Consider the following 57,671-nt stretch of genomic DNA (forward strand, 5'->3'; position numbering starts at 1 on the left):
AAAGCAAGGCATTTTAAAAATTTTTCAGATATTTGTTCTGAGAAATTGACTGAAAACCTTGCCAGATAAGGATTTGATTGAATGACATTTGCGAGAATGAAACAGCCCTAGGGCAAGGGGGGGTAAGATACCTGCCAAGAATAAAGAAAAATGGTATCAGCAGTGATGCTAGAAGAATCCACGTCCGTTTACGGCGTGGGGTATGTCAAACCTCTCTCGCCTTCCGTTCCCCGCTTCAGTGCCAGATTTGTGACTTCTGAAACTGGGGGTAGCTATCGCCGTTACTCTCAACTTTGTCAAATATAATGACAAAGTGTATTGACCTTGAGTCCCCTGGCCGAGTTTGGTATCGAGTGATACTAAACGTCGGGACAGATAAACAGTTATAAGGTCGGTCAAGGTTGATAGGGCTCCTTATTTCATGCCTAAACGTTTCGCACTACTGTTTACTGTTTACTGATCACTGATTCTGGGCCCGTTCAAGAAATAATCTGTCCCCAAAATCCCGTAAAAATTCGAGTTCCGTCTTTGAGAATATGAATTTCTACTTGATCCGATGCCCAATTAATCTGATCTTCCCAAGCGGGATTGAGGAGGTGAATCCGTTGATTGCTAGAAGAAACCGGAGAATCGGGGGAATGAATAGCGAGGGATTCCACATAGGCCCCATCCACCAAAATATCTAACTGGGCCAATAATTCTTGAGAGTGGGGCGGTGCTTCGGTTGAGCGCAATTGTTCGATCGTAAATCCCGTGAAGGACATCACATTTAAGCCTTTTTCCTTAACATATTTAGCTAATTCGGTCAAGGCTTTTGCTTGCCAAAAAGGTTCACCCCCAGAGAAAGTTAGGCCGCTATTGCGGGGATTAGCCAAAATTTTGGCAGCTAGAGACTCAACAGTAATTAATTGATTGATCTCGAAGGACCAGGAAGCTGGATTAAAACAACCCCGACACTCGCGAGAACAACCCTGTACCCAGACCACGGCCCGACAACCGGGACCGTTAACGGCGGATTCATCCACATAGCCCATGATATTGAGATGATGGGCGGGAATTTGCCCTAATTGGGCAGCAATAGTCAGACTCATCGCTTATAATCCTCGATCGATTCCTATCTTTTTCATGCTAGAGAAAAAACGACAAAAATCGATCGCTCTGGCCATGATTTGTTAACCTTTGACACACATCACCTGCTTGAGAGTGGCGACAATTTCCACTAGATCAGCCTGTTGATTCATCACCTGTTGGATCGGTTTATAGGCCCCTGGAATCTCATCAATAACGCCCTCATCTTTGCGGCATTCAACCCCTTGGGTTTGGGCGATTAAATCATCAAGAGTAAAGGTTTTTTTAGCCAGATTTCTCGACATCAAGCGCCCCGCCCCGTGGGAACAGGAACAGAAGCTATTATGTTCTCCTTTGCCTTTGACAATATAAGATTGCGCTCCCATGGAACCGGGGATAATACCATAATCGGTTTCTCTGGCGCGGACGGCTCCTTTTCGGGTGACATAAACCTCTTCCCCAAAATGAATTTCTTGTTCGGCGTAATTGTGATGACAATTAACTACTAAGAGGGGTTTAGTTGGTTTGCCTCCCGCTAGATGTTTTTCAACAATGCGCTTAAATCTAGCCATCATAATTTCTCGATTATAACGGGCATATTCCTGGGCCCATTGCAGGTCGTGCCAGTAGGCGGTAAATTCTTCTGTACCGGCGACAAAGTAGGCCAGATCGAGGTCGGGTAATTTACATTCTCCTAGTTTGGCTAACTCTTTGGCGGTATTAATATGACATTGGGCCAGTTGATTACCAATACCTCTAGAACCGGAATGGAGCATTAACCAAACTTGATTATCTGTATCTAAACAAATTTCGATAAAGTGATTGCCACCCCCCAGAGAACCCATTTGTTTAAGGGCTTTTTTCTCTAGGTTTTGTACACCTCGATGAATCTGTTTAAATTCCGCCCATTTTGGCCATTTGGTCACTTCCCGATCCACTTCTTTATTTTCAGCAAAACCGACGGGAATATTTTCTTCCACATCGAGGCGAATTTTTTTGAGTTTTCCCTGCAATTGTTCACCAGTAAAAGGCATTTTTAGGGCAGCCATGCCGCAACCGATATCGACTCCGACGGCGGCGGGAATTACGGCATCTTTGGTGGCAATCACCGAACCGACTAAAGCACCTTTACCCAAGTGAACATCCGGCATTAAAGAAATGTGTTTATAAACAAAAGGTAGGGAGGCAACATTTTTGGCCATTTGGGTTTCTTGGAGTCCCAATTCATGGCCCGCCCAAGATAAAATCGGTGTCGGGGTGGAAAGAGCCAGAGTTTCGTAAGTCATAGTTTTTATGAAATAATCAGATAAAAAGCGGATGCAACCAAGACAATAAGGCAATTGAGATTCTGCGATCAATTGAATAAATTGTTATCAGTGATCGTGTTTTAGCACAGAGGATAAGCTGTTGACTATCTAAATTAGAGTTCTTGCATAATTAATTTTTGAGAGGGCAAAAATGAGAAAAATAAGCATAAAATTGCTTAAAATTGCTAAATAGAGCATTTAATCTATATAATGCTCATTCTTAATTCTCCTGACGACCGACTACTGGCTACTGACTCCTCACCTCACGGAAGATTTTTGATTTTTGCCAGAGGTCTATTACTCCTTCAGACTGCCTCCGGGAGAATTTTTCACTTTCACCGGAGGTTTACCGACTACTGTAATACTACCAAAAAGGTTCGGATACCTACACTATCGAGAAAGCGGGGTTATTTTGCACTATAGAGATAACAAAGGAACTGATAGGGGTGGGTATCGCCTAAAAACCGAGTACAGTTCCGATTCTAGAAGTCACTATAAGTTGTATCGGAGCAGCACAAAGATTATGGGAAAAGTAGTTGGAATTGACTTAGGGACGACTAACTCCTGCGTCGCGGTTATGGAAGGGGGTAAACCCACCGTTATCGCCAACGCCGAAGGGTTTAGAACCACGCCCTCAGTGGTCGCCTACGCCAAAAATGGCGATCGCCTAGTAGGACAAATCGCCAAACGTCAAGCGGTAATGAACCCGCAAAATACTTTTTATTCCGTCAAACGCTTCATCGGCCGGAAATTCAACGAAGTTAGCAAGGAAGCCACAGAAGTATCCTACAAAGCTCTTCAAGACGGCAACGGCAACGTTAAATTAGACTGTCCCGCCCAGGGCAAACAATTCGCCCCCGAAGAAATTTCCGCCCAGGTACTGCGGAAACTGGTGGAAGATGCCGGTAAATACCTCGGCGAAACCGTTACCCAAGCAGTCATCACCGTACCTGCTTATTTTAATGACTCCCAACGTCAAGCCACCAAAGATGCGGGGAGAATTGCCGGGATTGAAGTTCTCCGCATTATCAACGAACCCACCGCCGCCTCTCTTGCCTACGGATTAGAGAGAAAAGCTAACGAAACCATTCTTGTTTTTGACTTGGGTGGGGGAACCTTTGACGTATCGGTTCTGGAAGTGGGTGATGGTGTCTTTGAAGTTCTCGCTACCTCTGGAGATACTCATCTCGGGGGTGATGACTTCGATAAAAAAATCGTTGATTATTTAGCCGAAGAATTCGAAAAATTTGAAGGAATCGATCTCCGTCAAGATAAACAAGCCCTGCAACGTCTCACGGAAGCGGCGGAAAAAGCCAAAATTGAGCTTTCTAGCGTTACCCAAACGGAAATTAACCTGCCCTTCATCACCGCTACCGCCGAAGGACCAAAACACCTAGATACTACCTTAACCAGAGCTAAATTTGAGGAAATTTGCGCTGATTTAATCGATAGCTGTCGGCGTCCCGTAGAAAATGCCGTCCGTGATGCCAAAATCGATAAATCTGCCCTCGATGAAGTGGTTCTCGTCGGTGGTTCAACCCGGATTCCCGCCATTCAAGAATTAGTTAAACAAGTTCTGGGCAAAGAGCCTAACCAAAGCGTTAACCCTGATGAAGTGGTAGCTGTGGGTGCCGCTATTCAAGGTGGTGTTCTTGCCGGTGAAGTCAAAGATATTCTTCTGCTTGATGTTTCTCCTCTGTCTCTGGGTGTGGAAACCCTCGGCGGTGTGATGACGCGGATTATTCCCCGCAATACCACTATCCCCACCAGAAAATCGGAAGTTTTCTCTACGGCAGTAGACTCACAAACTAACGTAGAAATCCACGTCCTGCAAGGGGAACGGGAAATAGCCAAAGATAACAAGAGTTTGGGAACTTTCCGACTCGATGGTATCCCCCCTGCGCCCCGGGGTGTGCCTCAAATCGAAGTGGTTTTCGACATCGATGCTAACGGTATTTTAAATGTCACCGCTAAGGATAAAGGTACAGGAAAAGAACAATCGATCAGCATCACCGGCGCTTCTACCTTGCCGTCAAATGAAGTGGAACGCATGGTTAATGAGGCAGAATCGAACGCCTCGGCTGATAAAGAACGTCGCGAACGCATTGAACGCAAAAATCAAGCTGATTCCCTCGTTTATCAAGCTGAAAGGCAGTTAGTCGAGTTAGGCGATAAGGTTCCCCCATTAGAGAAAACGAAAGCCCAAAAGTTGATTAAAGAACTGAAAGAAGCGATCGCTGAAGAGGATGATGGTAAGATCAAAGTAGCCCTACCGGAATTACAACAAGTCCTCTACGAGATCGGTACCCGTATCTATCAGCAAGCAGCCCCTAGCAATCCCACCGGTGGCAATAACAATGGCCCCTCTGGTGGTGCTGGTGGTGGCGATGATGTCATCGATGCGGAATTCTCCGACACTAAATAAAAATTAAGTTCCTAGCTCCGACAAGGACACAAGTTACCTTGTGTCCCTTTTTAGTCTCAAAATCGGAATTTATGCTAATCCGACTAATTTAGCGCTGTATTCCCACATTTTTTCGCCTCTTTCATCGTCGCGAGCTTGAGGAGAAACCCTTTGTACAAAAGATTTACCCTCTTTTTTCTGACGGTTGCCCCAACTCCAGTAAGCGCCAGATTGACGGTATTCGGGGTCAGCCACCACCAGGGCCACTCTTTCCCCGGCTAATTCTTGGGAAACATAGCCACCGGTGATATTTTTCTGGAACCAGGGGAAAAACTGCTGGAAAAAGGGGTAATGGTTGCGGAAAAGGGGTGTATCGGCCACACAACCCGGATAGAGGGAAGTAAAAGTGATTCCGGTCGATTGGTGATAGCGTTTGTGCAGTTCCCGCATGGTGAGAACATTACACACCTTACTATCTTTGTAGGCTTTGACCGATTCAAATTTTTTGCCGTCGGCCATAGTAATCGGCTCTTTGAAACCCTTGGCAAACCCTTCCAAATCGCCCAAATCGGGACGAGGAGGAATTTTACCGCCTAATTCATCGGGATTATGGGTGACAGTGCCGAGAATGACTAAACGGCGGTCGGGAGAGGGAGAATTTTTTAGATCTTCCAAGAGCAAATTTGACAACAGGAAATGACCTAAATGATTGGTGGCCATGCTCAATTCATAACCGTCGGGACTTCTTAAGGGTTCTTTGAGCAAAGGCAGATAGATAGCGGCATTGCAGACTAAAGCGGTTAGGGGTCTGCCCAAGGACCGGAAATTTTTAACGAAGCGCCGGACGCTATCGAGGGAACCGAGGTCGATAAATTCAATACAGTAGTTATCCCGGGGAATGTTCAATTCCTTGGCCGCCTGTTCCATTTTCGGGATATCCCGACAGGCCATAACCACAAACCAACCTCTTTGAGCAAGGGATTTAGCGGCGTAGAGACCGACTCCAGAAGTTGTCCCAGTAATGATCACCGTGGGTTTTTGATCTTGTATCATTTTTTGATAGTTTTCGTTAATCGCTCTGGTCTAGGGAATATCCAAGGGATTCCGATTATAAATTTTATCTCAAATGTCGGGGTTTCATCCCGTCGCTTTTAGGGACGGGATGAAACCAAGCGCCAATATAAAACAGCACTTCGACACATTTCGACAGGCTCAATGTAAAGGCTCAATGTAAAGGCTCAGTGACACGAAGCACGATTAAAAATAAGCGTCCAGTCTCCTGACAAAATCTCGAATAACTTCTTCTTGTAAGGGTCTTGACCTACTCAGGCCAAATAGCTACCATGTAAGTAGAGCGGATAGGGTAATCAACCGCTTTAAAAACCCATGTAGTCTAACCACTACGCTATCTGCACCTTGACAATTAAAGATATGGGGTTCTACTCAATAGTTCTAGTTTCCCCCTGCTCGTGATGTAAAATCTTTACAGGAAATAGACAAAGCAGTATTTGAAGCTAACGTTTCAATTCAAGCAAACTTTGTCCCCCCCCCTGGCCCCCCCCGACGTCGGGGGGGGGCCAGGGGGACTATCGTAGGGCATACGAAAAGTAACGCGCAAGCGTGAGAACCACCTCTGGGTTGGATAACGCAAGGCATCTAATTTAAGTGGACTCGTTGAACTAAGAATCCCGAAGCGCTTAGTGCGACGGGAGTGTCAAATAACTTCAAATTTTCGTGAGTGTTCACTTATCAGTGATCAGTGATCAGTTATCAGTGATCAGTTATCAGATTTAAGTTTACCGATCTCCCCACCTCCCCACTTCCCCAATTCATAATTCATAACTAACGAATGGGTTTAGCTAAATCACCGACTTTAAAACCATTACCGGTAATGATGCGACCGACGCTAGATTGACCATCAGCTTCGACAATTTCGAGAGTGCCAATCGGTTGAGTAATCTGACGGATAACCTTACCCGTTTGCGGATCCTTGACCGTTTGAGTCGTCCGTTCGATGGAAATGCGTAAACCGACACGATAGCCTTCTCCCGTACCTTTATTGAGAATTACCTGATTTCCCGCCACGGCAGCCACTAAAGCGGTGACAGTCGGGAGCGAGCGAGGTGTAGCGGCGATTTGGTCGGCTTTATCATTGAGATTATCCACCACCTGCGCCACTGCCTTATCCGTGGCAATACTGAGTAATTTCCCTTCGTTGGAGGTTTGGGAACCACCCCCAACTCCTAAAACCACGGTTGAACCATCGGATTGATTGGCAGTACCATCTCCCTGAGCGGTGGTAATAATTTCGGCCGTGGTGGTATTAATTGCTCGGACATTTAACTTGACAAAAGCATCGGTTTCTGTCTTAGCAGTGCTAAAAATAATAAACGAGCCACCGGATTGTTTTTTTTGTAAATCGAATTGGGTAATCGAACCGATAATCACCACATCTACCCCCAAAATTTGCCCGATTTGAGCAGCGGTAGCGGCATCTACCCGTCCCGAAGCCCCCAAATTCTGTTCTCTGAGGACAGCATCAATGCGACTGCGCTCAATGACTGTATAGCGACCACTTTCCACTAATTTGTTGACGAGAATATCACTGACACCACTGGCTCCACCATTGAGAAATGTTAACCACTGGGGATTACTGAGACCGCTATAATCGAAGTCTAAAACCGCTACTCGCACCTTTTCGCTTTTTTGGGCTAAGAGTAATGGTAAATTGTTAGAGGTAGCTTGGGAGAAAGCCGGTGCGTTGAAGCTACAACCCAAACTAGAAGCGACTCCCACAAGGGTGATTAGGGCAGAAAAACCACGGATACTATCTCGATCGAACATGATAATGAGTTCTCCAGTCAAATAGAATATAGATCATAATGATCTCAAAATTACTCTAACTATCGAGAGCGAGAATTTTGAATGGCAGTAATTAAACCTCTCACCTCCTCGGTTCCCTCGGAAGCTTCAAAGGAAGTGGGAAATTTACCCTTAGCAATCATCCGCAATCCCAAGGGGGCAATACTTAATAAACCCTGTAAATCGCGCCAATAATTGCCCACCACATAGAGGCCGAATTTGCGTTCATCAACCCATCCCCCTGCTTTGACTAATTCCACTAAAACTTTCCGGTGACGAATGGGACGACTACTATCGTCCGACTTGCGAGCGAGTATTTCCTGTTTAATTTTACCGATTTGATCCATGGGGGCCACTTCCATGGGACAAACCGCATTACAGAAATAGCAACGGGTACAACCCCAAACCCCGGCGGTGCCTTGATGATAAAGTGCTAGGCGACCTTCTTGATTACCATCGCGGGAATCTGCTAGGGTGCGCTGCGCTTTTGCTAAAGCGTGGGGACCGACAAAATCGGGATTCACTTGCTTAGCATTACATTCCGAATAACAGGCCCCGCACATAATGCAGTTACCCATCTGATTGAGATTGGCTCTTTCTTCTGGAGTTTGCAGAAATTCTCGTTCGGGAATGGTGCGTGCTTGACTACTGATATAAGGTTCAACTCTTTCTAAATCGTCCCAAAACGGTTGCATATTGACGATTAAATCCCGGATAATCGGTAAATTACCCAGGGGTGCGATCGTGATTTCGGGAATTTCTCCGGCATCTTTTTGGCTACAATGGTTTAATTCACTGGCGATATTTTTTTGACAAGCCAAGGCCGAACGACCGTTAATTTTCATCGCACAGCTGCCACAAATTGTATTGCGGCAATTTTTACGAAAGGCCAAAGTTCCATCAAGTTCCCATTTGATGCGATTAAGGCAGTCGAGAATTGTATTTCCCGCCTCCACCTCTAGGGTAAAATTTTCTAGGTAGGGGGTGTCGTTGGGTCGTTGACGCAGAATTTTAAAAGAAACTTCCATACTCGGCACGGGGATGAGGGACTCCTAATACTCAGGATAATCGATGTTAACGGGCCAAAGGGGAGCTAGTAATGGTAATTAATCCTTAAGATTTGCCCTGGTCGGTTGAGCCAAGGGGTGGGTATCTAGGCCTAATGATAGATGGGCAAGTCGCTCGAAAACAGTTTAATCCCCCCGGATTTGCTGCTCTGGGTCATTAGTTTTTTGCCAACTCCAACCACAAGTATAGTTTCTCAATTCCTTGCTAGGTATAGCTTGAGCGGTTTTACGTCCTTACTTTCTCCCCCCTGTTTTCCTCGCACCCGACCAAAAATTGCCAGAGTCTTGACCAAAAATTTCCTCTCCCCCACAAGGTTTACACTTACTACCTAGTCCGGGGTCTTCTTAGCACGATTGTCATCACCGAACCATCAGTTTTAAAAAATTTATTATTCCCCTCTAGACATTTTTGGCGAGATTTTTGGTATGATCAATTTGTCAGTGTAAACTTAATTGACAGTCACTAAAAAATCAAGGGACATTAAAAAGTACCATGAGTGATATCTCTCCTACTCCCCTAACCGGGAAAGCTCTACTTCAAAAAGTCAAAGAGTTATCCCACTTACCCCGTCGCGAAACGGCAAAACGTTGTGGTTACTACTCTCAAAGTAAAGATGGCCAAGTTCGGGTCAATTTAACCGACTTTTACGATGCTGTTTTAGGTGCAAAAGGGGTTCCTCTCGATCCCGAAGGCACTAAAGATGGCCGCGGCCGCGAACCCACTTTCCGGGTTAGTGTCCACAAAAATGGTCAAATCGTCATCGGTTCCACCTATACCGAACAAATGAACTTGCAGCCCGGCGATGAATTTGAAATCAAACTTGGCTACAAGCACATCCACCTCAAACAAATGGAATCAGAAGAACCAGTAGAAGCTTAAATAGGTTACGGAGTAGGGATAGGGAAAAAAAAATCGGCAGTCAAAAGGGCTAGTTTTGACAAGACCGACAAAAAAGACAATATAGATTCTTATCCCTAATTCTAACCCCTGACCGCCTCTTTCATCAACTCGAGGGGTTTTCCTTAAGCACTTTTTCTTCTTTTTCGCAACCCCCTAGGGATGGATTTTTGTTGGAGCTAGGCTTTTCCAGAGCAAAGTTCCACAATTATTCTGTCCCTAGAGGGTTTGTTTTATGGGTGTTAGGAGACAGGAGACTCCGAGTTAGTATTCAGGAGATTATTTTTATTTATTCTCCCCACACCCCACACCCCACACCCCACACCCTACACCCCACACCCTACACCCCAAAAACCCCACACCCCACTTCATAATTCATAATTCATAATTCATAATTTATAATTCCCACCTCTAGCACCTAATTGACAATGGACATGGCTGCCTTAATAAAAATTATTATTTTCCTGTTAGCCTGGTTAATTCTCTGGCTGCCGATTGCCATTGGTTTAGGGAGTCGTTTGGGATGGCAACCGCTGCAAGGGACAAAACCTGACCAGAAATTGCCCCTAGTTGCCTCTCTTTATGCCTTGGCACCCCTAGTTATCTGGGGATTATTGAAGATAGAGGGGAGCAGCCTCCATAATTACGGATTAATTTGGTCATTTTCCCTATTTATCTCCCTAACCAAAGGATTAATCCTAGCAGTGGTGGGATTAGGGATAATTTTTTTCCTAGAGGGGATTTTGGCCTGGGTACATTGGCAGCCCAAAAATCTAACTCGCGCTTTTGCCTTGAGTTTACCCCTGTTGATAGTGGCCCTCTGGGTGGGTATTACCGAGGAATTAATCTTTAGGGGCATCTTTTTGAGCCAATTAAGCCAAGAATACGGTTTTTGGGTGGCGGGAGCCATTTCTAGCCTAATTTTTGCCCTGCTGCATCTGCTTTGGGAACGTCAGCAAACGCTACCGCAACTACCCGGTTTATTTCTGATGGGGATGGTTCTGGTCTGGGCGCGGGCGATCGATCATGGTAGTTTAGGATTAGCTTGGGGACTTCATGGCGGTTGGGTGTGGGGATTAGCTTTGCTAGACAGTGCCGAATTGATGTCTTACAGCGATTCTGGGTTAGTTTGGGTCAAAGGTATCTATAACCAACCTTTAGCGGGTTTAGCGGGTATTCTTTGCCTCTTGGGGACAGCTTGGGGGTTAAACTTGTTTCAGTAACCAAAAGCCGGTAAAAGTGCGACCAGAATCATCCGGTTGTATCAGGAGAAAGTGCCAACCTTGGCTTTCCTGTTTGGTTGCTTGATAAACATTGGCTGCCAGGGCCACTTCTTCATCTTCGTAGGTCAGAAAAATCCAACGTTCATTTAGACCTGATTCCAAGACTAAACCGCCCGATCGCCCCCTTTCTGTGGGAATATGATCGATAAATACCGGGTTAATTTCCTCTAACCAACGAGCGATGGCAAGAGATTTCTTACCCCCGGTAATAACCACACCGGGGATCATTAAAGTGGAGGCTAAACCTAATTTTAAAGGAGAAAAGGCCTCTGGTAGGGAAAGAATCGGTATTCTGCGATCGCCAAAAAAGTTAACTAAATCAACGGCGGGAAAACGAGCAAAACGCCACTCTTGACCTAAAAATTGGTCTGGTAGGGGTTGCGGTGGAGGAGAGTCGATATTGATGGGGATTTGCCGCAATTCTAGCTGTTTTTTCAGAGCGTTAACGTGACGGGTTAACTCAATTTTGATCTGTAAATTTTGACCAGCGAGGAGAAATAAATTGGCGCATTGGGGGCGAAAAACTTGGATAATTTCTGGGGGGGAGACTTGACAAGCTTGCTGTAACTGTTGGGTTAACCAGTCGCTATTAGCTTGGGATTGGGGACAGGAATTTTCATAGATAAGATGACCAAGGGAATCGGAAATTAACAATTGCCAGATTGGGCCAAGAGAAGGAGAAGATGAAGATTTATAAAAATCCGCTTGCCAAATAGTCATAATTCAGTAACAAGTCACCAGTAAAAAGTCAAAAAATGGTCAGGAGTAGAGGTCAACTAAAAATTTTACCCTACCAAGACTTTTAAGTAACGCACAGAAAACGGGTTTCTCCGAGAAACCCGTTTTCTGCTCATGCACTCATGCAAAAAGGGGAATAAATAATCAGTCTTTAATAACCAGATTTAGTATTATTCTTAATTCTCCTGACGACCGACTACTGACTACTGACTCCTGACTCCTAACCCTAACAACAATTTTTGATTTTTACAAGAGGTCTAATCTAGGATCGAGACAAAAAAGGCTATATACTAGGGAAAGCTATAGCAAAAAATATCGAGACAATGGAAGAAAATTGGCTAGAAATTGGGACAATAGTAGCACCCCAGGGACTGGAGGGAGAATTGCGAGTTTTATCGGTATCAGATTTTCCCGAACGTTTTCAGAAGCGAGGTATTAGGGGAATACAAGGACCACAAGGGGGAGAAATCCGAGAAATTACTCTGCTCAGGGGACGTGAGCTACCGGGAAAAAATGTTTATGTTATCAAGTTAGAGGGGGTTGAAAATCGGGAACAAGCCGAAGCTTTGCGCGGATATAAATTATGGGCGAATAAACTAGAAAAACCTCGCCTAAAAGCGGATGAATATCATGTTAGTGAGCTAGTAAACTTAGAGGTTTATCATCACCTGACAGGAGAAAAAATCGGGGTTGTAGTAGATATTTTCTGGGCTGGTAATGACATTTTAGCAGTGCAACTAGAAGCAAATCTCGCCTCTGTCAAGAAAAAAAGCCCTTCTTCCGACTCAAAAGCCACGGTCCTGGTTCCCTTTGTCAAAGAAATTGTGCCACTGGTGGATCTGAAAGCGGCACGCATCGAGATCTCGCCACCACCGGGGTTATTAGAGATCAATTTATCCTAGGCTGATTCTTGATGGTAGATTTCGACAAAGATAAGGTAATACTGGAACAGTAAGGATTAGCTGCTTTTTTAGCTAATTTAACAACACCCAGTTATCCCTAGGGACTGCTAACCAACCGTGACAATTTTTGATTTTGAGAGTAGATCTACTTTTACCCCAGAAATGGGTAATCTCAAAAGGAAAGAGAGATATTATTTTGATGAAAGGCTATGGGTATCAGCATCCTGAGAATCTGGGCGATCGCAGCTAATGGTTTTCGCGAGGTTATTCGCGATCGCATTCTTTACTTTATCGGGTTTTTTGCCTTGTTGATGGCCTTCGCTTGGCGTTTATTACCAGAAATTGCGGTGGGAACCCATGAGAAAATCTTTCTTGACTTGGGATTAGCCGCTATCGGACTATTAGGGGTAATTGTCGCGGTTTTTGTGGGTACAGGGCTAATTAATAAGGAAATTGACAAGAAAACTATTTTAGTTTTGATTCCTAAACCCCTGAGTCGGGCCGAATTTATCCTCGGTAAACACTTGGGTTTGTCTGGGGTTTTAGTGGTGATGCTGGGGGTAATGTTGGTGATTTACCTGCTGATGTTGCTGGGGATGAAAGTATCTTTTCAAGCTTTACCCCTGATTGTCTCGGTTTTCTATCTCGGTTTGGAATTAATTCTCATTGCGGCCGTGGCGATCGCTTTTGGGGTATTTACCAGTTCGATTTTAGCCACGCTAATGACTTTTGGGGTCTATCTAATGGGTCACATCAGCAAAGATCTGATCCAATTGGGTATAATCAGCAAAAATCCCAATATCCTCGCCATCACTAAAAATATTTATCTAATTCTCCCAGATTTGGAGAGATTGAATTTTAGAAACGAGGCCGTTTATGGTTTGCTGCCTAGTGCTGATGTCTTAATCGGTAACGCCCTCTACAGTCTCGTTTATACTGGTCTATTATTGGGTATCTCCATCCTCATCTTTTCACGACGACAATTTTAAATGGCCTTGCCGAATGTCATCGCCATCGATTAGTTTATAGAGATGATTAGCCATGAAATTAAAGGCACAACTGCATATTTTAAGTCGAGAAGCGGTCAATTACGGACTGGCAACCGTGGTCATGGAAGAAGCGGTTAATCCCGTCCTGGCGGCTTTTGCTAGACAGTTAAAACATTTACAATACTATGTGGTGCAGAATAGCCAAGGTGATTGGTTACTAACCACCTTAGCTCATCGGCAGCAGCCACAACAGGAAAAAAGGGTTATCTATGCCTTTGCTACGGAAAAAATGGCCATATCTGCCCAAAATACTGCTAATTCACCCCTATCAACGCTCCTGATTCCCGTAACCCATCTTTTATTCCAATTATTTGCCGTAGAAAAAGTAGATAGTATTATTTTTCTGGAAAATGCACACACCGCTCAAACAGGAAAAGAAATCTCCCGGACCCAATTAAAGGCTAATATTGAAAAACAACTGCAAAAACTAGGGAAAATTCCTTCCAATCTTGCTTAATTAGTTATCCTTAATCAAGGCGAATTAGATGTCACCACCAGACTTTTTAAGCTGGCAACTTGAGTCTAGCCTAATCAGGGAGATTATTTAGAGCCGATCGTATAAACAAGCACCTGAGCCAAACGGCTAGGAGCATATCGGTTACTATAGAGAGTGTCTATTTTCTCAAAACCGACCTATGCTGCGAGAAGATCTTAAGAAAGAATTAGATAAACTAAACGATGATCAACTGAAAAAGATTGCTGATTTCATAGCCGACCTTGAGTTTCAGTCTGGACAAGTCCCATCGTCTGTTCCGCTTTGGCAAAGAGCAACACCATCCCAGAGAGCTAGGGAATTGCGTGAATGGGTGTTACAACTTCCCAAAGATAGTCCGAGTCTAGGAGATGAAGCCTTTAGTCGCGATAGTATTTACGAATGATGACGAGATATTTACTTGACACTAATATTGTTATGCGATTGTGCAATTGTTCCGACCTACAGCATAAGCTGGCAACCAATGCAGTTTCTCGTCTGCTCATGCAATCAGATGAATGTTTCCTTGCGACACAAGTAATAATTGAGTTTTGGGTTGTTGCCACCAGACCAACTGAAGTCAATGGTTTGGGTTGGTCTGTAGAACAAACCAGAAGCATGATAGATCAACTTCTCGCTCGTTTTCCAGTCTTGGCAGAATCTCGGCAGATTTTTACAAATTGGCTGAACTTAGTCACAACTAACAGAGTGATGGGTAAACGCACTCATGATGTTCGTCTCGTTGCGGCTATGCTTGCCAATGAAATTACACATCTGTTGACCTTTAATCCCAGTGATTTTGCGGGTATATCAAGTATTACCATAACTCATCCACAAGATTTGAACCCGTTTGATACTAATGAGCCATAGTGTTGGCGAGCGCCGCATAACTCAATCGTTATCAATAGGGAAAAGTTAATTATCTGCAATGGCCTTTTTTACTCTTACTCAGATTACCATGACCGAGCCAACCCGATTAAACTATCACGATACCTATTCTTGTCCCGTCTGTCGCCATGGTAAAATTGCCACTTTACCACTCATGGAAGCCTATGCTTGTAACTTTTGTCAACACATTTTTACTGCTAATTTAGAAAGACAGCTTTTAAAAATGGCCGATAGTCAATTACCCTTAACTTGGTATTGGAATGGTAAGTATTGGCAGGGTTTACCGAGAGAAGGAATCGAGATGGCAGGTTTTTACTTAATTATCGGTTTAGGATTTGTGATTTTTCCCACAGCAATTGTGGCTACGGGAGCCTATCTTTTTCCTCCGGTCGAGGGGAGTCCTTTGTCATGGGTGCCTCTATTTTGGTCGATTTTAACCTTTATTTGCCATGCTATTTGTTTACTCTGGTTAATTATCGAATATTATCAGTTTCCCGTTAATATGTATCTACGGGCCTTGGCCCGTCGTTGGCAAAATTCTTTTGTTACCCGATTATTATCCTAGGGGTTATTTAATCCTAGAAAGGGGAGCAGGAAGTGGGGTGTAGGGTGTGGGGTGTGGGGTGTGGGGATAAAAAATCTGATAACTGATAACTGATTACTGATAACTGATAACTGATTACTGATAACTGATAACTGATAACTGATTACTGATTACTGTTCCCTAAATTGTCCCTAAAGGACAAAATTGACCCGATAATTCTAGTTGATTGTTTTGCAGTAGATATAAACCGTACTCAATTCCTTCTACTACTGCTTGATAGGAAGCTTCCAAAATATTACTAGACACTCCCACGGTTGTCCATCTTTGTTGACCGTTACTGGACTCGATTAAAACCCTAGTTTTCGCTGCCGTCCCCGAACCACTATCGAGGATTCTCACTTTATAATCGGTCAGGTGAAAGTTAGCAATTTCGGGATAGAATTTGACTAAAGCCTTTCTTAAAGCCCGATCTAAAGCAGCCACGGGCCCGTTACCTTCGGCCACTTCTAATAAATCTTCCTCTTTTACCCGTACTTTAATTGTCGCAATCGCATTACCACTATCCCGGAGCATATCACAATAAACTTGGAATCCTTTTAATTCAAAAAGGTGGCTTCTCTGTCCCAAAGCTTCCCGCATTAATAACTCAAAACTAGCTTCGGCTGCTTCAAATTGATAACCCTCACTTTCCAAGATTTTTAAACGTTCCAAAATTTGCCGACAGGTGGGATCATCTTTATTTAAATCGATGCCAAAACTGCGCGCTTTCGCTAACACATTACTTAATCCCGATTGGTCAGAAATGACAATGCGACGCTGATTCCCGATCGCTTCCGGGTTAATATGTTCGTAGGTAAGGGGATTTTTCGCCACCGCAGAAACGTGAATACCGCCTTTATGGGCAAAAGCGGAACGTCCGACGAAGGGAGCATGATCATCTGGGGCTAAATTGACCATTTCGCTGATTTTTCGGCTAGTTCCCGTCAATCGGCCTAATTGATTTTCTTCTAGGCAAGAAAATCCCATTTTTAACTGAAGATTGGGAATTAAAGTACATAAATTGGCATTGCCGCAGCGTTCCCCATAACCGTTAATTGTGCCTTGAATCATGCGTGCGCCCTCGTTAACTGCCGCTAAAGAGTTAGCTACGGCGGTTCCTGCATCATTATGAGCATGAATGCCTAATTGAGGCGCATTTTCCTCATCAGGATCGATACCCAATTGCTCCCGCACTTTCTCCACAATAGGGGCGATTTCTTGGGGTAAAGTGCCACCGTTGGTATCACAGAAAACTAACCATTCGGCCCCAGCATCCCTAGCGGTTTTCAGGGTTAAAAGGGCGTATTCGGGGTTATTTTTGTAACCATCAAACCAATGTTCGGCATCATAAATGACTCGTCTTCCCTGACAGCGTAGATACTCGATGGTGTCTGCTATCATGGCTAAATTCTCCTCCAGACTGGTTTTTAAGCCCTCTGTGACGTGCAGATCCCAAGATTTGCCGAAAATTGTCACCCAACGGGTTCTAGCGGCGAGAATGGCGGTTAACATCGGATCTTCCCGGGCTTCGACATGGGGGCGACGAGTGGAACAAAAAGCGACTAATTCCGCTTGTTTTAGGGGTTCTTCGTGCAGTTTCCAGAAAAATTGACCGTCTCTAGGGTTTGCGCCTGGCCAACCGCCTTCGATAAAAGGAATGCCCATTCTATCTAATTCCCTGGCGATTTTAATTTTATCTTCTAGGGAGAGGGAAATACCTTCTCGCTGGGCCCCATCCCGGAGAGTAGTGTCATAGACCCAAATGCGCTTACCATTGTTCATAGAAATAGTCAATAGGTGTTAATATTAATTAATAACTGTAGCGACTTAAAATCACGCCCCTAATGCCTAGAATAACAGTTTACGGTCAAACAATCACCTGCGATCGAGGTGAAAATCTCTGTTCAGTTATCAGTTATCAGTTATCAGTTATCAGTTTTGAGTTTTCAGTGAGCAGTATTAAGTGTTAAAGTGTTAGAGTATTAAGTGGCAAGTTCGGAGCCTTCTTTTCACTGATTAATGATTACTGTTTACTGTTCACTGTTTACTGTTCACTGTTTACTGTTTACTGATTAAGGTTATCAAATGAACGAGACAATAATTTTTCGGATATCACCAATAATTCGGGTAACTTTATTAAGTTTATATGTGGCGTTAACCATCCCGTTACCCTTTTTAGCAAAAGTCACTAATTCCCCCGTTAATCCCAATTTTCTTTGGGTAGGAATTAGCTTAGGATTAATCGCTTTATACGGAGCTTTAAGTGAAAGAGTGGTTTTATCAGAAACAGGGATACAAGTTACCTATCCCCAATGGTTTCCCGCTTTTCTTCGCTCTGGTTGGTGGTTAAATTGGACAGATATAAAAGAACTTAAATGTCGCAGTACAGGACAGGGTGGTTTAGTTTATTATTTCCTTGATCGCTCCGCGGAAAAAGCCTATTTATTGCCGATGCGAGTAGTGGGATTTAATCGCATGGTCAAAATAATCGAGGAAAAAACTAACTTGGATATGACTGATATTCGCCCCCTTTCTCAGCCTTGGATGTATGGAATTCTTTTTATTCTCACCCTATTTTTATTATTAGTCGATGGGTGGACTATTGCTACGGCGAGAACTATTATTCCCTAATAAATTCGGCTCAAAACGTAATCCACTAGCTCGATTAACACCTCTTTTGAGGGAGAAGAAGCTAAACAGTCAAGGTGTTTTAAGGCACTTTGACCGTATTGACTGGCTAACTCTTTTGAGCGAGGAATCCCTTGGCTAGAGTGAATAAAATCAAGAGCTTTTTCGATGTCTCCTTCCTGACTAAATTCCCGTTCGATTAACACTTCTATATAGGGATTTTCCTCCATAGCAAAGAGAGCGGGAGCAGTGATATTACCACTGATCAAATCGGAGCCAGAGGGTTTTCCTAATACTTCCGTGGGGGAGGTAAAATCGAGAATATCATCGACGATTTGAAAAGCTAATCCTAAATTGCGACCATAATTATATAAATGATGATTAACTTCAGCCGATTGCTCGCTTAATACCCCAGCGGCTTTGGCACTATTGGCAATTAAAGAAGCTGTTTTGTAGTAACTTTTTTCTAGATAAGCTGCCAAGGAGATACTGGTATCAAAGCGATTAATTCCCTGTTGAATTTCCCCTTCAGCAAAATCGCGAATCACTTCCGAGAGCAATTTTACCACTTCTAAATTATCTAAATTAGCTAGATACCAAGAGGATTGAGCGAAGAGAAAATCCCCCGCTAAAACCGCCACGCGATTGTCAAATAAACTGTTAACGGTGGGAACACCCCGGCGCAATTCCGCCTCATCTACCACATCATCATGGACGAGACTGGCAGTGTGGATCATCTCGGTGATTTCGGCTAATCGACGATGACGGGGAGTGATATCCCGGTCTAACATGGTAGCGCGAGATACCAGCAACACGATCGCCGGTCGAACGCGTTTACCACCGGCCTCGAACAAATGTTCTGCTGCCGCCGCTAAAATGGGATGACGAGCGCCGACGAGATTTTTTAAGTTATCGGTCAAAAGACGGAGATCATCGTCAACGGGTGCGAATAAAGAAGTTGTTGGGATCATTGGTTAGCCAATTGGCGAGATAGTTACGAAAGTTTACATATCCTTACATTTATTTTAAGCTAACCGTCCAGACTAGGGAAGGGGAAGCATCAGTGTTGCCAAAGGCACGGCGTAGCCGTCCAGTGATCAGTAAACAGTAATCAGTGGCTAGTGGCCAGTGGGGAGATAGAGAGAACAAATAAAAAGTCATCTCCGAACTCCTAACTTCTAACTTCCTGACGACTGACGGCTGATAACTGATAACTGATAACTGATAAAACTCTTGTCATTGTCAAGACTCTAGGGTAACTTGTATATAAAAATTAATAAAGCGAGAAGTATTAGAACGATGTTGAGACTAATTAGCGACTTTGACGGCCCGATAATGGACGTATCGGAGCGATATTACCGGGTTTATCAAGAATGTTTACAGAAAACCGCCTATAAAGGTCAAATTATCGGGGAATTATCGAAAGCGGAATTCTGGCAGTTAAAACGGGATCAGGTTTCTGAGAAGCGTATCGGGGAAATGTCAGGATTAGATGAAGATCAAGCGCGTAAATTTGCCCATCTTCGTCGTCAAACTGTTCATACTTTACCCTATCTTGTCCACGATCGCCCGGTGGTTGGTTCTTTGGAAACTCTCCAGAAAATCCAAGATTTAAAGATCGATTTAGTCGTCATGACGATGCGGCGGGTATCCGAGCTAGATCATGCCTTTAATCGCCACGACATCGGTCGTTTTTTCGCCGCTAATCGTCGTTATTGTCTAAATAATAATTACAGCAAAACCAACGACGTGCGCGACAAAACCCTGCTTATGGCTAAGGCCGCTAAGGAACTGCCGGCGGCTGCCGACACTTGGATGGTGGGGGATACGGAAGCGGATATTACCGCCGCTAAGAGCCAAAATATTAAGGTTATTGGCGTATTATCGGGGATTCGCAGCCGTTCCCGTTTAGAGAGCTACGAGCCTGACTATATCGTCAATAACCTTGGCGAAGCAGTGGACGTGATCTTGGGATCACTGCGAGCGTTCGGTTAACGGAAAAAACTACTAATCACCCAAAAGATTAGAAAAGTGACGAGCGCATAAATTTGGCGACCGCCGAGAATATTCAAATCAGCCTTGGCCGCTAAACTGGCTAATCCCGCTCCCAGAGCGACTCCTAGCACTAAACCAGCGAAAGTGAATAGTAAGGCGCGGCCAAAACGTTTTTCTTTGCGGTTGAAAAAATAGATATTAACGAAAACGCCAAAAGCTAGGAGCAGCGATAAAAGGGAGCCACTGGGATGATCGTGAACTAACAGCGTTATTGCTCCTAAACAAGCGTAAATCACTGCTGGTACGCCGATATCCTGTGCAGAAGGTGTATCGATTAAGCTTTGCCACCAGTGAGGAGATTTGCTGCTAGTAACCGGTTTACTTTCCACCGGAATCGTCAGACGTTCAGGAAAACGAATGCGATCGGGTACTTTAATTCTACCTTCCTGTCGCATCCGCAGTCGATCCATGAGGACGGAATCGTAGGCCGCCTCGATCGATTCGACAATTTTGCTATCATTCTGATACTGTTGCACCAGTCTTTGTTTGGCCTCTTGAATTTCTTCAAAAGAGGATTCTTCAGTAACCCCAAGTTGTTCGTAGGGATTCTGTTCACTCATGAACATACCTCCTTAATTATGCTCCCGATAGTCATGATCTTAACCCGATGTTCAGTAGTGTAACTTGAGATGCAAGCTTATTTAAATTAATTAAGTTTAGCGAAAATCTGAGCAGAATCGATCGCTTCGTAGGGATAACCACTGGCATCTAAAAGGCTTTTTTCGGCGATTTCTCCTTCCTTAACGATAATTAAGCGGTTTTTACCCCCGTAGGCCTTAATTGTGACAATTTCTAAAGCAAATAATCCTGGGGAGAAACGGGGATTTAGGGCCCCATCGTACTCGAATTTACTCTGCATTAACTGCAAAGCATAGACGCTACTGCTATCAAAGGGTACTGCATCTCTCATCGTTTTGGCCCGCACTACCGGGATTAAATCGCCAAAGGGAATAGAAATCTTTTGCAGGGTGCGATCAAGTGTATCAAAAGAATAACAGTAACCGATACCATCCCAACGTCCCTCACAGCGCAGAATTAATTTATAGCGTTTTCCGTCCCCTTGTACCTGTAATTCTATTCCCTCGTAGTTAGATAAATTTAGGGGAGGATTCAGGTTTCTGGTACGAACTGAGGCAAAACCGCCGTTATTTTCGGTTCTAACGATACCAGAAAAGAGCGCGCGTCCCCCGGTTAGGGTTATCTGACTCTCACTCACTCCTCCCATTACCACATCATCCACCGCACCCCAGATTTCTTTTATGTCACTGCTGGGATTGCTAAAGTCAAAGAGGGTTTTTTCGGCGGTTATACCGGCATTTTTCAGTAAATCGAGTAAATTAGCTAAACTATGGCGGTTATTCTCCCCTTGACAGTAGATAATCTCATCAATCCCCGTGAATAATTGCGGGGTTTGCAGAGCGAATAAATCGACATTTTCGCCGAATAATTGACGTGCATCATCAATATTATCGACTAAAGCGCGAATTTGATAGTTTTGCTGCTGTAATTGAGTGATTACTTTTCTACCGATCGCATTTTCCCCACCAATGACTAAAATGGTCTTCATTGCTTGCTCATTTGTTAGCTGAATTTTTTTATCTTCCCCGAAACCGAGCAGCTTTTGCAGACAACTCCACAGGGGAATACTATCAAAATAGTCTAGAGTTTGCCAAAATCTCTGAAAATCCCAACTTTTTGACTCAGCCATAACTTTTATCTCCTTACTGCCATTAATTTTTATTGTATCGAGTTAGCTTGGCTGTTTGAGATCAAAAGCTCTCCTGTAAACATCAAAAATCTTCTGTTAGGTGAGGAGACTCCGAGACAGGAGGAGAAAAAAGACAAGAGACAACTATCCTATTCATAAAACCGAAGATGATGTCAAATTTATCTGTGCTTTTAGATATTTTGACCCGATAGCGGCTCGAGAACTTAATTTTGCAGGATATTAATTCTAACCCAAAATATTTTTACTTTGTTCGATTCCATACTATCTAAGTTTTTAAGCTCATTAAAACTACTAATTTGCTATAACCAGTCTAGGAAACCCAACGGGAGGAAGCGGAAAAAGTTGTGGAGTTAATTAACAATCGTCCCCGAAAATGTCTTGACTATGCCACCCCATTTGAGGTATTTCATGAAATAGGATCAGATAGTGATGCAATTCAGATTTAAATTGGCGCTAAACCAGGCTACACTCTCTAGGAGAAACGCCAGGACTAACTGCATTATTTCCGAAAAATATGGCTAAAAAGCTCGATTTTGTTGTTCCTGCCATCGGTGGAGTCACGGGAGCCAATTTATCCGCTTGTCTGGGAAATATCGGCTTAGTCGGCGGATTTGGCGGTATAAGCGTCGGTTTAGTGGGAATGACGGGGATTGGCATCCTGACAAGTTCGGCAATTTATGCAGGACTAGAAACAAACGATCGCACCGTGGGGTTAGCTTTGGGGATGGGAAGCCTTGGCGGAATCGGTATCTACTCTACCTTTGGGGGTGTGGGAGTCGCGGTTAAAGGTACAGCTTTCGCTGTTGGTGTGGGTTCTATGGCGATCGCTGGTGGGGGAGTCGGGTTAGGAGTCTATGGACTGATGAAAATGTTATCTCCCACCTACTCCGACAATAATTTTTATGACAATCTAGAATTTTTTGAGCGCATTACTAGAGAGTACGAAGCAGCTTTATTTTGGCAAGAAGTTACGGGAAAATATGAAAATCTAGAGGCAGAATTACAGCAACTGTTAGCAGAAGTATCTGTTCAGGAAAATCCACAGTTATATTCTACAGAAATTACTATTCCAGAGCATTTATCTTGGCAGTGTTTCCAAACTCTTAAAGGTCATCAGGCAAATATTGGGGCGATCGATATTAGTGCTGATGGTAAAATTATCGCTAGTGCGGGAGAAGATCAAACCATAAAACTTTGGCAGCGAGAAACGGGTAAATTAATTTATTCCTTTGTGGGAGTTAATGAGTCGATCCAAACTCTGGCTATAAGTCCTAACGGTAAATCGATCATTGCTGGTGGATTCGATGGCAGAATTAGTCAGTGGCAATTAGAAACTAAGCAGTATAAAAGTAGTTTTTTCGCTCGTGTAAATGCTCCCGATAGCCACGATGGTGTAATTTTACAATTAGCTTTTGCTGCCAATGAAAGATTTATTGTTAGTGCTAGTAATGACAAAACTCTGCGAATCTGGAGTTATTATACAGGAGAATTAAAGCGAACTTTAATTGGTCATGAGGAGGCAGTTAATACCTGCGCTATTAGTCCCGATAGCCAAATTATTGCTAGTGGTAGTGATGATAAAACTATTAAATTATGGCGATTTGATCATAGTTATGCTTATCAAACTTTTATCGGTGATAAGGTAGCCGTTAACAGTTTAGCTTTTAGTAATGATGGTCAATATCTAATTAGTGGCGGTGGGGATAAAACGATTAAAATCTGGGATATCAAGACAGGAAAAATTATTAAAAGTTGGCAGGCACACGAGCAGGCAATTATCAGTATTGCTATTAATCCTCATCGTCATTTAATTGCTAGTGCTTCCCGAACAGAAATCAAAATTTGGCAAGGACAAACTGGAGAATTAATTAAAACTTTACGGGGAACTGCTCCCTTAAAATTTAGTCCTGATGGTCAATTTTTAATTACAGGTAGTTATGGAGGTAAGGTAAAAATATGGTCGGAAATATTAGAAGAATTAGAAATATCACCCTCTGATTCTGACGATTGGTGGGAGGTTTTAGAAGTTTCTAAGAATGCCAGTTGGCCAGAAGTTAAACAAAGATATTATCAGCTTGCTCGTCAGTATCACCCCGATCACAATTCTTCCGCCATGGCGATTAAAATTATGCAAAAAATTAATCGAGCTTATGATCAGTTTTTATTTTCTATCTCGCAACAATCAATATGAAAAACGCTATATTTATTTCAATCAGTCCAAAATAACTAAATAAACTTCTAATCCTTTTTGACTTTCTTTGTCAAATTTTAAGCCTATTTCAGAATCTTTTATCTCTCTTATTGGAATTCTTCGGCGAGGGGTATTTTTGCCATTTTTATTAATTTGAATACTTTCAATAATAGCATTTTGACATATTTTTTTATTTTCACTGACTAAAAAAACTTTTTTACCGACTTCTAGTCTTTTATTGGATTCCTGTGGCTCATCTGATATTTTGACAGCGCAAGCTTGTTGCTGTTGATACCAATTGACAACTTTACCGAGCTTTTGAAGCTTTCCTATCTCGATCTTCCTAAAAACAAAGCAATAAAGAACTAATTCACTCATAGCTTGACATATAACTTCGACAAAATCACATAATTTTAGTAACTCATTGGCATTAAGAACGGTATCTATTTCTTTACCATGAGCAGAATTATTACGAAGTTCTATAAAATTATCTAATTCATTTTTCACACTACCCCTACTATTATTGTCAATAAAATTCTTAACTTTTTTATGATTTTCTATCCATTGCCAAGAATCAGTTGCAGATATGCCAGCATCGACTAAAAGTCCGGTTAATTGATCTTTTCTCAGATTAGCTTCATGTAACAAAAAAGCAGCTGATGTGAGATTATATTTAGTTGTATTTTTGTATTCAGTATCAAATAAATTTTTGATAATGTCCCTCTCTGAAAGAGAATCGAAGCGATTTCTTTTATTTTTATTGCCCAGTAATGTAGCACAACCAGTCTGATGCTTATTTCTTACAAATTCAGGTAAATCTTGATAGCAACTATATAATTGAGGCAGCAAAATAATCCAATCTCCCACTAGATTTTCGACAAAATTTTCGTAAAGAGCATATAACCTTGTGATAGATGAACAATGATCGTTAACTAGCCACTTGTCTCCTAAAGGAGCATTTGCTTGAAGATATTTTAAGTCTTCTGTGTTGAGTTGTGAAGGATTATCCGCAATAATTTCTCTAAGTTTTTCACTGATATTAATTATTGATCGAATGGTCTTTATCTCATCCTTTAGGTTATTTAAAAGTCCTTCAAACATTCTCAAATACTCTGCTTAAGAACTCGTTGAATCAGAGAATCAAAAATTTGAATACGAGCTTTAAAATCATCTTTGCTATCCCCTTCTCCAGTGAAAAGTCCTTTTTTAAATTTTTTATCTTGATGAGTAATTCCCTGGGAATCTTGAGTAAATAAGCTGATAGTTTCATCAATTATCGCTGATTTTTTAGTAATTAATTCTTGATAATGAGATAAATGGTTGCTGAAACTGATCATCACTGCATCATAGTAAACTTTATAAGCTTTCGATTTATATGTTTTGGTTTTACTATCGAAAGGCTTAAATAACTGATCCTGATAAATGTTAGATACTAACTCTATAGTTTGGTTAAATACTTGCTCAAACTCTTGGATATTCTCGTCGGAAAAATTAAGACTTTTTTTCATCATATAATTATCCAGATATTTAGATAAATTACCAGTATATTGATCAATATCCCTCAGGGCAAAAAAACGTAGGATTAATTCTACATCTTCCATCTTTTTATAAAATCCATTTTCTTTAAGTTCTTCTTTATCATTAATAGGAATATCCCAAGCTTTAGCAAAAATAGTATTCTCAGAAAGCTTTAATAAAAGTTCATTGAATTTCCCAGAGTAAAGACAGTTTCTTATTTCTTGGCGACTCAAAGATACACCTCCTGTATTGAGGCGTTCAAAAACCAGTTGTTTTAAAGATAAAGATTCCTCTGGGTCCGATAGAGACTCGGTAATAACAACTATAGTTGAAATGACTCGTCGATTGATACCATCTTTGATTTTTGCAGGAAGACTTTTATAGGTTCTTCCTTCTAATTCAGGCCAGATCTCTAAACCTGTTAATTGTAATTTGTTGTTATAAAAATTCTCAATTGCTGTGATTCTTTGTTGACCATCCATTACTTCATAGGAGTTATAGGAAGTTTCATAGAGAATCAGAGGAGGTACGGGAATATTCATCAAAAAAGATTCAATTAGTCTCGATTGTTTTTGTGCGTCCCAGCGATCCCGTCTCTGATAGAAAGGACGCGTTTCCATATAGTTAGGTTTCTTTAAAGAATCAGCAAAACTAGGCAACTTTTCTCGATTTATTTCTAATAATATTCTTCGTTCACCTTGTTCATATTTTTCATTAATTTCATTATCTGATAATTTTTTAACATCCTTTTGGGAACGTTTTTGCCAAGGATTTGTTTTAGTTCGTGAGATTGTCATAATTTCCCACCAGAGGGGTACAAATTGATATGACTGGACTTCCCTCATTCATTTTTAAGCATAGACTGAGGATATAAGTAGATAGGTATTAAAAACTTTCAGATCCCCCCGCCTATCGGCATCCCCCTTATCAAGGGGGGCAGGGGGGATCAAACCTAAAATCCATTTTTAATTTAATTATAACCAGCTACTTATACGAGAATTAAGAGTTATTGGTAATCTTCCCAGATAACTCTCAAAAGTTAATTCTCTTAAATTGGCAACTGGTCACTGATAACTGTTAACTGATAACTGATTAGGATTTTTGGCTGAAATAGGCCTCTAGTGCCGCATTGATGATTTGATTCATCGGCCGTTTTTCCGTTTCCGAAGCTTCCTTGAGACGGACAAACATATCATCGGGGACGCTGACACGGTTTTGATTTTTACGGACGCGTTTGGGTTTTGATTCAGTGGTAGTAGTTTCGGTCATTTTAGGTGTGTAGGTGGCTGAAAATGCTTGTAAAGCAGGGAAATTGACTCGATGACAGAATTCTCCGAAGGTTTCGTTATTTTGTTGCTCCTGTTGGAAGTAAACGAAAATCGGTTCTAAGACCTTTTCTAGATCATCGATCGCCATTTTATCCAAATAGGGGCGCGCTAGTCGAGTTTGATCGGCTGTTCCCCCTAACCAGAGTTGGTAGGAATTGGGAGCGCTACCCACAAATCCTAATTCTGCCATATAGGGACGCGCGCAGCCATTGGGACATCCTGTCATGCGGATGACAAATTCCTCTTTGGATAATCCTAAGCGATTAAGCAGGGTGCGAATGCGTTCAATCACGCTGGGTAAAATTCTTTCTGACTCAGTAATCGCTAATCCACAGGTGGGCCAAGCGGGACAGGCCATGGAATAACGGGTTAAAGGGTCAATTTCGGCGGGATTGGTGATAATTCCGTGTTCTTTCAGGATCGCCTCGATCGCTTGCTGATCCTTGGGTTCAATTTCGTAGAGAATGATATTATGGTTAGCCGTCAAGCGCATGGGTAGCTCAAAACGCTCGATAATCACTTTTAAGGCGGTTTTTAGCTGAAAACTGCCTTCATTTTTGACCCGGCCATTCTCCACAGAAAGACCAAAAAATAATTTTCCGTCTCCCTGTTCATTCCATCCCAAAAAGTCTTGATATTTCCAATCGGGGAGGGGTTGGTAGGGGGCAATTTTTTGGCCGAAATAACCCTCAACAGTGCTGCGGAATTTCTCTACTCCCCATTCTTCGAGGATATATTTCATTCTCGCATGACGACGATCTCCGCGATCGCCGTAATCCCTTTGGGTTGCTACGATCGCTTTTACCAGATCGTACACATCTTCTTTGTCCACATAACCGATCGGATCGGCCATTCTGGGGAAAGTTTCTTCCTTATTGTGGGTTCTTCCCAGTCCACCCCCCGCAAGGATGTTAAAACCCTGTAATTGACCATTTGCGTCGGTAATCACCACTAAACCGAGGTCATTGGTGTAGATATCGATGGAGTTGTCCCCCGGCACTGTGACACCGATCTTGAACTTACGGGGCATATAATGTTGACCGTAGATCGGTTCGATCGGATCCTTTTTGTTAATGCCATTTGTATCTTTTTGTCTCGATGCCTTGACTTCTGGCGCTTCTTCTGCACTGATCACTTTTTCGCCATCGAGCCAAATTTCGTAGTAAGCTCCAGTTTGGGGAGTGAGCAAATCGGCGATATTATTGGCATATTCCCAAGCATAGCCGTATTCAGGGCGATTTTTGTAGGGGGCTGGCGGTGCGGTGATATTGCGGTTAACATCACCACAGGCCGCTAAAGTGGATCCCATACTGCGGATAATTTCCCCGAGGGTAGCTTTGAGATTTTTCTTTAAAATGCCGTGTAATTGGAAGCCTTGGCGAGTTGTCACGCGTAAAGTGCCGTTACCGTAGCGATCGGACAAACTATCGAGGGTAAGATATAGTTGCGCGGGAATAAAACCCCCCGGACTGCGGGTACGCAACATCATTTGATAGTCTTTTTCTTGACCTTTGGCTCTATTGTCGCGATTATCCTGTTGATAGGAACCGTGAAATTTGAGGATCTGCACCGCCGCATCGGTAAAATGGGTTGTATCTTCGAGGAGTTCACTGGCCAAAGGTTCTCGCAAATAATTACTGCGTTCTTTGATACCTTCGACTTTAGAAACCTTGGCGGTAGGAGAAATAGGAGTTGTAACCATCGTCTAACAGCACGATAACCTGTGGATAGGTCTTAGGAATAGGAATTTAGACAAGCTCGATCGATCCTAAGAAGTTTTACTAACATGATCTCTAGAGTTCGTTCCAGACTCTGAGGTTAACAGTAGCGATCGAGACATCAATTCTATCTTAGCTTCTTACTGTCCCCCGCGAACGCCATCTACCGATCGAATTTTTATGACCAATTCTCCCAACATTAAAACGGTTATTAGTCAAGAACCCTACATTATTCTTAACAATCAGGGAGAATTTCTCCCTTCTATTAATCTGAGTCGTCCTAATTATAAATTGGGTCGGGATGGTCAACAGGTGGATTTAGTTGTTCCCCAACACTGGAAGGTGGTGAGTCGAGTCCAAGCTTGTTTTCGTCGTCAGGGAGATGATTACTATATCTACGATGGAGACGGGACTAATCCTAGTTCCAATCAACTTTTTATCAACAATCGCGTGATTACTCCCAAAGATGGCTATCTTTTACAAAATGGGGATGAGATTAATATCGGTCAAGATGTCAAAAATTCGGTCAAGATCACCTATTATCATCCTAACCAACAGGTAAAAAGCCAATCTTTAGCTTTTAAATCGGTCTCCCTAAGCAATCGCAGTGTAGTTTTAGGACGAGATAAGGCTGCGACTGTGGTTTTAGACGCTCCGACAATTTCCCGACAACACGCGATTATCGATAGCGATAACCAAAATCGTTATATTCTCTACGACAAAAGCACCAATGGAGTCTTTATCGACGGAGAAAAAGTATCGGGTAGTGCCATTTTAACTAACGGTTGTACGGTGAGAATCGGCCCCTATAGTTTTCGGTTGCAGGGAGATGACTTAGTTTTATTAGATACAGGGGATAATATCCGTCTGGATGCCGAAGATATCGTCAGGATGGTGCGGGATAAAAAGAAACAACCTTTGATAATTCTCAATCATATCTCCTTACCGATCGAACCGAGTCAATTAGTGGCGATTGTTGGGGGAAGTGGTGCGGGAAAATCGACTTTATTAAAGACTTTATTGGGAATTGAACCCACCACCTCGGGAACTGTTTATCTGAATGGGGAAGACCTCCGCCAGAATTTTAATATCTATCGCACCCAAATCGGTTATGTTCCCCAATACGATATCGTTCACAGGGATTTAACTGTGGGAGAAGTGTTATATTATGCTTCTAAATTAAGACTACCTCCGGATCTTAATTGCCAAGAAGTGATCGAGAAAACCCTGGAGCAGGTGGAATTGTTAGCAAGAAGAAATACTTTAGTCAGAGACTTAAGCGGTGGTCAATTAAAAAGGGTGAGTATTGCGGTAGAATTATTAGCCAATCCCAAATTATTCTTTTTAGATGAACCCACTTCGGGATTAGACCCCGGTTTAGATAAAAAGATGATGGAATTGCTGGCAAAATTGGCCAAAGAAGGCAGAACAATTCTCCTAGTTACCCATGCTACTAATAATATCAATCTCTGCGATCGATTAGTTTTTCTTGGTCAAGGGGGCAATTTATGTTATTTTGGTTCTCCGGGGGAGGCCTTAAATTTTTTCTCTTTACCTCAGGGGGATTTTGCCGATATTTATATTCATCTGGAAACTAGCGAAAAAGTTGATCAAGAATGTCAACGTTTCCAACAATCCGACTACTACAAAAATAATATTGAAGCAAGAATTGGTAAAATATTTCAGCAAAATAATAGTAAACCGCAACAGGTTCAACAATCTTTTTGGCAACAACTACAGGTCTTATGTCAACGCTATAGCCAGTTAATTATCCGTGATCAATTTAGTTTAATTTTATACCTATTAACCGCCCCGATTGGAATTTTCTTAATGGCCATGGTTTTAGGGGACAAAAATCCTTTATTTTTGGAGGATAATCCCAGGTTTGAAGATGCTATCCAATCGGCACCTTTAGCCTTAAAAACTCTCTTTGTTTTTACCTGCGCGCAATTGTGGGTAGGTTTTGCCTGTTCCCTACAGGAAATTGTCAAAGAATCAGCCATTTATCAGCGAGAAAGATTAGTTAATCTGGGATTATTACCCTATTTATTCTCAAAAATTCTGGTTTTAGCAGCCTTAGCTTTTCTGCAAACAATTGTAATTACCTGCGTAATATTTTGGGGATTTACTGACCCGCAACCGGAATTAATGACTTGGTTAACTGGCTGTTTTATTACCACATTTTTAACTATATTTGCGGCGATTAATCTCGGTTTATTAATTTCTGCTGGCGTTAGTAATATCACTCAAGCAAATAGTGCCTTACCTTTAATTTTAATTCCTCAGATTATCTTTGCTGGGGTATTATTTAGCTTAGAAAGTTTGGGGAAATATCTATCATGGTTGATGATTAGTCGCTGGTCGATTGCTGCCTATGGGGTATTAGTAGAGGTAGAAGCTATGATTGCAGAAGCGAAAGAACAAAATACCTTTAATATCCCTTTACCCTTTGAGGATACCAATCAAGTTTATCAATTATCTATCAATAATTTGTTATTGAATTGGGGAGTTTTAATTCTTCATTCCCTTATTTATTTTCTCCTTACCTATTGGTTGCAAAAAAGAAAAGATATTTTATGATCTAGATTATAGCGGTGTGCAGTCGTATGAGGTACAGTGTCACGAGCTATAAACCATGCTAGGCAAGGCTTGGTCTGTATCTCACTCAAGCGCTTACCGCTATATGAATGATAACTGATAACTGATAACTGATAACTGATAACTGATAACTGATAACTGATAACTGATAACTGATAACTGATAACTGATAACTGATAACTGATAACTGATAACTGATAACTGACTCCTAACCCTACTTAATTTAACTTCAGATCAAGAGCGATCGGACATTCCACTTTCGTTCCCCCTAAACCGCAGTAACCGCCGGGGTTTTTAGCTAAATACTGCTGATGATAAACTTCAGCATAATAAAATTCAGGTGCGTCGATAATTTCCGTGGTAATCTGACCGTAGTTCGCTTGATTGAGAGCTTCTTGGTAGATCGATCGAGATTTTTCCGCTAATTGCTTTTGCTGGGGACTATAGGTATAGATACCCGATCGATACTGGGTTCCCGTATCATTACCCTGACGCATTCCCTGGGTGGGATTATGACTTTCCCAGAAAACCTTTAACAGTTGTTCGTAGGAAATCACACTGGGATCATAGACCACTAAGACCACTTCATTATGCCCGGTCATGCCGGTACACACTTCCTGATAGGTGGGATTGGGGGTGATACCAGCCGCATAACCTACGGCTGTGGTGTAAACTCCTTCTAATTGCCAAAATTTCCGCTCTGCTCCCCAAAAACAGCCTAAACCGAACATTGCGCTTTCCATACCAGCAGGAAAGGGGGGCTGCAAAGGATGACCGTTAACGTAGTGGCCGCTAGGTACGGGCATTTTTTCCGATCGCCCGGGTAGTGCTTCCCTTACTGTAGGCAAAGTTAATTTTTTTCCGAATCCGAATAACACCATAATAAGAATTTGTCCAGAAAGTTTGACTTTACTTTACATTATCGCTTAATTTTAGGGATTTCAGTGATCGGTGATCAGAACTGATACTAAATCCGGTTATTAAAAACTGATTATTTATTCCCCTTTTTGCATGAGTGCATGAGCAGAAAACGGGTTTCTCGGAGAAACCCGTTTTCTGTGCGTTACTCAACGGATTTAGTATGAGGCTGCAGCTCAATTTTTGTCAATCTACTGATACCATTTTTCCAAAGTAATGGCAGAGATGGTTAATTACCCTCACCCCCAACCCCGGTCCGGCGAAGGGGAGAGGCGAGTAGGATGCCTGCCACGAATAAATAAAAATGCTATCAGCCAATTACTCTGAGAGTTAAGCAGTAAGCGTTGGGGTTGTTGGGTTTCGCTTGTTCAATCGAATTAATAGGTTTTCTCCTAAGTATTGTTTCGCTCAAACCAACCTACGAGACTGCTCCCTAATTAGATTTAATTGGGCTAACCTACTTCCCAATTGTGTTAGCATCAGAGATAAGTATAAAACAGCCGAACGATTAAAGCGAGACTATTGGCTCTATAGGGTGTTTAACTGTGGGACAATGTCGGAAGTTTATGTCATTCGAGATGCGGTTACGCTAGGACGGCAACCTGTTACAAGCATTGAACATTATCAGCTTGGACTAGAGGCAATTCTCCAGCAGGATGAACGGGAATGAAGATCAGCAAAATTCAGATTAAAAATTTTAAGTCTTTTCAAGATGTTACCGTAGATTTAGAGCCTGATTTTAATGTCTTTACTGGGGTTAATAATTCAGGAAAAACCAATTTGCTAGAGGCGATCGCTCTTTGGCATGAGTGTTTTAACTTCTTGTTATACCAAGCAATTCGTGCTAAACCTGAACGTTATCGAGCGGGGCATTATGTTTTTAAAGATACTCAGTATTTACTTTACACAGATATAAAAACGGTTCGTAGTTCTAATATTGATGACTTATTTTATCAGTGCGATAAAAGTCAAAAAATTGAATTAATTTTTATCTTTCAAGATATATCTTCTGAGCAAAGAGCAAACCCATTATTAAAGATTGGTTTTTCAATTACAAATTCCCATGGCAACAGCTACAAGCTAGAATTTTTAAATCGTCAAGATTTTGATTTTTTTCAGTTTAACCAACTATTTCATAATTTTCCTAAAGTAATTGGCTGTTCTTTTGCTTCTCCTGTTGCAACGATTAGAGCAGACGAAAGATTTTTAACTACTCCGCAGGTACTAGAAGCAATTCAAAAGCGAGAATCGGTTGAAGTCATTCGTAATCGTCTATACACTCTTCATAGTGATCAAGCAGACCCTCAATTATATGAGACATTTAAGCGCGATTTGTCGTATATTCTCTTTGATAGCCCTAGTGCAGAGGTTAGCTTTTTTACTTCTAGTGATTTTCGGGATGATGTCAAAGTTATTATTAATTACAAAATTGATAATCGTGATATAGAAAAAGATATTTCTTTACTGGGAAGTGGGACAATACAGATTATTGTAATTTTATTAAATTTATATTCTTTTGGGCAAAGAAATGATCTCAATTTGATTCTTTTTGATGAGCCTGATAGTCATATTCATCGTGACATACAGAGTCGGCTAATCAATACACTGCTTAGATTCTCTGAGACAACACAAATTTTTTTAACAACTCATAATGAAAGTTTAATTCGACAGGTTTCTTTACATCAATTATTTCATCTGGAAAATAGACCTCAATATAATTATAATGCTTTATCTCGACAAGAACTTCCCGTAGAGCCACGCTTTAAAGGAATTTATCCCTCTGCGCTAAATCCTATTATTAGTTCTTTAGGGAATAGTAATGGTTTAGATTTTATTAATGCCGTTGAAGCGGATAAAATCATTTTTGTCGAAGGTCAGGATGATGCAAAAGCAATTTATACGTTATTACAAAAGAATACTATTGGTATAAATACAAAAAAATATTCTTTCTGGGTGATGGGTGGAGTCTCTCAAATTTTTAAGGATTTACCTAGTTATAAAAAGATTTTTCAGTTAATTAAAAATCAGCAGAATTTATGGCAAAAATCTGTGTTAATTTTTGATAGAGATTTCTTAAATGACGACCATAAAAATCTAATTATAAATAATTTAAATAATCGGTTTAATTTGCCAACATATATCCCAAGTGCATATACGTTTGAATCTATTTTATTTACAGATTTTGATAAATTAGGTAGGTTACTTTTTCTGTGGTTAAGTCACCAGCAAAATTCGATTTCAGTGGATGCCGTAAGTCTTGCTCAAGGTCTTAAACAAGCCTATCTGAACTATATGAATCCCAAATTACAGCAATTACTCAATGATAATGAGGCATTTGAACAAATCATCTATCAATGCCGCTCTATTCGGGATAAGCTTAAGAGTGATGATATGTTGGGTACAAATGATAGGTCAATTCCAGAAAATGATGTTCAATTATCAACTGCTTATCGCAACTATTTCAATCAAATTTTGAATACACGGGATTTTTACAAGTATGCCAAAAAAGATGACGTTCAAGCAATTATCAATCAAGTGACCAAACCTTATAATATAGAGTTCAATATTGAGCAAGATTTTATTTCATTACTCAATCTTGTTGATCGCTCGACTTGGTTTAATGAGTGGGATTTTTTAACCAAATTGTAAAATTTTAACCCTGATGACCTACCCTAAACGCCTGATCGAAGTTGACCTACCCATTAAGCGAATTTCTGCCCATGCGCGGCGGTAAAAATCGATTCGTCATGGGCATATTTCTACACTTCATAGCGCAGCTTGACGGTGGGAGTATGTCAATGAATTTGCCAAGCAAACTGATTACTGTTCACTGAAAACAAGCCGCCGCTGCCGGTTCAAATTAACCGAAGTGAGGCATAAGAGTCAAAACTCCCAAGTCTAAATCTTTACTATCGATCGATTTTGCCTCATAGAGGGCTAACATATCGTTTAATTGGGGATTACCGCAGGAGGAACCCGTTACCCCCATGGCAATAATCAAACCACAATAACCCTCGGTATTTTTGATGCGTTTTTGCCAATTGCGGCGAGCATTACGGTGGTCGGGATCATCTTGCTCGAATTCTCCAAATAGATAGAGATCACCGTTAGCCATTTTCAGAATCCCCAGATCATAACGGGTATCTTCGAGGGGATCTTCGCCGGGGTTAAAACCAATGGCCGCCAAACCGCCAGCTTGTTCGATTTTTTCGATAATTTCCTTGGCTTTCGGTCGGGAGGTCTGGATCATGACCACGGGGAAACCCTCCCCTTTTGTGGGTACGGATTGGGGTTGATAATGGATTTTCGGACGACTGCGAATTTTATCTAATAATTGCCAGGGAACCATTCCCAGACTCAGATGTGCATTATCAGGGACTAGATTTTCCTTGAGTACGGATTCTTCTTCCTCATCATCCTCATCATCCTCATCGTCGTCCTCCTCCTCTAAGAGTTGCATAAATTCCGCACATAGATCGGGCATCGTGGCTACCGTCACGGCCACGGTTTCCCCTTTTGTTTGTTCGGGATCGAGGGGAATGCGAAAACGACGCTGTAATTCTCCGATCGGTTCTTCCGATAAAGCGGATTGATTGCCTTTAAAAAAGCGCAACAGAGCTATTAAAGCCAAATATACCGTGATGGCTTCTTCTTCATCCAAATAGGGGCGAATACCTTCGTAGGGATGCACGCTGCCGAAAACTGGATGAATCTGGGAGGGGGCAGCCGAGGCCAGATCGTAGTCATCCTCATCATCGTCCTCATCATCATCGGCCAATTCGTAGCTTAAAAACCAACAATCTTGGGAAAGAAAGGCTTTTTCTAATCTTTCCATCGATTTTTCTTCTAAAGCGGCCTGCCGGAATTGTTTGAGGGATGCTAGGGAACGATAGAGAATGACTCCGTATTCCCGACCGAGCATTCCCATGACACAGGCGTAAAGATGCGGGAAATCGGGGCGATCAATCTTAATTTCCAAAATATCGTAATCAGCTAAACAGGACCAGGGTTCAGCTTTCCAAATTTCGTGAGCAGTTTTCACTAAAGCGGACTGCCAAGCGGGGGGAATTGCCGGGGGGCGGTTATTTTGGAATTCCTCGAATCCACGAAAGAGATCATCGATCAGGGGCAAATTGGGGACATAATCGATGGTGATATCGAGATCTTGCAGTACTCCGCGCAGAAAAAACTGTGTTTCTCGATCGCAGACGATAATTTTTTTCGGTCTAGCTGGCCGGGCGGGACTTTGGGGTGTTTCGATGGCGCGGATTAAGGTTCTCACCATGGCCTCTGGTCCGGTTTCGGGGGAAACTACTTCCATAGCGCGTACACAGCCCTCGCTGCCGTCCACCCAGATCACGCACTCGCCACCGCTTTCTTGATTTGGTTCTAGGGTGGCCCGGGGCATTCTCTCGGATAAGGATAAAGCACGACGATCTCCTTCCCAAACGCTGGGAATTTGTGGGATTTTTTTGAGGCGGCTTTGGGTCGTCCGGGGCAGAAGATTCATCGGGAAATTTAGGGGTAGCTGTGTTAGGATTTTAACCTTTTCTTTTCAAGGATTCCATAAGAATTATTCTATCGATTTAGTCCATAACCTGATAGATAAACCGGAAACCTGACCAAGTTCCCAGATCAAAGGCGTATTCATCAATGACACTGCCAGAATTATCCATTTTTAAGCCTAAATCTAATTTTAGATCGCTCCAGAAAGCTCTGGCTATTTCTAGGGGGTTAGTCAGGGTGAGCAGTGGGCTGGCTTCTCCCTTGAGGCTTTGAGTGGCATTGAGAAGGGTCAAGGTGTTGGGGAAAGGATGGCGACTGAGGATCAGTATATTCTCTCTGATGCCCTTGGGTTGACTAATTTTCCAATGCCCTTGGCCGGAATTGGGGATGGTGGCCTTGGTTTTGGCCGCCACGACAAAGGGGGCTAATGGGCTAGAATTGCTGAAATTATCGGGGTTTTCCGGACGGGAACAGTATAAAAGCGGTTGGCGATCGCTGTTGAGGACAAGGATCATTGCGTAGAGGGGTTGTTCTTCTTGATTCTCAATTTGATAGCGAATTTCCGTCCCGACGGGCAGAATTAAGTCATTTTTAGCGGTATTAGTCCCCCTGCTACCCACAATTTTTTGGGTTTGTACCGTGGAGATATAGGTTTGATCGAGGCTTTCTAGGGTGACAATGACGGCTAAACCAGAGGATTCTTGATTGATCAACAAGTGCCACAATTTGCAGGCCAGCAGGGTTTCTAGTTGGGATTGCAGTCGTTTGATTCCTGATTTAATTGCTTCGTTGGCCGCCCCTAAACTACCGATAATTAGGGAGCCATTGGCAGATAATAACTGATAATTGCCAGTTTCTTCGCTACCAACTCGACTTAAGAGACAATCTACCGTTTGTTCACCAATGTTAACCACGGCGGCCACATCGGGCAAACCGGCAAAGGTGCTGGTGGCATCTACCCGTTCAATCCGGGTTAAATTACTATCCAAACCGACGATTAAACCGATTTGACTGGGAAAAACCCGCAATTTTTCCTGTAGAATCTGTCCTATTTCTAGGGAGGCGGTTGGTGATAATAACTGGGCTTTGGCTTTTAAACCCTGACGGGAGAGAATTTGTAGGCTGATTTCCTCCCCAGTCGCCTCAATAAAGCTTAAACAGGAGTTAATTCCGTAATTTTCTAGGATTTCTAAGGGCAGGCCGACCAGATTGACTTCTAGGGTGCGTTCATCAATAAGATTTGTAACAATTGCTGCGCCCCCCCTTGACGTTTCTGACGTTGTATGATAGGGCGGCGCAGAATTATTTTGATTACCGGTCAGGATTGTCGGTTGCTGTTGTTGACTGCTGTGACTAGCGACGAGATGACGGAGATGGGGAAAAGCGATCGCAATTGTCGGACTGGGGCAAGCTTGCCAGAGATACTGGGTGAGATCATAGGTGAATAAGCCAGCATTGGGGCTATTACCGCTCAATTCCAGGGCGATTTGCTCTGGTTTAGCGGCAGCGAGAATAACGCCGTTACTAGGCTTATTTTTGAGGTTAAAACGGGTTTTAATATCGGCAGCGAAAGTTAATTCGGCGGGGTTAAGATCAGTAATGGTTCTAGAATAGGAACGAATGCGGAGATTACCGAGATAGGGCTGAGGTTGGGGGAGATGACTACTATCAAAAATCAAGCTAAACTTATCCGTAGCTAGACAGCGAGCCATCAGCAGGATATTTTCCTTAAGTAAAGCATTTTCTGCCCCATCAGCAGTAATAAAAACCTCTTTTCTGTCCCCAACACTGCCATAACCGCTAAAGTGAAAAATGACCACATCCCCCGCCCTGGCTTGGGCGATCAGGTGTTCTAAAAAAGCCGCTTCGATCGCTTCTCGACTGGCTTGTTGTCCCGTTAAAGTCACTATATCAGCATCCTGAAAACCAAAACGATAACGGAGAAGGTCTTTTTGTAACTCCACATCGGTAAGACAACCGGGCAGCGGCGGAATATTCGCCCCATACTGGTCAATACCGACTAAAAGAGCCAATTTTCTGGGATTAGGGGCGGCGAGAGCAGCCAAATGACGGTTAAGGGTTCCTTGACTAATCGCCAAAGTCAGCAACCCCCAACCTGTCTGCTGGATCAATTCTCGCCTAGTTATCTTCATGATCCTTGCATGGCGCGGATTAATTCGGCAGCCACTTCTGGACGGGAGAATTCCGGAGGTGGTAATTCTCCTTTACGCAGCAGTTCCCGGACTTTCGTTCCCGAAAGGTGGATTCTTTCTTCCGGTAAACTGGGGCTAGTTTTGGTGGTTGCCATTCCCGAAGTGCGGGTACAGTAGAAAGCGTGTTCAAACTTCATCGGCACGATTCCCAATTCCCCAGGCTCGAACTCATCAAAGATATACTGAGCATCGTAGGTTCCGTAGTAGTCCCCGACTCCGGCATGGTCACGACCGACGATAAAATGGGTACAACCGTAGTTTTTACGGATAATAGCGTGGAAAATTGCTTCCCGGGGGCCGGCGTAACGCATAGCTGAGGGGTTGATAGCCAGAATAACGCGATCTTGGGGAAAGTATTTATCCATCATGATCTCATAGCAACGCATCCGCACATCGGCCGGCACATCATCGCTTTTGGTAGCGCCGACAAGGGGATGCAAGAATAAACCATCTACCACTTCTAGGGCGCATTTTTGAATGTATTCGTGGGCCCGGTGGATGGGGTTACGGGTTTGGAAACCGACAATCGTTTTCCAAGCTTTTTCGTGGAACATTTTGCGCGATTGCAGAGGATCGATCTGATATTTGGGAAACTGGGGATGAGGATCGCGCTGAAGTAACCAAATCGGACCTGCGAGGTTAATTTCTCCCTGTTCATAGAGGACTTTTACCCCGGGATGTTTCTGGTCGTCGGTACGATAGACGTTAACTGCTTCGTGGGCCTTATTATAACGGTATTTTTGGGTTAGTTCTAGGACTCCGACAAAGTTGCCTTCGCTGTCATCTAAACGAATCCAGTTGCCTTCTTTGAGCGGATCCGCCACTTCTTCCCTAACGGAAAGAGTCACGGGAATTGCCCAGGGTAAACCATTGATTAGACGCATATCATCGACGACTTTTTCGTAGTCGTCCTGTTCCATAAAGCCTTTTAGGGGACTGAAACCACCAATAGCAATCATAACTAAATCCGAGAGCGATCGTTCATCGAGGGAAACTCGCGGTAGTTTTTCAGCTAGGGCCAGAAATTCAGCTTTTTCGGCAGCGGTAGCAATACGATTAATTAATTGCCCACCGTGGGGCGCGATTCCTTCGGTCAGTACAGTCATCGAAAAATTGGGTCTGAAACCCCGCCCTTTAGCGATAGCGGAGGGCGGCTTTACATAAGTCAGTGAGAAACAATTAAACCGTTAGAATGACGAATTAACTGAATCTTGCTAACAGCTATCTGTCCCAATCGTTGACCATTGGCATCGCTTACAGATAACTGTTTTTCGGTATCTCCACTAATATAACCAATTCCTTTGGGAGAAGAAACTAAATCTCCTTTACGGAACCCATGTCTTGTGGTAGAGCCACCATATTTACGTCGTTTACCACCTTTAGAAAAAACCATCAGGTGAAGTTGACGACGACTAATAGGAGGACGTTTGATGACAGCAAAGGGAGCGTTCGTTACTTTAACAGAACCCTTCCAATCATATCCATGTCCATTAGAATTGTGAAATGGCCAATAATCTAAAAACTGAAAACAGGCAAGAGCAATTCCATCGTTAGCATGACTTTCTGGTGATTGTTCTGCTTTATTTTTGGACTTTTCTAGTCGCAAATACTTTCTGAGATTAGAGGTTTGCCAACCAAAGCGAGTATGGACTGTTGCCAATTGAGACAGTTGCTCAATAGCCCATTTTTGTCCGACCATAACCGACGAGAAACCTTTTCCAGACTTAGCTCCTTTTCTACCAGAAGTTAGATCAATATCGGCTTTGATGTACTCAAAGTAAATATCGGTAATTGGATAGATTTTGGTTAGTTCAGAAACGACTCGAAGTTCAAGTTGACGATTAGCTCTGATTGAGGGAGCTAATTTTCCTGTTCTTCTATTTGAAAATCGTTTTTGTCGATGCGCTCTTAGATTAAAAGGAAGTTGGCGGTTAATCCGTCTTCCTCTACGTCCTCTTCGCATTAAGCACCGATTTTCCATGCGCTCTTTTACTCGTTTAAAAGGAAGTTCTAAGTGAGCCTTCCAAAGAGTAAAAAGAGAGGATTGAACGCCAATTCCAGAGAATAATTTACCCGGGTCAATACCAATGGCAATCGGTTGGGTTTTGTTATCGGAAGGTTCATCGGTTAGCTGGACATAGAAAATATCTAAGTCGTTGAATTTGCCGATAGCTTTTCCTTCCTTAATCCACCGTCTAGCCCGACTGGGTTTGGTGGGCATTAACGGTTTTCCGTCTTTTGAGATAACAGGAACTCTTGCCATGGAGATAATCCTTAAGAGTAAAGTTAATGTCCCTTTCCGCAACACAATCAAGATGTCTTGTCTAACAACGCTTTACCAATAAAGCTTAGAGGGAATCCGAACTAGGGAAGTATTCGGAGGTCTGTACCAGATTGTGTCTCGATGCGGTAGTCTCTACTTGCGTCGCCTAAATTGGTTTAGGCAAGCCCCGTCCCTTTTAGGGCGGGGTTAGTGACAAAAATTTCTTTACATTGTCACGGTTGATCCTATCAGAAGTTGGTTAACCCTTAATCAAGGGGTTGGGACTAGCGATGATTTTCCAGTTGGAACCGTTTACAATAAGATTTGTAAAAATTTATAAATAATTATGAGCGAAAAAGTTGTTCTGATTGTCGGTGCTACGGGGGGGATCGGTGCCACTTTAGCGCGTAAACTAGCTGTTAATGGTCATAAAATCGTATTAGCAGCCAGAAATGCCGATAATTTATCTAATTTAGCGAGTGAGTTGCCTTGTCCTTCTTTAATTGTACCGACGGATATCACCAATCCCACTCAGGTGGAAACTTTGATGGCCAAAATTGTCTCCCATTACGGCCGGTTGGATGTGTTGGTTAATGCGGCCGGAGCCGGTGTGATGAAACAATATAATAAAATCACGCCGGAAGATTTAGATAAAATGCTCGACCTCAATCTGAAGGGGAGTTTTTATACCTGTCAGGCTGCGGCTAATGTGATGAAGGAAAATAAGGCCGGTCATATCTGTAATGTGGTGGGAATTTTGGGTAAGCATTCTATGGCTATGGCTGCCGCTTATTGTGCTTCTAAGTACGGGGTGGTGGGTTTTAGTAAATGTTTGGCCGATGAGTTAAAACGCTATGGTATTAAAATGACTTTATTCTATTTTGGTGGTGTCGATACTCCTTTTTGGGATCAGGTGAGTTTAAAAGTTGATCGCAATAAAATGTTAACCGCTCAAACCGCGGCCGATGCTATCTATTTTGCCATGAATGCTGAACCCCAAGCCGTCCCCATGGAAATTAATATTCAACCCGATAGTCATCTCTTTTTTTAGTCATCAGCTTTTTCAGTTATCAGTTATCAGTTATCAGTTATCAGTTATCAGTTATCAGTTATCAGTTATCAGTTATCAGTTATCAGTGAATAGCATTAAGTGGCAAGTTCGGAGTTTTATTTTCACTGTTTACTGCTCACTGAAAAACACCCTTTTTTTTGACTTTATCTATGTTTGTTGATCATATTCATTTTTATGTAGAATCGGCCAAAAAATGGCGAGATTGGTTGGTGCGGGTGATGGATTTTCAGGCGATCGCAAGTTTGGTTAATCTCCATACGCACACGGAAATAGTCGGCAATGGCATCCAAAAAGATAAAACTAAACAGATTATTTTTATCTTATCTTCTCCTTTAAATTCCCTTAGTCCCGTGGCGGAATTTTTAGGTAAATATCCTGAAGGTGTGGCGGATGTAGCTTTTCAAGTGGAGGATTTAGACAGTTTAGCTAGGAGAATTAAACAGGGTATTTTTATTCAGGAAACAGCTTTTTCTAGGGGGAAGATAAAAAGCTGTCAAATCTCTAGCATTGCTAATCTCAAACATACATTAATTGAAAGACAGGGAATCACGCCAATTTTAGCCGATCCTAATCTGATTGAGTATGATAGTAAGGAACAATATGATCAGGATATTATGGCAATTGATCATTTAGTTTTAAATGTTTTTCAGGGGAATTTAGAGTTAACAGCCAATTGGTACGAGGAAAATTTAGGCTTTAAAAAAAGGCAAACTTTTACTATTAAAACGGAGCGTTCTGGTCTTTATTCTCAGGTACTTGTTCACCCTGAAACTGAATTAAAATTACCGATTAATGAGCCAGACAGTAACAGTTCTCAAATTCAAGAATTTTTGGATATTAATCAAAAATCTGGCATTCAACACATTGCTTTAAAAACAGAAAATATTTTAAGATTAACTCAAAAATTAAAAGAAAGAAAGGTAGATTTTTTATCAGTTCCCGACAGTTATTATCAACAAATTAGCTATCAAAAAAAAGATTTTAATATTGCTGATTGGGAATGGTTAGAAATAAAAAAACAGGAAATCCTCATTGATTTTGAACAAAATAGTCATTCCCTCCCAGAAAAGCCGACTTTACTGCAAATTTTCACTAAACCAATTTTTTCCCAGCCGACTTTCTTTTTTGAATTAATCGAGCGACGTCATGCCGCTAGAGGTTTTGGAGAAGGCAACTTCCAAGCGCTATTTGAAGCGATCGAACGGGAACAAATACAGCGAAGAACTTTAGATTAGAATCAGAAAAGCGAGCATTTTTCCCATGAGACTATGGACGATAACGTAATTCAATCACATCTTTTTTGATCGTGACATCATAGGAACCAAAAAAGGTTTGTCCCAAGAGTCCTAATCCTTCCATTTGGGGAGAAATACCAACAATCTGATTAGATAAAGCCACCTCGCCAACTTTAACAGAATTAATGCGACCAAGATAAACAGTAACGACACCGCCGGCGGTATGAGCGAGTACTTCCCTTTCCCGTTTGACTTTCATCGCTTTCGCCATGGCATCGGTGAGGACGATCGAACTAGCACCTGTATCAAAAAGCATTTCATAATAGTGACGGTTATTAAAAACTACCATCACCGTGGGAATGCCGTTAACCCGGCGTTGAATCGGTAACTGATAAACTTGCGGGGAATTTTTCCTATTTCTAGATGAACCGCCACAGAGACGGCTAAGATCTATGTGTTGTCCATCTGCTCTTTGGAGAAAGCATTCCGATTGAGCGAGAGTCGTAGGAGTGAAGGGAAATAACAGCAGGGTGCTGGCTAATCCGATCGCAGAAAGAGACTTATTCATGGGTTCAACATCGAGAAGACCGACTCGGAAAAGAACGCTTCTAGCCCTATAATTGCCCAAAAATGCGGGAAAATAACAGGGGTTTAACCCGGAGGCCAAGACATTGAGCGATCGCCTAAGAGATGGACATGAAGATGATCGACGGTTTGACCCCCATGTTCCCCATTATTGATCACCACTCGATAACCTTGACTTAATTTAGCTTCGGCGGCCACTTTTTTAACAGTTAGTAACAAATGTCCCAATAAATCTCGATCGCTGTCGCTGGCTTCCTCTAGTTTCGGAATCGGTTTTTTGGGGATAATGAGGATATGGGTGGGTGCTTGGGGATTAACATCTCGAAAAGCGAGAACCAGATCATCTTCATAGACGATCGAGGCTGGAATTTCTTTCCGGATAATTTTGCTAAAAATAGTCTCACTCATAGACAAATTGCTTTTTTTTAACTATACCATTAAGCTCTCAGCTTTTCTGGCTAGTTTATACCGAGAAATAGGCTGATTTTCAGGGTAAATTCCCAGATAAAATCATTTTTATGCGGAAAACTAGCCGAACATCCTGTTTCATTTTCCTAAGAACTCACTTTATTTTTACTTGAGCCAAAATGTTAGCAAGGGTTTGGAGTGCGGCAATTATCGGCATCGATGCCATTAAAATCGGGGTAGAGGTGGATGTATCGGGAGGATTACCCGGAATTGCCGTGGTGGGTTTACCCGATACCGCTGTGCAGGAGTCGAAAGAAAGGGTAAAAGCTTCTCTAAAAAATGCTGGATTTGCCTTTCCCATCCGCAAAATTGTCATTAATTTAAGTCCCGCCGATATCCGCAAAGAGGGGCCGATTTATGATTTACCGATTAGTATCGGCATTTTAGGAGCCTCCGAACAGGTAGAAGCCGATTTATTGGGGGATTTTCTCTTTTTAGGTGAATTATCCCTCGATGGTAGTTTGCGTCCCGTGGCGGGGGTTTTAGCCATTGCTGCCGCCGCCGAAAAAATGGGGATTAAGGGTTTAGTGGTTCCTGCCGATAATGCCAAAGAAGCGGCCGTGGTCAAAGGCGTACAAGTGTATGGGTTTCGTCATCTATCGGAAGTGGTAAATTTCTTAAATGAACCCGATCGCCATTCACCGATGACTTTTAACGCTGCCGAGGAGTTCGGGCGATCGCGGGTAAATCTCCCCGATCTCAAGGATGTCAAAGGCCAAGCAATTGGCCGGCGGGCCCTGGAAATTGCCGCAGCTGGAGGTCATAACCTAATTTTTGTTGGGCCGCCGGGCAGCGGTAAAACCATGTTAGCGCGACGTTTACCCGGTATTCTGCCCCAGCTTACCTTTGCCGAATCCCTAGAAGTCTCCCAGATTCATTCCGTCGCTGGATTACTGAAAGATCGAGGTTCTCTGGTGCGCGAGCGTCCTTTTCGCAGTCCCCATCACTCCGCTTCCGGGGCAGCGCTGGTGGGAGGTGGCACTTATCCCCGACCGGGAGAAATCTCCCTTTCCCACCGTGGTATTTTATTTTTAGACGAATTAACGGAATTTAAGCGCAGTGTCTTGGAATATCTCCGGCAACCCCTAGAGGATGGTTATGTGAGCATTTCTCGCACTCGTCTTTCTGTCGCTTTTCCGGCCCGTTTTACCCTAGTGGCCAGTACCAATCCCTGTCCCTGTGGTTATTACGGCGATTCGGTTCAACCCTGCAGCTGTTCACCGCGACAACGGGAACAGTATTGGGCGAAATTATCGGGACCGCTTTTAGACCGTATTGACCTACAAGTGACGGTAAATCGCCTGAAACCGGAAGAAATGACCCAAGAGAGTCGGGGAGAAGCTTCTGAGCAGGTGCGGCAACGGGTGGAAAGGGCCAGACAAAAGGCCAGCGATCGCTTTCAAGATACTGGGATTCGCTCTAATGCGGAGATGAATTCCGAGCATTTGCGGCGTTTTTGCGCTCTTGATCATAGCAGTCGCCATATTTTAGAAGGGGCAATCCGAAAATTGGGTTTATCGGCCCGAGCAATGGATCGCATTCTCAAAGTTGCCCGCACCATTGCCGATTTAGGAGATAGTGAAATGCTGAAAAGTTCCCACGTTGCCGAAGCAATTCAGTATCGCACTCTCGATCGTTTAAGTTAGGGTTTGCGGCAAAAAGTTTGTTGGTGGGGTTAGGAGTCAGGAGTCTGGGGAGTCAGTGCTGATGAAAAAATTTTCACCACCACAGATGAAAGAGGTTTCTTTCCCCACACCCCACACCCCACACCCTACACCCTACACCCTCTTTCAAGTCAGGAGTCAAGAATCGGGGGATTCTAAGCGTTTTTGCCATTCTTGATCGATTTTATCGGAGCGCTCGATCTCTTGTTCGAGATAGTCTTGATCGGTAGAATAACTAATATCAGCATCTGTAATCACTTTTTGGTCAGCAAATTGACGAGAGTAGGCCAGTTTTTGCTCTAATTCAGGATTATTTTGGGCTAATAGATCTGCTCTTTTTTCTCGCTGTTGATTGCGTTGATTAACCCGCTCATTTCTCCACTGCAAAAAGAAATAACGACCGAGGGGAATCCCCAAAAAAGCACCAGCATAACTGAGGAGAAAACTGTAGATCCCTGTGACTATCGACCCCAGAGAACCGCTCAAATCGACACTATCACTGTTGAGCAAATATCCTAAAACTAAAGCGAGGATAAAGTTAACCGCCCCTAAACCTAAAGCTAAGATAATTTGACCGCTATCCGCTTCGCTAAACTTCCAGCGTTTTTCCTTTAGATAGGGGGAAACTGTTTGTAATTTTCTCTCTTTGGTTGTCACCTGTAGATCGGGAAAATAATAGATAATATCACCTCGATCGGACACTTGCGGCAACCCATTAAAGCGAGTTAAAACTGGGAGTATATAGTCTTCTGTCTCCTCATGACTAGGGGTAATACTATCGAGATAGGGGGCAATTTGTGGAGCAATAATCGAGCCGCGATTATTTTGAATTACTTTACCGATAGTTTGCCAGCGTCTCTCCTCTAAATTAAAATTAGGATCGCCATCGCCAAAAAGAAAAGAAAAAACTGCCTCAAGAAAATTCATCTTACTAGGGGGTTTTTCTGCCTTAACTTCCCGATCTCTTCTTTCGTAGTAGTTATTACCAAAATCGGGATAAAAAATCCAGAAAAAGTCCGTGGGAAAGAAGTTAATATTAATTTTGCTATCTCCAGAATTGTTATCCGAGTCACTATCTTTGAACATTAAGCCTATCAGGATCGCTAGGATAGCCAGCAACAGGATTAAAATCGAAATAATTAAAACAATGCCAAAGGAAATGCGGATAATATAAAAAACTACTCTCCAGATTTTACTGGCGAAAGCTTTTAACTGCAATTGCCAATATTTATTCAGAAGAATTGAGCGAAAATTTTCGGGAAAAAGATAGATAATCTCCCCCGTATCTGCTACCTGTAAATGTCCCCCCGCTTCCGCCGCTAAAGCTAATAATCCCTGTTGTGCAGCGTTAATCTCTAAACCCGATTTTGCCGCCACATCACCCACCGTAACCCGATAGCCTAATTTTTCGATCGATTGTAATAGAGACTCTTGGGGATTCATAGAAAATACTGTTCCTGTCGATTATCCTATTTTCTAGTTTAGTTTTGATTTTGTCTTTTTGGCAGCGGCTATCTGGATTGACAGGTGCGGCATTTTCGACTCGATCGAGAAAATATCGTTATAATTGTTCCAATAGTCGCAAAAAGCAGGGCTAAACTGTATAAATAGTTACTTTATAAGCAATTATCAGAGGTGAGCATGAATGCGTCGGAACAGGCAAAAGGATTAGAATTAACGGCGAAGATCGCCACACTCGTCAACCTGTTTAAACAACAATTCCCCGATGCAAAGGCAGATCTGAAACCATGGCGCAATGATCCCCACACAAGGGAGTTAACGGATCCCGACTCGATCGATATTGCTTTCCATTTTCCCGGTTGGAGTCCCAGAATTCAAGGGCGCAGTATTCTGGTACAAATTCGTTTTCATCTCGATAGCGAGGATCAGCATCAGCGTTTGATTGGCTTAGAAATGCAGGCTTTTAACCATCAAGGAACCGCTTGGCGACTATCTACGGTGGAAAATTGGCAATTAGTCGGTAATTATCAACCTTCTCCTAAGGTAGCTGATAAGTTAAAATATTTCAGCCGGCAGGTGTTTGAAGTTTTTAAAAATGAGCATCGATAAGGCTCTTTCGGCACTCTCGGCAAAAGATCGTTATTCGATCGAGATTAAATCGGTCATAATGAGAAGCTCTAGGACTAAATTAATTCTTGAAAGTGCTTCGCTTGAGCGGAAATTTTTAACATTTTTTCTGGTTGATCGTGAATCTCACTTTTTTGAGAAGGTTTACGGCTGCTCGTGGTTGTTTTAGACATACTGATATTTTTAATACTAACAAAGCGATATTGATAGTCCTGAAGAAAATCGGGTTGATTCCAAAATAAGCGTCCGATTTCACGACAATAGGAGACAAAGCATTTGGCTCCTTTTAATTGTTTAATTATCGATGAATTAGAATCTCTGCTTTTCTTCATTTCCAGACAAAGGATAACTTTTTCAGAAGTGGTATTAGCGATAATTATAAAATCTGCACGCTTACACTCACCTTTACTACCAGTAAAAATTTTGCGGACATCAAAAAACTCATCTAGCTTGATCACAATAACTCGATCGGGTTCAGGCATTCCACTAATCACAAATGAATAGTTATCTTGATTTTCTATCAGTTTCAGTAAATAACTATCTCGTTTGTACTCTTTTTTATATTCCAACTCTACTATCGCACACTTGCTAATCATTTCTTTGAGGATAGCAATATCAGACATTACTCCTCACCCCAAATAATAGCCGTTTGAATACGATTCATATTTTCGATAGTAGTATCAAAACTGCGTGCTTCAATACCCATTTCGTGATCAATTTTAGCGGGAGTTAAAGTGTTAAATTTGGTTTTTCTTTTTTGTCCTTTTAACATCTTTGAATCTTCTTCAGCAATATAGACTTTAACTTGATTAGCCGATAATAATTCCTCTTGTCTATAGCCTTCTTCTGCGGCAATTTGTTTCAGGTGTGGTTTATTATGGTTAAGCATAATTAATGTGTTTATTTCTTTGATAATATAATCACTGTGAGTAGTGATAAAAACTTTAATACCAATGTTGATCAGTCGAGCGAAAAGTTTAGCGATACGGCGTTGATTTTCTGGATGGAGATTTAATTCAGGTTCATCTACTATCAACAAATCTCCGATTCGAGCTTCGTGTCTTAAATAAAAGCCAATGTCTAAAAGAGAAAGTACAGCACTAGAACTTTCATCCATCGATAGTCTAAGTTTTTTTCCTTTAGGAATGTAATAAAGTTCATCATTGCTAGTAATCATATATTGACCACCAATAATATCGGCAAAATCTTCTAAAATACTGGGATGATTTTCGGCGATAAAGCTATTTTTTTTGACAATTGTTTCTATTTGTCTAGTAAAATCTACATTTTTTTTAACCGGTAGCGCATAATCCTGAGAAACATTAAATAACAGTTCACTAGGATTAAAATTGCTATTTTTACTAATTTCTTCCAGTAAACGATTACGAGCAAAATTTAACTCTTTGCGAAAAATTGCCGCTCCTGTCCTTTCTGCACTGGCAATAAATGGCCTGGGAAAAAACTGAGAGAAAATTATATCTTGGATGCTGTTGGAAATGATATATTCGATATATTCAAGAAAATCACCTCCCAGATTTATTTTTTCTGTTTCTGTTAATAACGTAATGGATAAATAAGGCTCATTCTCACGTTTGCTAATCGAGATAATTTCCCATGTTGCTGTACTAATTTTCTTTTCATACTTATTTTGAAATTGAATATTGTCAAAATTTAATTCTATCTGAAAATCAACATTTTTAAACCTCTCCTCGTTGGCAGCAAAAACTTCAGGTATTTGTTGAACATATCTTTGACAACCTGTAGTAATAATACTTTCACACTGTTGAACATACTCCTGTAGATCGAGACTAATTACACCATCAGAAAGTAGTTGCTCAATTTTTTCTTTGAGTCCAAATCTTGGCCCCGTTAATAGTCTTCGCCAATTGTCTAAAAAACCGAATAAAGCGTAGGTAGCATAAGTTTTACCTGTATTATTACCACCACAGATAATTGTGAGGTCGCCTAGACTGAATTCTGCCTGTTTTAAAATGCCAAGATTTTTAATTTTAACTTTCATGTTTGTCTTAGGTTTAATATTCACGATTATAGATAATTGTGGGTCATTTGATCAAGTCCCACACTATACATTCAACTTTGGTTATCAAGGTTACTTACAGAAATTATAACCTTTCCAAGGCTTTTCTCTCTTTTTCAGTCACTTCTCGCCATTGACTGGGTTGTAATCCTGTTAAGCATAATTTATTGTTTTTGTCAATAGTAATGGCTGTTCTAATTAATCTTAAAGTGGGATAACCAACGGCTGCCGTCATCCTTCTTACCTGACGATTTCTTCCCTCAGTTAAGGTAATTTCTAACCAAGCGGTGGGGACAGATTTTCGATAACGAATCGGTGGCTCTCTGGGGGGTAAATCTGGTTCAAAATCTAGTAAATTAACTATTGCTGGTCGAGTGCGATAATCCTGTATAGGAAGACCTTGACGCAATTTTTCTAAAGCGTTTAGGTCTGGAATTCTTTCGACTTGTACCCAATAGGTGCGCGGATGTGCAAATTGACGATGACCCAAACGATGCTGTAATTGACCGTTATCTGTGAGTAATAATAATCCCTCGCTGTCCCTATCTAAACGACCGACAGAATAGATATTCGGGATGGGAATATAATCTTTTAAAGTCGAGCGACCATTTTCATCGGTAAACTGACATAATACATCGTAGGGTTTATAAAAAAGGATATATTTATTCAAGGGAAAAAGGAGTCAGGAGATAGGAGTCAGGAGTCAGGAGATAAGTAGTCGTGTAAAATAAATTTCCTAGTGAAGATAGGCAAAAGGCAAAAGGCAAGAGGTAGTTAGATATGTTTAATTAATTTTGCCTGGGTACTTAACTGATAACTGATAACTGATAACTGATAACTGATAACTGATAACTGACCACTGATTACTGACCACTGATTACTGATAACTGATAACTGATAACTGATCACTGATAACTGATAACTGATCACTGATAACTGATCACTGATAACTGATAACTGATCACTGATAACTGATAACTGATAACTGATAACTGATCACTGATAACTGATAACTGATCACTGATAACTGATAACTGATCACTGATAACTGATCACTGATCACTGATAACTGATAACTGATCACTGATTTAATCCCGTTGATGGGAGAATTGATAAGCGCCGACAATCGAGAGAAGAATAGCGACGATTAATAAAATGGGGATAGCGAACCAAGGAAATTGATTAATATCGTAGGCTGCGGCTCTTAATCCTAGACTAGCATAGGTGAGGGGCAAGGCATAGACAATAATTTTTAATGGCCAGGGTAAGGTTTGGGGGTCGAAAAAAGTTGCTCCTAAAAAAGACATCGGCACGATTAAAAAGTTATTATACAGACCGACACTTTCGAGGGATTTAACTCGCAATCCGACAATTGCCCCTAAACTAGCAAAGACGGCACAATTTAAGATTAAAATTAATAAAAAGAGGGGATTGAGAAAACTAGCAAATTTTCCTGTAAATAAGATAGCGACGAGAATCACTGATGCAGAAGTCATTACACCGCGCAAAATTCCCGCAAAAACTTTGCCTAAAAATAATGAGAGGGGATGGACGGGAAGTAATAATAATTCCTCGAAGGTTTTACTAAATAAGCGATCGCCACAGATGGAAAAGGTGGTTCCCCCGAAACTGATCGCCATTGAGGACAGGGCCACCATTCCGGGTAAGATAAATTCTAGATAGGAATCACCGATCGAGGGTTTCATCGAGCGATCGAGGGCGCTTCCCAACCCCAACCCGAAACCGATAATATAGATTAGGGGAGAAACTAAACCTGTGGCGGCGATCTGAAGGACTCTCGCCCGTAAATCTAGCCATTCTCCCCAAAATACGGTTAAAGTGTCTGTTAATATCGTCTGAGCTTGAGCTAGTTTCACTGGTATTTTGGTTAATTAGTAAATATGCTTTTAATAATAATTAACAATTGTCCCCTTTTTCAAGGGCGAGCTTTTCGGACCAGAAAAATAATCATCGTCTAAGGATAGGCAAGAGGCAACACTCCCTTGCCCTACGATGTCGGGGGGGTTGGGGTAGGGTTGATTCATTCTCCGAATCTAATTCTTTTTTTTGCTACCTTTAATCGCTTATCAGGTAAGCTAGGGAGCAGGGGAGTACAGGTTTTTGCTCTCATAGTAGGTTGATTCATGAATCAACCTACTAGGTAAAATTAAACTTTTTGACCAATTTTAAAAAACTTGCGTTTTTTGGCTCATCCCATCACATAGGAAGGGGTAGTATGGGTTAGTGCAAATAAATTAGGTCGGACTTACCCCATGAAAACCAAAAAACTAACACCCCGCAATGCTGCTCCTGTCCAACGGGAAAATACCGCTACCGTCTCTCGTGATCGTAATGCGATCGCTCCCATGACTGTTTTCGACTATACAGTTCCTTTTGCGGGAGACGACGCAGAGTAATCCCCCAGATTCTAGCACGAATCTCCTCGGTGAAGAAGCTTCTTGAGCAGGGGAGAGGGGGAGCAGGGGAGTACGGGTTGTTGCTCTGATAGTAGATTGATTCATGAATCAACCTACTATGACTATAATTGATCAATCAACCTACTGTGACTGGACTAGGAGAGCAGGGGAGTACATATTGTTTCTCTTCTAGGTTCCGCTTTTCCTTGGTTCACGAGTGCTAGAAGATTTAGATTCAGGGAGAAAATTTTGAGACTTTCTAGGCATATTCTTGAGCAAAATTTGAAATTATGATAGTTGCTGACATTCAAAAAAGCTCCATCAAAGAGCAAAGACTACAATTTATTCGCAATCATCAACAAGCTTTCGATGTTGAGCCTGTTTATCCTCTGCGGCTATTTGAAGATTTCGTGATGGAAGTTGAAGGCGATTGTAGTATTGAAGCCTCTTGTAAGATAGAATTAGATAAACTCATTGCCTCAAGGTTTATGCTCTTTTTTAAAGATAAAGCTCAAGAGTGGCAAAAATATCTAGCTCAATCTCTAGCTTTTTTTCAACAAGTGGAAAACCGTGTGGTTGTTCAATTAGATTATTCTTTATTACAGCGATTTTTAGGAGATAACTTTGACTTCTAGCTTGCTAGAAGTCCTAAGTGCTGGTATTGACTTAAGAACCAATCTTGCCGATTCTAGTGTAAAAATGCACATCAGAATTGGGGATTATCCCGAAAAACTAGCAACCGCTTTTGTTTTAAGTGACGGTGCTGCAGTAATTATCTCAGTGGTTTTGTTAACCTAATTGGTTTTGATTTTTATTTCAATGGTAAGAGTGAAATCGAAATTTATGCCAAAGTTAGAGAAGATGATTTTTTCAAACCAGAAACCATAAATCAAGTGTGGCAACATTTTCCTAAATCAGCCTTAAAACCTCTCCAAGCATCAAGTTTATTTTTTACAGGTTTATCAAAAGCCAATCATAACCCAGTGCTTTACTACAGTCTCAAAAATCGTCAGGATCTAATAAATTGTTTTAAACTTAATGATACAGCCCAAAGAGTTCATAGCTTTGATCAACATCAAGATATTTTACCTAAGATGTGGGTAGGTACAGCCCAACAAGAATTAGAAAAAACGAGAATAGAAAATATTCGGCTTTACTACTACAAATCATTTACAATGGAGTGAACTCTAATGTTAATCACAAAACCCCGCTTTCAAACCTTTGCTGAATATCTACAATATGAGGATAATTCAGAGGAATCTTATGAATTATTTAACGGAGAATTGGTAGAAATGCCACCAGAATCAGGACTTAACTTTCAAATTGCCAATCGTCTTTTTCTAGTCTTTGCCTTAATGCTAGGAACCGATAGAGTAAGAGGACATGGTTTAGAATTAGAAGTGAGAGGCGAACCGAAAAACCGTTATCCTGACTTAACCATTATTCGAGAAGAACATATTCAATTACTCTCCCAGAGAAATACGATTCTTCTTGCCATGGCACCCCCCTTATTAGTCATTGAAGTGGTTAGTCCGGGGGAAATCCAAAGAGAGAGAGATTACATCGCTAAAAGAAGCCAATATCAAGATTGTGGGATTCCCGAATACTGGATAGTTGATCCCCAAACTCAAACCATTTTGGTCTTAGAATTAAGAGGAAATACTTATACAGAAATTGGTAATTTTAGCAATGATGACTTAGTAAAATCATCTATATTTAGTCAACTCAATTTAAAAGTTTTTCAAGTATTTAATTAGGCAAATTAACCCCCATGATTACCGTTGAACCGATTATTTTAAAACTCAAAACCGTAAAGTTAAGCGATGAGCAATTCTATCAACTTTGCCATAATAACGACGATTGGCGAATTGAACAAAATGCCGCAGGAGAATTAATTATTATGCCTCCGATTGGTGCTATTAGTGGGAATCGAGAATCAGATTTAAACGGCTTTGTTTGGTTATGGAATCGTCAAACAAAACTCGGTAAAGTCTTTAGTTTTTCCACTATCTTTACCTTAGCCAAGGGTGGTAAATGTTCCCCTGATGTCGCTTGGATTGCTAATGAACGCTGGCACGCTTTACACCGAGAAGAACAAGAAAAATTTGCCACAATTTGTCCTGATTTTGTGATAGAATTAAGGTCGAGTACCGATTCTTTAACTCAACTCCAAGCAAAAATGCAGGAATATCTTGATAGTGGCTTAAGATTGGGTTGGTTAATTGATCCCATTAGTCAACAGGTAGCCATCTATCGCCAAAATCAGGAAGTAGAAATCGTCTCATTACCAACCACCTTATCTGGGGAGGACGTTTTACCCGGATTTACTTTAGAATTACCCATTTTTTGACGACAGGAAATACCAAAATGATAGCAACTGCAAGAATTTCTCCTCAATTAACCATTCCACGCCTAGAAAATGGGGACAAGCTTACTCGTCGTGAATTTGAGCGTAGATATAAGGCTATGCCAAATCTAAAAAAAGCAGAACTCATTGAAGGAATTGTTTATATTATGGCTTCTCCTCTCAGAATTAAGAACCATGGTGAACCTCATGCTCAGATTGTTACTTGGCTAGGTTTTTATCAAGCCTTTACTCCCAATCTGCAATTAGGCGATAATTGTACGGTTCGTCTTGATGCTGATAATGAACCTCAACCCGATGCACTATTAAGAATTAAAAATGGTGGACAATCAACGATTAGTGAGGATGGTTATGTCGAAGGTGCGCCAGAATTAATCGTCGAAATTGCAGCAAGTACCGTCTCCCTTGACTTACATCAAAAACTTAATGTTTATCGCCGTAACCAAGTGCAAGAATATTTAGTCTGGCGAGTCGAAGATGGAGAATTTGATTGGTTTAGATTAACCAATGAAGAATATATTAAACTTGAACCGAACTCAGAAGGGATAATTTGTTCCCAGATATTTCCTGGATTATGGTTAGATAGAGATGCTTTATTAGCTGGTGATTTAGCCAAGGTTTTAGAGGTTTTGCAATTAGGAATAGCAAGGATCAAAAATGAATCTAGTTAGAGTAATCCAAATTTAACAAAAACTTCACGAAAATTGATAAAAAAATTATTGACTCGGCAGAAAAGAGTTAGTATGATCAAACTCAATAACAATATAGGTCGGATTTACCATGATGAAAACCCAAACACTAACACCCCGCAATGCTGCTCCTGTCCAACGGGAAAAAACCGCCCTCAAGTCATGTCAAAACTCTTTTGCTATGATTAGATAGATGAAATTTGAATGGGATGAGAGCAAAAATCAAAGCAACTTTATTAAACATGGATTTGACTTCGCAGACGCTTATCGTATCTTTAATTATTGTCTATACTGAACCTGATGATCAAACAATTCGCATTATATCCTTAAGAAAAGCTTTATCCTATGAAGGAAAATATTATGAGCAATACCTCAAAAACAGATTGGAGTAGAATTGATATGATGAAAGATGAGGATATTGATACTTCTGATATTCCTCCACTATCAGAAGATTTTTGGGTTAACGCACAATTGCGACTACCTAAAGATATTGTCACTGTAAAAGTCGAAATAGACCCAGAAACTTTTGCTTGGTTTCAATCCCAGGGAGAAACTGCACAAGAACAAATGTCGGTGGCGTTAAAAATTTATGCTCAAGCCAATAAAGCTTTTTGTTCATCTATAACAAAAGCAGGATAGGGAAGCAGGAGAGAGGGGGAGCGGGGGAGTACAGGTTTTTGCTCTTCTGCTGTCTCCCTTTTCCTTGGCTCACCAGTGCTAGAAGATTTAGTCAATGCTAATTTAAAAGTCGGGGATTGTCTTTGATTTCTCTTGGTCAAAAATTAGAGTTTTCAATAAGTCCCTTGTTTTAAGAGCGATTTAGTCTTTGTTGCCTGTAGTTTTTTTGCCGCTAAATCGTTACAAAACTAAATAAAAAAAGCCTTGACAATTGAGTTACTTTAGGTAAAAATAAGACTCACCTAATGTTGTTAAGACTTAGGAAAAAAGACAATTTTAAAAATCAATGGCGTTAGCTGAAGCGGTTAAACGAGGATTAAAATAGCCTTATTTTTTTATTTTAAAGAATTTAGATACTTATTCACAAATTCAGAAGGCGTTAAACATTCAAATTCACCTGTTTGTTGAACCAAAATCTTAATTAACTTATGATTAGCAGATAGCAGATATAAAACATTGAGATTGACCAACTTTTGCCGTTAAATAGACTCCTACATCTTCACGAGGAATTACTCCCAAAGCCTCCATTTCAGCTAACTCAAAATCATCAATCTGGACATAACAAAACTTTAATTTTTGCCAAATCCTTCCAATTATTTCTCCACTCCAATCTTTATTTTTTAAACGTTTAGCAACTCTGGTAATTTGGTCAATAAGTTCTTCAGAAATTATTACCCCCACAGAATTATCGTTTGGGGCTTCCCAACCTAACAATTGTAGAATTAAACCTTCAGGACTTTCTAGCTCAACTGCACCGATTAAATAAACATTAGTGTCTAAAAAAATTAATTCAGGAATTTTCGTCATTGTATTGAATCTTGTTTTTGTTGACGTTCTTGAGATATTTCCCGTTTAATATCTTGGACAAGATCAACAATTTTCTCTCTTGAATCATAACCTGCTTTGGTCAAAGATTGTTTTAACTCCTGTTGTAATTGTTCTGCTGACATTAAAGGATGTTGTTGATATTTACTGATTTGTTGCCAAAAGTTATTAATCTCTGTTTCTGTTTCTTCCCAAAGAATGATAACTCTTACCGAACTGGGTGGAGTCCCTTTAATTGGGTGGTCTAAAGATAATTGACCTACCTTATCGATCTTTCCAGTAGATTGAATTGCTTTCATAGTTATCAAGACTTTTGCCAACGACTTTTATTTGCATGACCTATTCTATCACTACTTCACTC

Annotated in this window: 54 protein-coding genes and 1 pseudogene; 27 read left to right on the forward strand and 28 right to left on the reverse strand. The window is 41.6% G+C overall.

Annotated elements, in window-relative coordinates; all coding sequences use genetic code 11:
* Positions 1-479: 479 nt before the first annotated feature.
* Complete coding sequence (locus H6F92_RS06740; RefSeq protein ID WP_190357250.1) at positions 480-1,091, reverse strand: 4Fe-4S single cluster domain-containing protein; 612 nt, start codon at positions 1,089-1,091, stop codon at positions 480-482.
* Positions 1,092-1,172: 81 nt separating this feature from the next.
* Positions 1,173-2,354 (reverse strand): RtcB family protein, encoded by a 1,182-nt coding sequence (locus tag H6F92_RS06745; RefSeq protein WP_190357252.1) that lies wholly within the window; start codon positions 2,352-2,354, stop codon positions 1,173-1,175.
* Between the two features lie 544 nt (positions 2,355-2,898).
* Here H6F92_RS06745 and dnaK point away from each other — a divergent pair.
* Positions 2,899-4,800, forward strand: coding sequence for a molecular chaperone DnaK (gene dnaK / locus H6F92_RS06750; RefSeq protein ID WP_190357253.1), 1,902 nt, complete (start codon positions 2,899-2,901; stop codon positions 4,798-4,800).
* Between the two features lie 69 nt (positions 4,801-4,869).
* Here the strand turns inward: dnaK and H6F92_RS06755 are convergent, their stop codons facing one another.
* The 3 genes from H6F92_RS06755 to H6F92_RS06765 form a co-directional block, all read right to left on the reverse strand.
* Entirely contained in the window at positions 4,870-5,832 is a 963-nt protein-coding gene (locus H6F92_RS06755; RefSeq protein ID WP_190357255.1) for a protochlorophyllide reductase, read from the reverse strand.
* Between the two features lie 789 nt (positions 5,833-6,621).
* Positions 6,622-7,623 (reverse strand): CsgG/HfaB family protein, encoded by a 1,002-nt coding sequence (locus tag H6F92_RS06760; protein WP_190357318.1) that lies wholly within the window; start codon positions 7,621-7,623, stop codon positions 6,622-6,624.
* Between the two features lie 59 nt (positions 7,624-7,682).
* Positions 7,683-8,669, reverse strand: a complete 987-nt coding sequence (locus H6F92_RS06765) for a succinate dehydrogenase/fumarate reductase iron-sulfur subunit (RefSeq protein WP_190357256.1) — start codon at positions 8,667-8,669, stop codon at positions 7,683-7,685.
* 532 nt (positions 8,670-9,201) lie between these two features.
* Here H6F92_RS06765 and H6F92_RS06770 point away from each other — a divergent pair.
* Both H6F92_RS06770 and H6F92_RS06775 read left to right on the forward strand, forming a co-directional pair.
* Positions 9,202-9,588 carry an AbrB family transcriptional regulator gene (locus tag H6F92_RS06770; protein WP_002782369.1) on the forward strand — a complete coding sequence of 129 codons (387 nt, stop codon included), beginning with the start codon at positions 9,202-9,204 and terminating at the stop codon, positions 9,586-9,588.
* A 446-nt stretch (positions 9,589-10,034) separates the two neighbouring features.
* The gene (locus tag H6F92_RS06775) at positions 10,035-10,829 is read left to right on the forward strand and encodes a CPBP family intramembrane glutamic endopeptidase (RefSeq protein WP_190357257.1); all 795 of its coding nucleotides are present in this window, start codon (positions 10,035-10,037) and stop codon (positions 10,827-10,829) included.
* Here H6F92_RS06775 and H6F92_RS06780 read toward each other — a convergent pair.
* Entirely contained in the window at positions 10,812-11,609 is a 798-nt protein-coding gene (locus tag H6F92_RS06780) for a Tab2/Atab2 family RNA-binding protein (protein WP_190357258.1), read from the reverse strand. The genes H6F92_RS06775 and H6F92_RS06780 overlap by 18 nt on opposite strands.
* A gap of 341 nt (positions 11,610-11,950) precedes the next feature.
* On the opposite strand from H6F92_RS06780, the gene rimM reads away from it, so the two are divergent.
* The 6 genes from rimM to H6F92_RS06810 all read left to right on the forward strand — a co-directional run bounded on the left by rimM (position 11,951) and on the right by H6F92_RS06810 (position 15,503).
* The gene (rimM, locus tag H6F92_RS06785; protein WP_190357259.1) at positions 11,951-12,529 is read left to right on the forward strand and encodes a ribosome maturation factor RimM; all 579 of its coding nucleotides are present in this window, start codon (positions 11,951-11,953) and stop codon (positions 12,527-12,529) included.
* A 209-nt stretch (positions 12,530-12,738) separates the two neighbouring features.
* Positions 12,739-13,518, forward strand: coding sequence for an ABC transporter permease (locus H6F92_RS06790; protein ID WP_190357260.1), 780 nt, complete (start codon positions 12,739-12,741; stop codon positions 13,516-13,518).
* A gap of 52 nt (positions 13,519-13,570) precedes the next feature.
* Positions 13,571-14,035 carry a hypothetical protein gene (locus tag H6F92_RS06795; protein ID WP_150978052.1) on the forward strand — a complete coding sequence of 155 codons (465 nt, stop codon included), beginning with the start codon at positions 13,571-13,573 and terminating at the stop codon, positions 14,033-14,035.
* 178 nt (positions 14,036-14,213) lie between these two features.
* Complete coding sequence (locus tag H6F92_RS06800) at positions 14,214-14,456, forward strand: hypothetical protein (protein ID WP_002775464.1); 243 nt, start codon at positions 14,214-14,216, stop codon at positions 14,454-14,456.
* Positions 14,453-14,920 (forward strand): type II toxin-antitoxin system VapC family toxin, encoded by a 468-nt coding sequence (locus H6F92_RS06805; RefSeq protein ID WP_002801782.1) that lies wholly within the window; start codon positions 14,453-14,455, stop codon positions 14,918-14,920. The genes H6F92_RS06800 and H6F92_RS06805 overlap by 4 nt, the downstream gene beginning before the upstream one ends.
* A gap of 88 nt (positions 14,921-15,008) precedes the next feature.
* Positions 15,009-15,503 (forward strand): hypothetical protein, encoded by a 495-nt coding sequence (locus H6F92_RS06810; RefSeq protein WP_190357261.1) that lies wholly within the window; start codon positions 15,009-15,011, stop codon positions 15,501-15,503.
* Positions 15,504-15,662: 159 nt separating this feature from the next.
* Here the strand turns inward: H6F92_RS06810 and cimA are convergent, their stop codons facing one another.
* Entirely contained in the window at positions 15,663-17,303 is a 1,641-nt protein-coding gene (gene cimA / locus H6F92_RS06815; RefSeq protein WP_190357263.1) for a citramalate synthase, read from the reverse strand.
* A gap of 303 nt (positions 17,304-17,606) precedes the next feature.
* Here cimA and H6F92_RS06820 point away from each other — a divergent pair, with 303 nt between their 5' ends.
* Positions 17,607-18,152, forward strand: coding sequence for a hypothetical protein (locus tag H6F92_RS06820; RefSeq protein WP_190357265.1), 546 nt, complete (start codon positions 17,607-17,609; stop codon positions 18,150-18,152).
* On the opposite strand, the gene sds is transcribed toward H6F92_RS06820, so the two are convergent.
* Together sds and H6F92_RS06830 are read right to left on the reverse strand one after the other, a co-directional pair.
* Positions 18,149-19,120, reverse strand: a complete 972-nt coding sequence (gene sds / locus H6F92_RS06825; protein WP_002761730.1) for a solanesyl diphosphate synthase — start codon at positions 19,118-19,120, stop codon at positions 18,149-18,151. The genes H6F92_RS06820 and sds overlap by 4 nt on opposite strands.
* A gap of 49 nt (positions 19,121-19,169) precedes the next feature.
* The gene (locus H6F92_RS06830; RefSeq protein ID WP_155119759.1) at positions 19,170-19,310 is read right to left on the reverse strand and encodes a hypothetical protein; all 141 of its coding nucleotides are present in this window, start codon (positions 19,308-19,310) and stop codon (positions 19,170-19,172) included.
* Positions 19,311-19,448: 138 nt separating this feature from the next.
* Here H6F92_RS06830 and H6F92_RS06835 point away from each other — a divergent pair, with 138 nt between their 5' ends.
* On the forward strand, positions 19,449-20,144 hold the full coding sequence (locus H6F92_RS06835; protein WP_190357267.1) for an HAD family hydrolase: 696 nt from the start codon (positions 19,449-19,451) through the stop codon (positions 20,142-20,144).
* Here H6F92_RS06835 and H6F92_RS06840 read toward each other — a convergent pair.
* Entirely contained in the window at positions 20,141-20,764 is a 624-nt protein-coding gene (locus H6F92_RS06840) for a CPP1-like family protein (RefSeq protein ID WP_190357269.1), read from the reverse strand. The two genes, H6F92_RS06835 and H6F92_RS06840, sit on opposite strands and share 4 nt — an antisense overlap.
* 86 nt (positions 20,765-20,850) lie before the next feature.
* Positions 20,851-21,912: a CIA30 family protein gene (locus H6F92_RS06845; RefSeq protein WP_190357270.1), complete on the reverse strand. Its 1,062-nt coding sequence runs from the start codon at positions 21,910-21,912 to the stop codon at positions 20,851-20,853.
* 347 nt (positions 21,913-22,259) lie between these two features.
* Here H6F92_RS06845 and H6F92_RS06850 point away from each other — a divergent pair.
* Together H6F92_RS06850 and H6F92_RS06855 are read left to right on the forward strand one after the other, a co-directional pair.
* Positions 22,260-22,379 (forward strand): annotated as a pseudogene (locus H6F92_RS06850) (IS30 family transposase); the annotation flags it as partial.
* A 68-nt stretch (positions 22,380-22,447) separates the two neighbouring features.
* A complete protein-coding gene (locus tag H6F92_RS06855) occupies positions 22,448-24,124 on the forward strand; it encodes a WD40 domain-containing protein (protein WP_190357272.1) in 1,677 nt (558 codons plus the stop codon).
* Positions 24,125-24,145: 21 nt separating this feature from the next.
* Here H6F92_RS06855 and H6F92_RS06860 read toward each other — a convergent pair whose 3' ends face one another.
* From H6F92_RS06860 to sir, 3 genes are all read right to left on the reverse strand, one after another.
* Positions 24,146-25,225, reverse strand: a complete 1,080-nt coding sequence (locus H6F92_RS06860; protein WP_190357274.1) for an MAE_28990/MAE_18760 family HEPN-like nuclease — start codon at positions 25,223-25,225, stop codon at positions 24,146-24,148.
* Positions 25,226-25,227: 2 nt separating this feature from the next.
* A complete protein-coding gene (locus H6F92_RS06865) occupies positions 25,228-26,487 on the reverse strand; it encodes a GmrSD restriction endonuclease domain-containing protein (protein ID WP_190357276.1) in 1,260 nt (419 codons plus the stop codon).
* A 247-nt stretch (positions 26,488-26,734) separates the two neighbouring features.
* Positions 26,735-28,672, reverse strand: coding sequence for a sulfite reductase, ferredoxin dependent (gene sir / locus H6F92_RS06870; RefSeq protein ID WP_190357277.1), 1,938 nt, complete (start codon positions 28,670-28,672; stop codon positions 26,735-26,737).
* Between the two features lie 196 nt (positions 28,673-28,868).
* Here sir and H6F92_RS06875 point away from each other — a divergent pair, with 196 nt between their 5' ends.
* On the forward strand, positions 28,869-31,268 hold the full coding sequence (locus H6F92_RS06875) for an ATP-binding cassette domain-containing protein (protein WP_190357279.1): 2,400 nt from the start codon (positions 28,869-28,871) through the stop codon (positions 31,266-31,268).
* A gap of 236 nt (positions 31,269-31,504) precedes the next feature.
* Here the strand turns inward: H6F92_RS06875 and msrA are convergent, their stop codons facing one another.
* Positions 31,505-32,167, reverse strand: a complete 663-nt coding sequence (gene msrA / locus H6F92_RS06880) for a peptide-methionine (S)-S-oxide reductase MsrA (protein WP_190357281.1) — start codon at positions 32,165-32,167, stop codon at positions 31,505-31,507.
* A gap of 703 nt (positions 32,168-32,870) precedes the next feature.
* On the opposite strand from msrA, the gene H6F92_RS06890 reads away from it, so the two are divergent.
* Positions 32,871-34,853 carry an ATP-dependent nuclease gene (locus H6F92_RS06890; RefSeq protein ID WP_190357283.1) on the forward strand — a complete coding sequence of 661 codons (1,983 nt, stop codon included), beginning with the start codon at positions 32,871-32,873 and terminating at the stop codon, positions 34,851-34,853.
* A 211-nt stretch (positions 34,854-35,064) separates the two neighbouring features.
* Here H6F92_RS06890 and H6F92_RS06895 read toward each other — a convergent pair whose 3' ends face one another.
* From H6F92_RS06895 to H6F92_RS06910, 4 genes are all read right to left on the reverse strand, one after another.
* Positions 35,065-36,714, reverse strand: a complete 1,650-nt coding sequence (locus H6F92_RS06895) for a DUF6930 domain-containing protein (protein ID WP_190357285.1) — start codon at positions 36,712-36,714, stop codon at positions 35,065-35,067.
* Positions 36,715-36,790: 76 nt separating this feature from the next.
* Positions 36,791-38,863, reverse strand: a complete 2,073-nt coding sequence (locus tag H6F92_RS06900; protein ID WP_190357287.1) for a caspase family protein — start codon at positions 38,861-38,863, stop codon at positions 36,791-36,793.
* Entirely contained in the window at positions 38,860-40,029 is a 1,170-nt protein-coding gene (sat, locus tag H6F92_RS06905) for a sulfate adenylyltransferase (RefSeq protein WP_190357289.1), read from the reverse strand. The genes H6F92_RS06900 and sat overlap by 4 nt, the downstream gene beginning before the upstream one ends.
* A gap of 59 nt (positions 40,030-40,088) precedes the next feature.
* Positions 40,089-41,186: an RRXRR domain-containing protein gene (locus H6F92_RS06910; protein WP_190357290.1), complete on the reverse strand. Its 1,098-nt coding sequence runs from the start codon at positions 41,184-41,186 to the stop codon at positions 40,089-40,091.
* Positions 41,187-41,532: 346 nt separating this feature from the next.
* Between H6F92_RS06910 and H6F92_RS06915 the strand changes: the two genes are divergently transcribed.
* Both H6F92_RS06915 and hppD read left to right on the forward strand, forming a co-directional pair.
* Positions 41,533-42,237 carry an SDR family oxidoreductase gene (locus H6F92_RS06915; protein WP_190357292.1) on the forward strand — a complete coding sequence of 235 codons (705 nt, stop codon included), beginning with the start codon at positions 41,533-41,535 and terminating at the stop codon, positions 42,235-42,237.
* Between the two features lie 170 nt (positions 42,238-42,407).
* Positions 42,408-43,493 (forward strand): 4-hydroxyphenylpyruvate dioxygenase, encoded by a 1,086-nt coding sequence (gene hppD, locus H6F92_RS06920; RefSeq protein ID WP_190357294.1) that lies wholly within the window; start codon positions 42,408-42,410, stop codon positions 43,491-43,493.
* Positions 43,494-43,524: 31 nt separating this feature from the next.
* On the opposite strand, the gene H6F92_RS06925 is transcribed toward hppD, so the two are convergent.
* Both H6F92_RS06925 and H6F92_RS06930 read right to left on the reverse strand, forming a co-directional pair.
* Entirely contained in the window at positions 43,525-44,061 is a 537-nt protein-coding gene (locus H6F92_RS06925) for a retropepsin-like aspartic protease family protein (protein ID WP_190357296.1), read from the reverse strand.
* Positions 44,062-44,144: 83 nt separating this feature from the next.
* Positions 44,145-44,486 (reverse strand): histidine triad nucleotide-binding protein, encoded by a 342-nt coding sequence (locus H6F92_RS06930; RefSeq protein ID WP_008206093.1) that lies wholly within the window; start codon positions 44,484-44,486, stop codon positions 44,145-44,147.
* 179 nt (positions 44,487-44,665) lie between these two features.
* Between H6F92_RS06930 and H6F92_RS06935 the strand changes: the two genes are divergently transcribed.
* Entirely contained in the window at positions 44,666-46,192 is a 1,527-nt protein-coding gene (locus tag H6F92_RS06935) for a YifB family Mg chelatase-like AAA ATPase (RefSeq protein WP_190357297.1), read from the forward strand.
* 156 nt (positions 46,193-46,348) lie between these two features.
* Here H6F92_RS06935 and H6F92_RS06940 read toward each other — a convergent pair whose 3' ends face one another.
* On the reverse strand, positions 46,349-47,653 hold the full coding sequence (locus H6F92_RS06940) for a hypothetical protein (RefSeq protein ID WP_190357299.1): 1,305 nt from the start codon (positions 47,651-47,653) through the stop codon (positions 46,349-46,351).
* A 198-nt stretch (positions 47,654-47,851) separates the two neighbouring features.
* Between H6F92_RS06940 and H6F92_RS06945 the strand changes: the two genes are divergently transcribed.
* Positions 47,852-48,280 carry a hypothetical protein gene (locus H6F92_RS06945; RefSeq protein WP_002743840.1) on the forward strand — a complete coding sequence of 143 codons (429 nt, stop codon included), beginning with the start codon at positions 47,852-47,854 and terminating at the stop codon, positions 48,278-48,280.
* Between the two features lie 74 nt (positions 48,281-48,354).
* Here H6F92_RS06945 and H6F92_RS06950 read toward each other — a convergent pair whose 3' ends face one another.
* The 4 genes from H6F92_RS06950 to H6F92_RS06965 form a co-directional block, all read right to left on the reverse strand.
* Positions 48,355-48,921: a hypothetical protein gene (locus H6F92_RS06950; RefSeq protein WP_190357300.1), complete on the reverse strand. Its 567-nt coding sequence runs from the start codon at positions 48,919-48,921 to the stop codon at positions 48,355-48,357.
* On the reverse strand, positions 48,921-50,318 hold the full coding sequence (locus H6F92_RS06955; RefSeq protein WP_190357301.1) for an AAA family ATPase: 1,398 nt from the start codon (positions 50,316-50,318) through the stop codon (positions 48,921-48,923). The genes H6F92_RS06950 and H6F92_RS06955 overlap by 1 nt, the downstream gene beginning before the upstream one ends.
* A gap of 103 nt (positions 50,319-50,421) precedes the next feature.
* On the reverse strand, positions 50,422-51,006 hold the full coding sequence (locus H6F92_RS06960; protein ID WP_190357303.1) for a pseudouridine synthase: 585 nt from the start codon (positions 51,004-51,006) through the stop codon (positions 50,422-50,424).
* Positions 51,007-51,424: 418 nt separating this feature from the next.
* Positions 51,425-52,213: an ABC transporter permease gene (locus tag H6F92_RS06965; RefSeq protein WP_190357305.1), complete on the reverse strand. Its 789-nt coding sequence runs from the start codon at positions 52,211-52,213 to the stop codon at positions 51,425-51,427.
* Between the two features lie 396 nt (positions 52,214-52,609).
* Here H6F92_RS06965 and H6F92_RS06970 point away from each other — a divergent pair, with 396 nt between their 5' ends.
* The 8 genes from H6F92_RS06970 (at position 52,610) to H6F92_RS07005 (ending at position 56,446) form a co-directional block, all read left to right on the forward strand.
* A complete protein-coding gene (locus H6F92_RS06970; RefSeq protein WP_190357307.1) occupies positions 52,610-52,753 on the forward strand; it encodes an anacyclamide/piricyclamide family prenylated cyclic peptide in 144 nt (47 codons plus the stop codon).
* 290 nt (positions 52,754-53,043) lie between these two features.
* Complete coding sequence (locus tag H6F92_RS27175) at positions 53,044-53,388, forward strand: DUF5838 family protein (protein WP_190357308.1); 345 nt, start codon at positions 53,044-53,046, stop codon at positions 53,386-53,388.
* Positions 53,378-53,551 carry a DUF5838 family protein gene (locus H6F92_RS27180; RefSeq protein ID WP_265795706.1) on the forward strand — a complete coding sequence of 58 codons (174 nt, stop codon included), beginning with the start codon at positions 53,378-53,380 and terminating at the stop codon, positions 53,549-53,551. Before H6F92_RS27175 ends, H6F92_RS27180 begins: the two co-directional genes overlap by 11 nt.
* A 35-nt stretch (positions 53,552-53,586) precedes the next feature.
* Complete coding sequence (locus tag H6F92_RS27185) at positions 53,587-53,937, forward strand: DUF5838 family protein (protein ID WP_265795838.1); 351 nt, start codon at positions 53,587-53,589, stop codon at positions 53,935-53,937.
* 6 nt (positions 53,938-53,943) lie between these two features.
* Entirely contained in the window at positions 53,944-54,510 is a 567-nt protein-coding gene (locus H6F92_RS06985; protein ID WP_190357309.1) for a Uma2 family endonuclease, read from the forward strand.
* A gap of 14 nt (positions 54,511-54,524) precedes the next feature.
* A complete protein-coding gene (locus tag H6F92_RS06990; protein WP_190357310.1) occupies positions 54,525-55,103 on the forward strand; it encodes a Uma2 family endonuclease in 579 nt (192 codons plus the stop codon).
* A gap of 17 nt (positions 55,104-55,120) precedes the next feature.
* Complete coding sequence (locus tag H6F92_RS06995; protein ID WP_190357311.1) at positions 55,121-55,789, forward strand: Uma2 family endonuclease; 669 nt, start codon at positions 55,121-55,123, stop codon at positions 55,787-55,789.
* 363 nt (positions 55,790-56,152) lie between these two features.
* Entirely contained in the window at positions 56,153-56,446 is a 294-nt protein-coding gene (locus tag H6F92_RS07005) for a BrnA antitoxin family protein (RefSeq protein ID WP_242030033.1), read from the forward strand.
* Positions 56,447-56,917: 471 nt separating this feature from the next.
* Here the strand turns inward: H6F92_RS07005 and H6F92_RS07010 are convergent, their stop codons facing one another.
* Both H6F92_RS07010 and H6F92_RS07015 read right to left on the reverse strand, forming a co-directional pair.
* Complete coding sequence (locus H6F92_RS07010) at positions 56,918-57,292, reverse strand: PIN domain-containing protein (protein ID WP_242030034.1); 375 nt, start codon at positions 57,290-57,292, stop codon at positions 56,918-56,920.
* Positions 57,289-57,609: a hypothetical protein gene (locus tag H6F92_RS07015; RefSeq protein ID WP_190357313.1), complete on the reverse strand. Its 321-nt coding sequence runs from the start codon at positions 57,607-57,609 to the stop codon at positions 57,289-57,291. The genes H6F92_RS07010 and H6F92_RS07015 overlap by 4 nt, the downstream gene beginning before the upstream one ends.
* Positions 57,610-57,671 lie beyond the last annotated feature (62 nt).

This window comes from Microcystis wesenbergii FACHB-1317 (assembly GCF_014696875.1).
Lineage (GTDB): Bacteria > Cyanobacteriota > Cyanobacteriia > Cyanobacteriales > Microcystaceae > Microcystis > Microcystis wesenbergii_A.

Excerpts from the sequence above, each read along its gene's own strand:
- H6F92_RS06995 (WP_190357311.1), top strand. The coding sequence starts at position 55,121 with ATGATAGCAACTGCAAGAATTTCTCCTCAATTAACCATTCCACGCCTA.
- H6F92_RS06780 (WP_190357258.1), bottom strand. The coding sequence starts at position 11,609 with ATGACTATTTGGCAAGCGGATTTTTATAAATCTTCATCTTCTCCTTCT.
- H6F92_RS06875 (WP_190357279.1), top strand. The coding sequence starts at position 28,869 with ATGACCAATTCTCCCAACATTAAAACGGTTATTAGTCAAGAACCCTAC.
- H6F92_RS06740 (WP_190357250.1), bottom strand. The coding sequence starts at position 1,091 with ATGAGTCTGACTATTGCTGCCCAATTAGGGCAAATTCCCGCCCATCAT.
- H6F92_RS06755 (WP_190357255.1), bottom strand. The coding sequence starts at position 5,832 with ATGATACAAGATCAAAAACCCACGGTGATCATTACTGGGACAACTTCT.
- H6F92_RS06890 (WP_190357283.1), top strand. The coding sequence starts at position 32,871 with ATGAAGATCAGCAAAATTCAGATTAAAAATTTTAAGTCTTTTCAAGAT.
- sds (WP_002761730.1), bottom strand. The coding sequence starts at position 19,120 with ATGATCCCAACAACTTCTTTATTCGCACCCGTTGACGATGATCTCCGT.
- H6F92_RS06770 (WP_002782369.1), top strand. The coding sequence starts at position 9,202 with ATGAGTGATATCTCTCCTACTCCCCTAACCGGGAAAGCTCTACTTCAA.
- H6F92_RS07005 (WP_242030033.1), top strand. The coding sequence starts at position 56,153 with ATGAAGGAAAATATTATGAGCAATACCTCAAAAACAGATTGGAGTAGA.
- H6F92_RS06900 (WP_190357287.1), bottom strand. The coding sequence starts at position 38,863 with ATGAAGATAACTAGGCGAGAATTGATCCAGCAGACAGGTTGGGGGTTG.
- H6F92_RS06835 (WP_190357267.1), top strand. The coding sequence starts at position 19,449 with ATGTTGAGACTAATTAGCGACTTTGACGGCCCGATAATGGACGTATCG.
- H6F92_RS06940 (WP_190357299.1), bottom strand. The coding sequence starts at position 47,653 with ATGAATCCCCAAGAGTCTCTATTACAATCGATCGAAAAATTAGGCTAT.
- H6F92_RS06830 (WP_155119759.1), bottom strand. The coding sequence starts at position 19,310 with ATGACTTTTTATTTGTTCTCTCTATCTCCCCACTGGCCACTAGCCACT.
- H6F92_RS06795 (WP_150978052.1), top strand. The coding sequence starts at position 13,571 with ATGAAATTAAAGGCACAACTGCATATTTTAAGTCGAGAAGCGGTCAAT.
- H6F92_RS06860 (WP_190357274.1), bottom strand. The coding sequence starts at position 25,225 with ATGTTTGAAGGACTTTTAAATAACCTAAAGGATGAGATAAAGACCATT.
- sir (WP_190357277.1), bottom strand. The coding sequence starts at position 28,672 with ATGGTTACAACTCCTATTTCTCCTACCGCCAAGGTTTCTAAAGTCGAA.
- H6F92_RS06930 (WP_008206093.1), bottom strand. The coding sequence starts at position 44,486 with ATGAGTGAGACTATTTTTAGCAAAATTATCCGGAAAGAAATTCCAGCC.
- H6F92_RS27175 (WP_190357308.1), top strand. The coding sequence starts at position 53,044 with ATGATAGTTGCTGACATTCAAAAAAGCTCCATCAAAGAGCAAAGACTA.
- H6F92_RS06840 (WP_190357269.1), bottom strand. The coding sequence starts at position 20,764 with ATGAGTGAACAGAATCCCTACGAACAACTTGGGGTTACTGAAGAATCC.
- H6F92_RS06970 (WP_190357307.1), top strand. The coding sequence starts at position 52,610 with ATGAAAACCAAAAAACTAACACCCCGCAATGCTGCTCCTGTCCAACGG.
- H6F92_RS06745 (WP_190357252.1), bottom strand. The coding sequence starts at position 2,354 with ATGACTTACGAAACTCTGGCTCTTTCCACCCCGACACCGATTTTATCT.
- H6F92_RS06925 (WP_190357296.1), bottom strand. The coding sequence starts at position 44,061 with ATGAATAAGTCTCTTTCTGCGATCGGATTAGCCAGCACCCTGCTGTTA.
- H6F92_RS06790 (WP_190357260.1), top strand. The coding sequence starts at position 12,739 with ATGGGTATCAGCATCCTGAGAATCTGGGCGATCGCAGCTAATGGTTTT.
- H6F92_RS06990 (WP_190357310.1), top strand. The coding sequence starts at position 54,525 with ATGATTACCGTTGAACCGATTATTTTAAAACTCAAAACCGTAAAGTTA.
- rimM (WP_190357259.1), top strand. The coding sequence starts at position 11,951 with ATGGAAGAAAATTGGCTAGAAATTGGGACAATAGTAGCACCCCAGGGA.
- H6F92_RS06805 (WP_002801782.1), top strand. The coding sequence starts at position 14,453 with ATGATGACGAGATATTTACTTGACACTAATATTGTTATGCGATTGTGC.
- H6F92_RS06765 (WP_190357256.1), bottom strand. The coding sequence starts at position 8,669 with ATGGAAGTTTCTTTTAAAATTCTGCGTCAACGACCCAACGACACCCCC.
- H6F92_RS06945 (WP_002743840.1), top strand. The coding sequence starts at position 47,852 with ATGAATGCGTCGGAACAGGCAAAAGGATTAGAATTAACGGCGAAGATC.
- H6F92_RS06810 (WP_190357261.1), top strand. The coding sequence starts at position 15,009 with ATGACCGAGCCAACCCGATTAAACTATCACGATACCTATTCTTGTCCC.
- H6F92_RS06910 (WP_190357290.1), bottom strand. The coding sequence starts at position 41,186 with ATGGCAAGAGTTCCTGTTATCTCAAAAGACGGAAAACCGTTAATGCCC.
- H6F92_RS06760 (WP_190357318.1), bottom strand. The coding sequence starts at position 7,623 with ATGTTCGATCGAGATAGTATCCGTGGTTTTTCTGCCCTAATCACCCTT.
- msrA (WP_190357281.1), bottom strand. The coding sequence starts at position 32,167 with ATGGTGTTATTCGGATTCGGAAAAAAATTAACTTTGCCTACAGTAAGG.
- H6F92_RS06950 (WP_190357300.1), bottom strand. The coding sequence starts at position 48,921 with ATGTCTGATATTGCTATCCTCAAAGAAATGATTAGCAAGTGTGCGATA.
- H6F92_RS06845 (WP_190357270.1), bottom strand. The coding sequence starts at position 21,912 with ATGGCTGAGTCAAAAAGTTGGGATTTTCAGAGATTTTGGCAAACTCTA.
- H6F92_RS06820 (WP_190357265.1), top strand. The coding sequence starts at position 17,607 with ATGAACGAGACAATAATTTTTCGGATATCACCAATAATTCGGGTAACT.
- H6F92_RS06955 (WP_190357301.1), bottom strand. The coding sequence starts at position 50,318 with ATGAAAGTTAAAATTAAAAATCTTGGCATTTTAAAACAGGCAGAATTC.
- H6F92_RS06855 (WP_190357272.1), top strand. The coding sequence starts at position 22,448 with ATGGCTAAAAAGCTCGATTTTGTTGTTCCTGCCATCGGTGGAGTCACG.
- hppD (WP_190357294.1), top strand. The coding sequence starts at position 42,408 with ATGTTTGTTGATCATATTCATTTTTATGTAGAATCGGCCAAAAAATGG.
- H6F92_RS06895 (WP_190357285.1), bottom strand. The coding sequence starts at position 36,714 with ATGAATCTTCTGCCCCGGACGACCCAAAGCCGCCTCAAAAAAATCCCA.
- H6F92_RS07015 (WP_190357313.1), bottom strand. The coding sequence starts at position 57,609 with ATGAAAGCAATTCAATCTACTGGAAAGATCGATAAGGTAGGTCAATTA.
- H6F92_RS07010 (WP_242030034.1), bottom strand. The coding sequence starts at position 57,292 with ATGACGAAAATTCCTGAATTAATTTTTTTAGACACTAATGTTTATTTA.
- H6F92_RS06775 (WP_190357257.1), top strand. The coding sequence starts at position 10,035 with ATGGACATGGCTGCCTTAATAAAAATTATTATTTTCCTGTTAGCCTGG.
- cimA (WP_190357263.1), bottom strand. The coding sequence starts at position 17,303 with ATGAACAATGGTAAGCGCATTTGGGTCTATGACACTACTCTCCGGGAT.
- H6F92_RS06865 (WP_190357276.1), bottom strand. The coding sequence starts at position 26,487 with ATGAGGGAAGTCCAGTCATATCAATTTGTACCCCTCTGGTGGGAAATT.
- H6F92_RS06800 (WP_002775464.1), top strand. The coding sequence starts at position 14,214 with ATGCTGCGAGAAGATCTTAAGAAAGAATTAGATAAACTAAACGATGAT.
- dnaK (WP_190357253.1), top strand. The coding sequence starts at position 2,899 with ATGGGAAAAGTAGTTGGAATTGACTTAGGGACGACTAACTCCTGCGTC.
- H6F92_RS06985 (WP_190357309.1), top strand. The coding sequence starts at position 53,944 with ATGTTAATCACAAAACCCCGCTTTCAAACCTTTGCTGAATATCTACAA.
- H6F92_RS06915 (WP_190357292.1), top strand. The coding sequence starts at position 41,533 with ATGAGCGAAAAAGTTGTTCTGATTGTCGGTGCTACGGGGGGGATCGGT.
- H6F92_RS06935 (WP_190357297.1), top strand. The coding sequence starts at position 44,666 with ATGTTAGCAAGGGTTTGGAGTGCGGCAATTATCGGCATCGATGCCATT.
- sat (WP_190357289.1), bottom strand. The coding sequence starts at position 40,029 with ATGACTGTACTGACCGAAGGAATCGCGCCCCACGGTGGGCAATTAATT.